The organism is Nocardia sp. TBRC8007 (assembly GCF_056629435.1).
Map to the genome: position 1 here is coordinate 1 of NZ_JBWSOR010000022.1, position 57,671 is coordinate 57,671.

The window sequence follows — 57,671 nt, forward strand, 5'->3', positions numbered from 1 at the left end:
AGGATCTCGGCGTTCTCCAGACTGCGCAGGTGCTTGTGCAGTTCGTCGTAAGGCTTCCCGACGATCTTGCTCAACGGCTGCAGAGCAGCAAGCGCATCAAGCACTGCGCGACGTACGGGCGGGACTTAGGCGAGCGGGTCGTTCACCAGAGCGTCGCGGAATCCCCACAATGTGGAAGCGGACGTTGTCATCGTGCTGCAGCGCTGAAGGCTCCACCTGGCCATCCTTGATCAAGACGCCACCGACGACGGTGGCCACAGGGGGGCGGTAGTCAGCGTGGCAAGCTGCCATACGATCGCCTCTCGCGCTTCGTTTCCATAGGCCCGCAACTAACCCAGTAACCTCAGTGAGTTCGTAAGCGACATCGATGACGACGGTCAGTCACCTTCCTGAGGAAGTAGCTCGAAGTCGGCTGCGGACACTTGGGTGTCACCCGACAAGATCCGGACCTGGGCAGCGACAGGCGCGGCGTCCGCGATTGCCTTCAGAAGCCTCGCCTTGCCGATACCACCGGCGCCGATCACAAATGCCGAGGTCGCCTCCGTCTGGTGCGCGGCGCCCACGATTCGGTGCGGTGATCGCCACCTCTGCGCTCGCCTTGCCGACCACCGCCGGTCCGAACTCCCGATGTCGCTTGCGCTGGCCAGTTGCGAGGTCCGTCCCGCCGGACGCGACAAGGATGTCTATGCCGTGCTGCTTGAACCGCCACGAATTCTATGCGTACCGATCTATTTGATTCCAGCCTGCTGACCAGCACATTGCACATAGCAGTCGACCTCGTACTCGATCCGCGGTGTGTGGCCGAGCCGGTGCATGAGGGGATGGTTGTCGAACCAGCCGCCCCAGTCCAGAGTCAGCAACTCCACATCGGCGACGGTGGCCGACGAGCCGCGCCGGAACGGCGAGTCAGCTCGCACCGCTTCGGTCTCGCAGAGCCCAATCGTTATCTTGACCAAGGCATCATCGTAGGCGTCGATCACGTTCCCGACCGAAGGACCCGTACCGGCCAGCCAGCAGCGACTTGCCGGATCATACACTCGTGTGCTGCTCAGCCGCCATTACAGCCGAGGCATGCGCACTGCACGGCTTGTACCTATCGGCAGGTGCTGCCGGAATACGCTGGGGCAACGCCGGTGCCGAATCGCTGTGGTCGACGTTCGAACACGAATGTTATTACCGACACATCTATGCCACGAATGCAGAACTCGTTACCTCTGATGACAATTGGATGGATTCTCACAATCACCAGCGCCTGTACTCGGCGATCAGGATGCTTTCACCTATCGACTACGGGCAGTCCCACAAAACCACCCGAGAAGCACGCTAACATCGACTACGAGCAGTCCTTCGAAACGCCCCTGAAGCATGCTGACCTTGTCTACTTTTCGGGGAAATCCCAGGGTGAACGGGCAGTATCGCAGTGCTGGGCGATTGTCGGCTGCGATGCATGAGCAGGTCTGCGTGTCAGGAGAGGTAGTGGAGTTCCAGTTCCTAGGCCCGTTGGTCGTTCGTTCGGGGGAACATGAAGTGGCCATCTCGGCACCACGACAACGCATCATTCTGACAACGCTGCTGCTCAATCCCAATCAGGTCGTTTCTGTCGACCGCATCGCACAATTTGTTTGGGACGATCCGTTGCCGCCGAGCGCGGCGGCAACAGTCCGCACCTATGTCATGCGTTTACGCCGGGCGCTGGGTTCGTTCGGAGAGGAGTGCATCCAGACGCGCGCCCCCGGCTATCTGGTCCGGATCCAGGAGAACGACACCGATTTAGGCCGGTTCCTGGCGCGGCGGCGGGCAGCGAAGGGACTCGCCGAGTCGGGTGATCTGGCCGCAGCGGTGGAAGAGCTCGATCTGGGGCTAGGTTTGTGGCGCAGCGATCCGTTCGTGGATGTGCCGTGTGCGCGGCTGCATGAGTGCGAGGGCGGCCATCTACGAGAACTGAGGCTACAGACCTTGGGTTGGCGGATGGACATGCAACTGGAGCTGCGTCGGCATACCGAGGTTCTGCCCGAGCTATGGAGAATCGTTCGCGAACAGCCGTTGAACGAGGCCTTCGTCGGTCGGCTCATGCTTGCGTTGTTCCGCTCCGGTCAGCAACCGGAAGCGCTCGCGCTCTTCCAGCGTATCCGCACCGACCTGATCGGTCAGTTCGCGATGGAGCCCGGTGCGCAGCTGCGCGAAATCCAGCGTCGCATCCTGTGCGGTGAGGACAATCCGGTGGCCATCGGCGCCTCGTGGGCAGCGGACCCGGCGGAGGTACCGATGCCCGCACAACTTCCGCCACAAGTGCGAGACTTCGCCGGCAGAAGCGTCGAAACCCGCGAGCTGCGCGAACTACTCACCGCCGAGGGCGAGACACAGCCGGGGGCGCCCGCCGTCGTCACCGGGCCTTCCGGGGTCGGCAAGACCAGTCTGCTGCTGCGGGTCGCCCACGCCGTGAGCGACGACTTTCCCGACGGACAGCTTTATGCGAGCCTGGAGGGCTCGCGAGGGGCTCCCGTGGACCCTGCGAGCGTGGCCATGCGATTTCTGATCGGGCTGGGATTATCCCCGGCCACTGTACCGGACGCAGAGACCGATCGCCTGGATCTCTACCGCTCGGTTGTCGCGCGACGCCGGATTCTCATCGTGCTCGACGATGTCTGCGACGCATCTCACGTGCGTCCGCTGATGCCGGGTAGCGGCGCCAGCCGAATGCTGATCGGTAGTCGCAGACGCCTCGTCGATCTCGAAGCGTCCAGCACCATCGTCCTGGAACCGTTGGATGAACAGACTTCGATGAAACTGTTGGCCGGAATAATCGGCAAGGAACGAATCGACGCGGAGATCGCTGTCGTCCGCGCGGTCGTAGCGGTATGTTCCGGCTTGCCTCTTGCCTTGCGCATCGTCGGATTACGCCTACTCGACCGCCCCGATCGCAGTATCTGCGAGATCGCCCGCAAACTCGTAGATCCCGACCGGTTTCTGGACGAATTACAGATCGGAGACGTCGCGGTGCGATCGGCTCTCAGCCGGGCATATGACGCACTGCGCCAGCGTTCCCGGGGCGAGAAGGATCTTCGAAAAGCCTTCCGTTGGCTCGGTGTCATCGCCAGCCACGGTATCCGGCCTCGAGCGGTGGCCGTGCTGTTGGAGTGCTCGGAGAGCCGGGCGACGGAGCTGCTGGAAGAGCTGGCCGACGTGCACCTGGTGCGCGAGCAGGGCGGAGGCCACTATGTCATGGACCACTCGAGCTGGGCTTTCGCCTGCGAACGCCTGTATCAAGAGGAACTGTCGGGGCGCTACGTGGCAGCGCTGCAGCGCCTGAATCGACACGGTTACCCAACCAAGTTACCCTTCGCGTCTTGCGGGAAGCGATCCTCTGACACACAGATCAACGTGCCGGGGGCACCCGATCCATCCGGCGCGGAGTTGCTCGGCAGTTCGGACCGGTCGCAGTGAAATGTTCCGACAGGACGCCCAACACCGCGGTGTCGTTGTCGCTCAGAAAGAAGTGACCGCCACGGAATACCCTGAGATCAAAAGGGTCTTGTGAATGTCGGATCCACTCCCGTGCTTCGTCGATCGTGGTGTGCGGATCTCGATCACCGGTGAGAACCGTGATCGAACAGGGCGGCGGACCGTCCGGCACGAACCGGTAAGTCTCCACCGCGCGGTAGTCGCTGCGCAATGCGGGAAGGATCATCTCCAGCAATTCCGGGTCCTGGAGAAACTGAGACTCGGTACCGCCGAGGGAACGAACCTCGGCGACGATGCCCGCGTCGTCGCGCAGGTGCACCGCCTCGGAACGGTACAGATGGGGCGCCCGACGCCCGGAGGCGAACAAGTGCAACGCCAAGCCGGGCTCATCGCGCCGCAGGCGACGAGCCACCTCGAAAGCTATGATAGCGCCCATGCTGTGCCCGAAGAATGTGAGTGGCCCGCAGGTCCACGTCCGCATGATCGCGTGGATGTGGTCGGCCAGCACACCGATATCGTCGATACCGGGTTCGTTTCGCCGATCCTGACGACCGGGGTACTGGACTGCGATGACTTCGATGTCCGGTGCGAGTGCTCGTGCGACGGGCTGGAAGTAACTCGCCGAACCGCCGGCGTGCGGAAAGCAGACGAGGCGCTGCTGAGCTCCCTCCTTGGGCTGCAAGCGCCTGAACCAGATCTGTTCGTCGTCCATGATTGTCCTCTCTAGTTGTCCGCTCACAATCGCCCCGTCCCGAACCACGTATCCATGCGGGGGCCGGTATCCGGCAAGATCTTCCGAGGGCGGCTGAGCGCAGCGCCATATAAGCGCCGTTCGCGTGGATAACCCAACGACACTTCCTCGAACCGAACACCGTCGTGCCAGGTGGTGCGTGGTATGTGCAGGTGTCCGTACACGACGGCGGCGACCCCGAAGCGGGTGTGCCAGTCGGCCGTGCGCTCGGTGCCGCACCACTGCGCGAAAATCGGGTAGCGCAGGATACGGGTCGGGGTACGCACCAGCGGATAGTGATTGACCAGTATCTTAGGCAGAGCCGGGTCGCATGTTTGCAGACGCTGCTCGGCAGCGGACACTCTGGACTCGCACCACATTTCCCGACACGGATACGGATCGGCGTGCAGCATGAATTCGTCGGTGCACACCACGCCCGTCTCGTGTGCGAGAGTCAACGCCTCCTGCTTGGTCGTGACGCCGACAGGCAAGAACGTATAGTCGTAGAGCAGGAACAGCGGCACGATCAGCATCGGTCCGCCGGGGCCGTGCCAGATCGGGTACGGGTCCTCGGGTGTCACCACGCCGAGGCTGCGACAGAGCTCGACCAACTGGTCGTACCGTGCGACGCCCCGCAGGGTCACCGGATCATCGGGGAGGGTCCACAACTCATGGTTGCCCGGCACCCACACTACCGTGGCGAATCGCTCGGCGAGCACGCGCAAAGCCCATTCCACGTCGCAGAACCGCTCGGCGACATCCCCGGCGACCAGAAGCCAATCCTGAGGTGACTCCGGACGCAACCGTGCCACGATCTCCCGATTCTCCTGATGTCCGATATGCAGGTCACTGATGGCGAGCAGATTGCCGTCTGCCGTCACGGACATATCCTCACGTCAGCGCAACGGCGGGCAGAATTCGATAGCGCAGGCATTACTCGGAGGGTATTGCAGAATCGCGGCTCATGGGTTCCGCCCCGATATCGTCAAGCCTGTTCACAAGTCACCGGCATGTCATAGAGACGATATCCGTCGCTGCCATTCTCGGACTTCGTCCGCCGCGCTCACCCCTGCCGTGGGGCCGCTCGAGATCGCACCGCTTCGACCGATTCCCACCTCTGATCAAATCTCTACGAAGGATCATCATGGCTGACCAGATCACCGTTACCGCGCAGCTCACCGACTATATTCGGCAGGTCTCTCTTCGGGAGGACAACATCTTGCGTGAGTTGCGAGAGGAGACCGCGGATCTGCCCGGCGGAACGGCCATGCAGGTCCTCGCCGAGGAGGGGCAGCTACTTGCGTTACTCGCCGGCCTCATCGGAGCTCGATCAATCCTGGAGATCGGTACATTCACCGGCTACAGCACGCTGTGCCTCGCCCGCGCGCTGCCCGTCGACGGGCGAGTGGTCACCTGCGACATCACCGATCGGTGGCCCGCGATCGGCGCTACCTACTGGAAGCGGGCCGGCGTGAGCGACCACATCGACCTGCGCGTCGGCGATGCCCGCGCGACACTGGAGCAGCTGCTGGCCACAGAGGGTTCAGAGATCTTCGATCTGGCGTTCATCGACGCGGATAAGGCCAATTACCCTCGTTATTTGGAACTTTCACTTGCACTCGTCCGACCCGGTGGCCTGATTGTGGTGGACAACACATTGTTCTTCGGGCGGGTGGCCGATCCGGATATCCAGGACGCGGATACCGAAGGGGTCCGCAAGCTCAATGCGCGCCTACACTCGGATGAGCGGGTGGAGATCAGTATGTTGGGCATGGCCGATGGCATCACCCTGGTCCGGCGCCTGTTCTGAGCGGCGGCACGGCGGTTAGGTCGGCGGCGTCGATCCGCATGGTGGTCGACCCACGCCATGCGGCAGGAAGCAGATGCAGCCGCTGGATATCCACAACCTCGGGGGCAGCTAGGGCAGCGCGGCAGCCACACGGCTCCTCATCGAAACCGGCGAAGCGGTAGGCGACTTCCATCATGCGGTTACGCTCGGTGGGGCGGAAGTCGGCCACGAAATGCACCCCCGCTCGGTATGCCTGGTCTGCCAGCCAGGCCAGCAGCGTCGATCCGGCTCCGAAGGAGACGACCCGGCATGAAGTGGCCAGCAATCGCAAATGCCATACGGCAGGGTGCTTCTCGATCAGGATGACGCCCACCGCGCCGTGTGGGCCGAACCGGTCGGTCATAGCTGCCACCAGAACCTCGTGGTTCGGGTCGCGCAGCAGGCCGCGCAGGGTAGCGTCCGAGTAATGCACACCGGTCGCGTTCATCTGGCTGGTACGCAGCGTCAGCTCCTCGACCCTGGACAACTCCTCCTCCGTCGCACGCCCGATCCGCAGTACAAGTTCCAGCGAGCGCAGGAAATCTTCGTCCGCGCCCTCGAACTCGGCGCGTTCCGTGTCGCGCCGAAACCCGGCCTGGTACATCTGCCTTCGACGACGTGAGTCCACCGTGCTCGTCGCCGGGGTGAACTCGGACAGGCCGGTAAGCGTCGTAGCCGTCTCGGCAGGGTAGCAACGCACCTCGGGCAGGTGATAGGACACCTCAGCCCGCTCGGCAGGCTGGTCGTCGATGAACGCGATTGTGGCAGGCGCAAAGTTCAGCTTCTCCGCGATGCGGCGCACCGCATCGGACTTGCGTCCCCAGCCGATCTCCGGCAGGACGAAATATTCCGCGAGCCCGAAGGCCACCAACCGGTTCCAGGCCATGTCGTGGTCGTTACGGCTGGAGATGGACTGCAAGACGCCGCGGGAGTCCAGTTCGATGATGACGTCTCGGATGGCCTGGTCGAGCACCACCTCACCATCCTCGAGCAGCGTACCTTGCCACAGCGTGTTGTCGAGGTCCCAGACCAGGCACTTCACCGTAATGGGCTGCTCGGATACGGATCTGTCGGTCATGTCCACCTCTCGGTTACCCATTGGCCAGCACATGATCGGCCAGCAGCAACTGGCACATCTCGTTGCTGCCCTCGATGATTTCCATACACTTGGCATCGCGATAGGCGCGAGCCACCATGTGCCCGTCCCTGGTTCCGGCGGAAGCCAACACTTGCACGGCTACCGCGGCGCCGCTGGCCGCCGCGGTAGCACTGACATGCTTGGCCAGCACGGTGGCCAACACCTGATCCGGCAGTCCCTCGTCCCAACAGCGGCTGGCATGCTCGCAGACGCGAAGGGCGGTCTGTTCGGCAATCACCAGGTCGGCGAGATGCCGGGCAACGAGCTGATGGTCACCTAATGTCCGACCGAATTGCCTGCGGGACTTGGCGTGCGCCCCTGCGGCGGCCAGGCACCCGCGCAGGATGCCGACGCACCCCCAGGCGACCGACATCCGGCCGTAGGCGAGCGCGGTGGTCACCACCAGCGGCAGGAATTGGCCCCCGCCGCCGAGTAGCTGCGCCGCAGGCAACCGTACCTGTGTCAATCGCACATCGGCGTGACCGGCGGCACGACAACCGAGCGGATCCGCGATGCGGTCGATGCACACACCGGGGGCAGCTGTCGGCACCACGACGGCGCCGGCGCCCCCATCGTCCATGACGCCGACGACAACGACGAAATCGGCATACATCGCCGCGGTCGACCAGGTCTTGTGACCGTCGACTACGAGCATGTCCCCATCGCGGACTATTCGGGTCTTGATGGCCGAAAGATCGCTCCCGGCATCGGGTTCACTGAAGGCGACCGCAGCCAGTTTTCCTCCGGTGAGCAGAGGCAACAAGTCGGCCTGCTGTTGCTCGTTGCCCAAGCGCGCGATAGTCCACGCCGCCATCCCTTGCGAGGTCATGACGCTGCGCAGGGACGAACAAAGGCTGCCCACGTGCGCGGTGAACTCACCGTCGCGGGCGCTGTTCCAGCCGAGGCCCCCGTAACCGGCCGGAACCTGCGGGCACAAATATCCAGCAGCGCCGAGTTTCGTCAGCAGGTCCGACGGCAGCGTCCCGGTGCGGTCCCAGTGCTCCGCCTGGTCACCGACGAAGCCCGTGATCGTCGCATAAGCCGCGGTGAGCCCGCCGCTCACTGGCCCCCCACCGCTCACTGGCCCCCCACCGCTCACTGGTCGCCCGTCGCTCACTGGTCACCCCGAAGACGCTCCACCAGTGCGACCATGTTCACGACGGTCCGGAAGTTGTCCAAGCGCAGATCCTTTCCTCGAATAGCGATCCCGTAGGTCTGCTCCAGAAACACCACGAGCTGCATGGCGAAAAGTGAGGAGAGCCCGCCCGCGGCGAAAAGATCCGCTCGCGGATCCCAGGACCGTTTGGTCTGGGTTTCGAGGAATCGCAGCACATCCTCCTGGATACCCGCATCGCGTGTCTGATCGACTTGGGTGTTCATCGCGTCCAATTTCGTCTCCTCAATTCGTGTATTCGTAGAAACCACGGCCTGCCTTGCGTCCGTGGTGGCCTAGCCGGACTTTCTCCAGCAGCAGTTCACAGGGGCGGCAACTCTCGTCGCCGGTGCGGTCGTAGAGCACTCGCAGTGAATCGACCAGATTGTCGATGCCGATCAGATCGGCGGTGCGCAGGGGCCCAGTTCGATGTCCGAGACAGTTCTCCATCAACGTATCGACGTCCCCGGCACTTGCGGTGCCCTGTTGCACGATCCGCGCCGCGCTGTTGATCATCGGGTGCAGGATGCGGCTGGTGACGAAGCCCGGGGTGTCGCCGACGACGACCGGTTGCTGCTCGAGCGCGCCCAGCGCACGCTCGAGCGCCGTCATGGTGCGCTCGCCGGTACGCGTCCCACGGATCACCTCGACGGTCCTGATGAGGTAGGGGGGGTTCATGAAGTGCGTGCCGACGACGTCCTCGGGTCGCTGCGCGTAATCGGCGAGTTCGTCGATCGGGATCGACGACGTATTCGAGACCAGCGGGGTGCCCGGTCGTACCACCGTCGAAAGCTCACCGAAGATCTTCGCCTTGATCGCAAGGTCCTCGGTCGTCGCCTCGATGACAACGGTAGCGGCCACGAGGTCTGTGATCGCGGTGGTGGTTGTCAGCGAACCGACTGCCGTGTCGTCGGCGAGCTTGCCCATCAACTGCGCCATCCGCAGCTCCTCGGCGATCCTGGCACGGGCGTTGTCGAGCCGAGTGTTGTCGATATCGACCAGCACAACCGGCAGCCCGCGAACCAGCGCGAGAGTAGCGATGCCGACGCCCATGACACCTGCGCCCACGACAGCGATCAGATGTTCGTCCGATGCTTGACCCTCGGATTCGGTTTTCATCAATAAACGCTCCTTTCAGTGCAATTCGGTCAAGGCAGGATCGATTCGAGCCAGTCGGAAACGGCGCCTGCTGTCGTCGCCGAGTGCTGCTCCAACATCGAGAAGTGGTCGCCGGGAACATCGATGACGGTGTGCGCCGACGGCCAACTCGAGCGCCAGTCACCGACGGCGGGCGCGGCCTCGCCCAACGGGGCCGAGGCCCGCACCAGCAGAGTCGGCGCCTCGACCACAGGCCGACGGTAATCGTCGAGGATTCGGAAATACTTGCCCATGGCGGTGAGTCGGGCGCTGTCCATCGGGACCGCCTGATCTTCGCGATCGAACATGCCTTGCAGTAGCACGTTGTTGAACTGGGTCATCGCCTTATCGGTCGCGAGATAGGTGTCCAGTAGGACAACGGCGGCCGGGCGGATTCCCCGCTGCTCGAGCTGGGCGGCCACGCCATGCGCGACGATGCCTCCCGAGGAAGAACCGAGCAGGATCAGCGGGCGATCGCCGCCGACTCGTTCGAGAATCTCCTCGGCCTGGTAGTCGAACAGCGCGGACATCGTCGACGGAAGACGCTGTCCGGGCAGGAAACCCGGCGCCGAGATCGCACTCGCGCCGTAGGCACCGCGGAAATGCGCGACGAACCGCGCGTACTGGTGGCCACCACCGAGTGCGACCAGCGAACCCAAACACACCAGCTCGGGTGCGTCGTCATCGACCGTGATCCGTACCAATTTCGGAGGATCGTCAGTGTCGCGCAGCTCGGTCGCCGTGTGGAATTCGGGCCGCAGCGCGGAGGCGTTCTTCAGCAGATCGATGGCCTCGTCGGCTTTGCCGCGACGGCACAGCTGCCGGAACAAGACACTGACCGGGTCGACGACGCGGTCGGCCTGCGGTTCGGCCGCAGGACGCTGCTGCGCGATCGGAGCGGCTGCTGCCGACTTCCATTCAACGACAACAAGTTCAGCCAGCTCAGCCGGTGTGCCGCTACTGAAAACTACGGTGGGGAGCAAGCTGACTCCGAGTGCCTGGGCGAGGCGGTTGCGCAATTCGAGCGCGGTCAGCGAATCGAATCCGATCGACAAGAACTGCTCGTCCGCGCCGATCGCGGCGGCATCGGCGTGCCCAAGCACCTGAGCGGAATACAGCAGGATCGTCTCCAGCAGGATGCCCGGTTGTTCGTCGGCGCTCGCTGCGGCGAGGCGCTCACGCAACCGGTCATCGGTGGCGGACCGAACCCGACTCGCGGACCGCGACAGCGGTCGCAGCAGCGGCGGCACCGAGCCGCCGCGTAGTGCGGCGAGGTCGAGGTCTGCGAGGACAAGGACCGGGTCGGGCACGGTCGACGCCGTGTCGAACAGCGCGGTGCCCGCTTCGGCGGAAAGCGCCCTGATACCGCTGCGGGACATGCGATTCAGATCTGCTTCAGAAAGTGCGGCGGTCAGTTCGCTGCGCTGCTCCCATAGTCCCCAGGCAAGCGATTTGGCCGGCAGACCGGACCGATGCCGGGTGACCATCAATGCGTCCATAGCGACATTGGCGGCGGTGTACGCCGACTGGCCTGGTCCGCCGAAGACGCCTGCGATCGATGAATACACCATGAATGCGCGCAACGGCATACCGGACGTGGCCTCGTGCAGATTCCACGCCCCGGCGAACTTGGGTCGCAGTACCTGGCTCAGCTGCTGTGGGGTGATATCGCTCAGCATGGCGTCGTCGATGACGCCTGCCGTGTGCACGACCGCGGTCAGTGGATGTTGTGGTGGGATGCGTGCGAGCACCCTGTCGACAGCGGCACGATCGGTGACATCGCAGGATTCGACCATTACCTGTGCGCCGAGCGCTGTCAGCTCGGCGACCAGTGGCGTCGACGCCGCCGGGTCGCGCCGCCCGACCAACAGAAGGCGGCGCACTCCGTGACACATCACCAGATGCCGGGCGAGAATGCCCGCGAGCGTGCCCGCACCACCGGTGAGCAGGACAGTGCCCTCGCCGTCGAACAGGTCGGCCTGCCCTCCGACGGCACGGACGCGAGCCAGGCGGGGAACGTGAATCTTGCCTGCCCGCAGCGCGACCTGTGATTCATCGCCGGCCAGAACCGCTCCGAGCAGTTCCGTTGTCGCTCGCGGGTCATCGGTGTCGAGCAGCACGAACCGGTCCGGATACTCCTGTTGGGCGGAGCGGACCAGGCCCCAGATGGCAGCACCGACGATATCGAGCGGCTGCTCACCGAGATCAACGGCGCCTCGGGTCAGCACAACCAGCGGAGGGCAGCCCTCGGCGGGCCGGGTGAGCCAAGCCTGGATGCGGGCCAGCACCTGTGCGGTGGCAGCACACACCGCCTCTGGAGTGCCGCGACCGGTAGGGGGGCAAGGCAGCAACACTGCGTCCAGGCCGGTCGAGTCCGCACCGACGCCGGGCAGCGGGCCAGGCAGTAGCCGCTCGTCACCATCGCCGAGTACGGCCCAACGGCCCGCCATGGGTGGGACGCCGATTGCGGTGGAATCGTCGATCAGCGGCCATTCGACACGGAACAGCGAGTCGGTCGGGGCCTGCAGCGAGTCGAAGGTCGCGGTGCGCATGGTCAGCGCGCCGACGGTCACGACCGGCCGCCTGCGCTCGTCGGCGACCTCGAGCGATACCGCGTCCGAGCCGGCCGGCCGGAGCACGACGCGCAGCGACTGCCCCGCCGGGGCATCGGCCCAGATGCGCACATTCTGCCACACATAGGGCAGAGGCACGCCTACGGCGGCGGGTTGCGAGTCCGGATCCGTGTCGGCATCCACGTTGCGCAGTGTGATCGTGTGCAGGAACGCATCCAACAGCGCGGGATGCACACAGAACTCGTCTGCCACGGTTTCCGGCAGTGCGACCTCGGCGAAGATCTCCTCGCCTGCGGTCCAGGCAGCACGCAGGCCGCGAAACGCGGGACCGTATTCCACGCCGCGCGCGTCCAAGATGCTGTAGAGACGTGCGACTTTCATCTGCCGCGCGCCCGCGGGCGGCCAAGGCACCGGCTGCGATACAGGCGAAGACCGTACAAGCGCTGGGGCCAGCACGCCGCTGCCGTGTCCGGTCCATTCCGCACCGGGGTCGGCATCCTCTGGCCGCGAGTGGATTTCCAGAGTCCGCCGGCCCGTCTGGTCCGCGACACCGACCGTAAGTCGTAGCCAGACGCCATCAGCGGCACCGCCATCGACCGCACCAGGCAGTACCAAGGGAGCGGCGAGGGTGAGTTCCTCGATCAGAGCGCAGCCGAGGTGGCGGCCCGCGTGGGCGGCCATCTCGAGGTAGGCGGCCCCTGGCAGCAGGACCGTGCCGCGCACCGCATGATCGGCCAGCCATGGTTGGGTCGACGCCGACAGCCTTCCGGTGAACACGGTATCGCCCGTGCCGGGTAACTCGACCGCTGCACGCAGCAGCGGATGCCGCGGGTCGTCCTGTCCGATAGCGGCGGGGTCGCCACCTGCCGGGGGCGGGTCGAGCCAGTAGCGCTTGCGCTGGAAGGCATAGGTCGGCAGGTCCACCCGCCGTGCGCCTACCCGCGCGAACACCGGATGCCAGTCGACCGGCAAACCGGACACGTGCGCCTGACCGAGTGCGATGAGCAACCGACGCGTGTCCTCCTCGCCACGCCGCAGTGTGTCGAGGACGGTAAGGCCGTCGAGCCCGGCGTCAGCAGCCGCGTCCTGGATATTGAAGGTCAGCGTGGGATGCGGACCGACCTCGACGAAGGTCCGGTACCCGGCGTCGAACAGGGTCCGGAGCGCATCGTGAAAACGCACCGCCTGCCGGAGGTTGCGGAACCAATACTCCGGCCCGAGCCGACCGGGCCGAACCCATTCCACGTCGGTGGTGGACAGCATCGGAACGGTGCCCGCGCCTGGCGTCAGACCGGCGAGCGCGGCGAGTAGCGGCGTGCGCACCGAATCGATGACAGCGGAGTGCGGGGAATAGTCGATCGGGGTCCGGAAGGCCATCACATCGTCGGAATCGGCCAGGAATTCGTCGAGTGCGGCCGCCTCACCAGCGAGCACCACCACGCGCGGGCCGTTGACCGCGGCAATCGACAGCCTGCCACCGTATCCGTCGATCAGTTTCTCCGCTTCGTCGGCGGTGAGCAGCACAGTGGCCATCGCACCGCCGCCGGTCACCGCCGCCAAGGCGCGGCTGCGGCCGACCACGATCGTGGCGGCGTCCTCGAGGGACAGCATTCCAGCGACGTACGCCGCGGCCACCTCGCCCTGGCTGTGCCCGACGACCGCGGCAGGTTCGATCCCGTGCGCCTGCCACACCGCCGCCAGCGATACCAACACCGAGAACAACACCGGTTGCAGCACGTCCACCCGGTCGATCGAGGGTGCTGCGGGCTCCTGCCGCAGCACCGCGATAGGTGACCAGTCGATATGGTTGGCGAGCACACGCGCACAGTCGGCCATGCGGGCGGCGAAAACCGGTTCACTGTCGAGCAACCCACAAGCCATACCCGGCCACTCCCCGCCGAGGCCAGGGAAGACGAACACCACCTTGCCGTGCTTGCGCGCGGTGTCGCCGTCGCCGCGCTCACGCGACAGCACGTCCAGTGCCTCGAGCAACTCGCCCCGATCTGCGCCGACCGACACCGCCCGCTTATCGAATCGAGGCCTGTTGAGCGCGAGCGTCATTCCTACATCCGCCGGGTGCAGATCAGGATCGGCGGCGACGTGTGCGTGCAGCCGTTGCGCCTGTGCGCGCAGGGCGGCGGGCGTCCGAGCGGACAGCAGCCAGACGGTCGGACCGTCCACACGTACCGGCGCCGCGGCGTCCTGGTCGCCGGGGTCGGACTCGAGCAAGAGATGTGCGTTGGTGCCGCTGGCGCCGAAGGAGGACACTGCGGCTCGGCGCGGCTGCCCGGTGACCGGCCACGGTGCAGCAGAACGCAGCAGCTCGACATCGCCTTGACTCCAGTCGATCTGGGTGCTCGGTTCATCGATGTGCAGCGAGCGAGGCAGCAGGCCGTGCCGCATTGCCAACACCATTTTGATGATGCCGCCCACACCGGCTGCCGCCTGGGTGTGGGTCAGATTGGACTTCAACGAACCCATCAGCAGCGGACGCCCGGCCGGACGATCCCGACCATAGACTTCGAGCACAGCCTGCGCCTCGATAGGATCGCCGAGCACCGTACCGGTGCCGTGCGCCTCTAGAGCGTCGATGTGCGCCGGCGACAAACCCGCGTTCTGCAGGGCCTTTCGGATGACTCGAACCTGTGCCGGGCCATTGGGCGCGGTCAGACCATTGCTCGCACCATCCTGGTTGATCGCCGATCCGCGAATGATCGCCAGCACCGGGTGACCATTGCGCCGCGCATCGGCGAGCCGCTCCAACACAACCATGCCAACGCCTTCGCCGAAGGCGGCGCCATCGGCGGCGGCGGCGAACGATTTACAGCGGCCGTCTTTGGCGAGCCCGCCCTGACGCGCCGCGCCGCTGAGCACTCCGGGCCCGGACATGACGGTGACCCCGCCTGCGAGGGCCAGCGCGGTATCACCCGCCCGCAGGGCCTGGCAGGCCAAGTGCACAGCGACCAAAGAGGAGGAGCAGGCAGTGTCCAGACTGACCGCAGGACCCTCCAGCCCGAGCAGATAGCTGACCCGGCCGGAGACGACGCTCGGGATGGTTCCGGTGCCGAGGAATCCGGCCAGGTCCTCGGGGGTGTGGTCGAGGCGGCTGCCGTACTCGCTGTTGATGACTCCTGCGAATACGGCGGTGTCGGTTCCGCGCAAAGTCTGCGGATCGATGCCTGCGCGCTCGATGCTTTCCCAGCAGACCTCGAGCAGCAGACGCTGCTGCGGGTCCATGGCCAGCGCCTCGCGCGGGGAAATGCCGAAGAACCCGGCATCGAATTCCATCGCGTCGAGCAGGAAGCCGCCCCGCAGCGGAGGATCGCCGGAATCCTGCGGCAGATCCCAGCCGCGGTCAGCTGGGACGGCCGTGACACCGTCGCGCTCGGCGACCAGCAGATCCCACAGCTGTTCTGGTGTCCGCACGCCGCCGGGGAATCGGCAACTCATCGCGACGATCGCCACCGGCTCCCGCAGCTGCTCGGCCAAACTACGGTTCTGTTGTCGCAACTGCTGGTTGTCCAGCAGCGAAGCGCGCAGAGCCTCGACCACCTGGTCTGTTGTCATAGCAGTCCTTCCGTGTCGGTCCGTTCAGGCATGACCGTCCCCGAGGGCCATGCGCACCAGACCGTCGACATCCATGGCCTTGATCGATTCCGGCTCGGTCGATTCCAGCTCGGTCGGCAAGGGCGCCTCCGTCTCCGGTCCTGGTTTCTGTAGGCGCAGTAGCGCATCCAGCAGACCGGCCGACCGCAACTGCTGCGGCGAGATGGTCGCCAGCAGGCGGCGCACTGATTCGTCGTCGATGCCTGCACTCGGCTGCGCCGATGGCGCCGTAGGCGCCAGACGCTCAGCGATGTAGGCTGCCACGGCCTCCGGCGTCGGATGATCGAAGACGAGGGTCGCGGGCAGCCGCAAGCCGGTCACCGCGTTGAGCTGGTTACGCAGCTCTACCGAGGTCAGTGAGTCGAACCCCAGGTCCTGGAAGGCGAGTTCCGAATCGACAGCGGCCGCGTCCGGATACCGCAGCACCCGCGCGACCTTCTCGCGAACGAGGTCCGCCAGCACTGACTTTCGCTCCTGCGCATCGACCTCTGCCAGGCGCAGGCGCAGGGTGTTCGCCTCGGCGGCAACGGCGGTGGCGGCTACCGGGCGAACCACTTCGCGCACCAGGCCCCGCAGCAGCGGGGGCACCTCGGCCGCAGTTGCCAGGCGCTGTCGGTCCAGTTCTAAGCGTACCGGCACCAATACCGCCGCATCCTGCCGCAGCACGGCGTCGAACAGCGCCAGACCCTCAGCGTCGGAGAACGCCGCGACGCCGCCACGCGCCATCCGCTGTCTGCTGGTCTCGTCGAGACTACCGGTCATCGCACTGCGCTGCGCCCACAGTCCCCAGGCGATGGATTGGGCGGCGCAGCCCTGCGCGCGGCGGTCGGCGGCCAGCGCATCGAGAAATGCGTTGGCGGCGGCGTAGTTGGCCTGGCCCGCATTGCCGATGATGCCGGCAGCGGAGGAGAACAGCAGAAATGCCGACAGCGGAAGTTCTCGGGTCAGCTCGTGTAGATGCAATGCGCCGTCGACCTTGGGTCTGAGCACCGCGTTCAGCCGTTCGGTGGTCAGCGACGACACGACGCCGTCGTCCAGGACGCCCGCCGTGTGCACGACGGCGGTCAGCGGGTGCTGTGCGGGGATCCGCGCCAGAGCCGCGGCGAGCTGGTCCCGGTCGCTGACGTCGCACGCGACGAACTGCGCTTCGGCGCCCAGTTCGCCCAGATCGGCGGCCAACCCGGCGGCCTCCGGTGTGTCCGGTCCTCGACGACTGATCAGCAGCAGTCGACGTATCTTGTAGTCGCGCACCAGATGCCGGGCCACAAGCCCGGCGAGCACGCCACTCGCACCGGTGATCAGGACGGTGCCCGAGGGATCGAAGACACTCGCGTCCGCGCTGGGCGCAGGGACCCGCGCCAGCCTGGCGCCGAGCAGACCGCCCGCTCTGATGACCAGGTGCGGCTCACCGGTCGCCAACCCCTCGGGTAGCAGCGCGAACAGTTCATCCGGATCGGTGGCATCGACCAGCACGAAGCGGTCGGGGTACTCGGATTGCGCCGAGCGGACGAGACCGCATACTGCCGAGCCCGCCAGATCGGGCACACCCGTACCGGGGAATACCTCGACGGCACCGCTGGTCACGATGACCAGGCGGCTGTCTGCGTATCGGTCATCGGCCAACCACTGCTGGATCAGCGCCAGCGCAGTAGCCGTCACTGTCCGGACAGTCTCGGCGTCCGCGGCGACGGACCGGCACTCCACAACAACCACATCCGGCACCGGCACGCCCTTGTCGATCGCCGCGCCGAGCGCGGCGAGATCGGCATACGCATCCGGAGGCACAGCGAGCGCCCCGAATTCTGTGGCACAACAATCGAGTAGGGCCGCAGGCTCGGCCTGTGCGATCACCGGCCCGAGCACTGCCCACTGCCCGGTGGCGGGCAGCTGCGCGCCGAGACCGGGCAGCGGCGTCCACTCCACACGGAACAGTGCGTCTGGCGCGGCGATGGTGCTCAGCGAGTCCGTCGGGATCGGGCGGATCGCCAAGGCCGCGACCGAGACCACCGGCCTGCCCTGTGGGTCGGTGGCCTCGATGGCCACATCCCCGGTTGTGGCGAACGTCAGCCGAATCCGCAAGTGGGTCGCCCCGACCGCGTGCAAGCGCACGTGGTTCCAGGAGAACGGGACCCGAGCGGTGCCCGGCTCAAGCTCGACGTCACCCGCTGGGCCGAGCCGGATTCCGTGCAAGGCGGCATCCAGCAGGGCGGGGTGCACGCCGTATGCCGTGGCGGCGAGATCGTCGTTGTCGGGCAATCGGACCTCGGTGAAGACCTCGTCGCCACGCCGCCAGGCGGCCCGGACGGCGCGGAAGGCGGGACCATACCGGTACCCGGACTCGCCGAATCTGTCGTACAGGTCGTCGACTGCCACCGGTGTGGCGCCCGGCGGCGGCCAGTGCTGCGGCTCGGCTATGGAGTCGACCGCGAGCTCGGCCATATTCCCGGTCGCGTGCCTGATCCACTGCGTGGCCAGTCCGTTTTCCGGCCGCGAGTAGACGGCCAGCGCACGACTGCCGTCCTCGGCGGGCGGGTCCACGCGTACTTGGATACGCACGGCCCCGGCGGCGGGCAGCACCAGCGGCGTCTCCAATGTGAGTTCGTCAAGGACCTCGCAGCCCGCTTCGGTGGCGGCCCGCAATGCCAGCTCGACGAACGCCGTCCCTGGCAGCAACACCACATCCGCTACCGCGTGATCGGCCAGCCAGGGGTGGCTGACCAGCGACAATCGGCCGCCGAGCAGGATCTCACCGGTACCGGCGATCTCCGTGGCCGCGCTCAGCAGTGGATGCCGGGTGGCGTCGAGGCCGGAGGCGGCGAGATCCGGAGCACCGGTTCCTGCTGCGGGTAGCGCCCAGTAATGCTGGTGCTCGAAGGGGTAAGTCGGCAGGTCGGTGCGACGGGCGTCCGGGAAGAACGCCGACCAGTCCACCGGCCGCCCGCACGACCACGCCTCGCCCAGTGAGAGCAGCAGCCGACGGATACCCCCTTCGTCCCGGCGCAGGGTGGAGAGCACGGCACCGTCCTGCCCCGCCGACTCCAGTGTCTGCTCGATCGGCACCATGAGCAAGGGATGAGGACTGACCTCGATGAAGGTAGTAAACCCCTGCTCCGACAAGGAGCGGACAGCCGGCTCGAATACAACTGTCCGACGAAGATTTTCATACCAGTAGGCGGCATCCATGACGCTGGTGTCGAGCCACTCCCCCGTCACCGTGGATAACAGCGGCACCTCGGCGACAGCAGGCGTGATGGGGTCCAGTGTGCGCAACAGCTCAGACTCGATTCGTTGCACTTGAGCCGAGTGCGATGCGTAGTCGACATCGATACGCCGAGTCCGGACGGCCTCGGCATCACATGCGGACAGCAGCTCTGTGATCGCTTCGGTCTCGCCCGAGACGACCACTGCCGACGGGCCGTTCACCGCGGCCACCGACAGCCGCGCACCCCACGGTGCGAGCAGCTGCTCCACCTGAGGCGGCGGTAGTGCGATCGACACCATCGCGCCCGTCCCGGCGAGTTCTCCGAGCGCGCGCGAGCGCAGCGCGACCACCCGAACGCCATCGGCGAGCGACAGACCGCCCGCGACAACGGCGGCGGCGATCTCCCCCTGGGAGTGGCCGACCACCGCGTCTGGCTCGACGCCGTGCGACCGCCAGACCGCGGCCAGTGACACCATCACCGCGAACAGCACAGGCTGCACCACGTCGACCCGGTCCAGCGGGAGGCCCGAGCGCACCACTTCCAGCAACGACCAGTCGACGTGGGCAGACAACGCGGCAGCGCACTCGACCATCCGATCGGCGAACACCGGCGATTCGACCAGCAGCTCACTGGCCATGCCTGCCCACTGGGAACCCTGGCCAGGAAAGACGAAGACCGTCTTGCCCTCGGTGTCCTGTACACCGGACACCGCCGCGGGGGTATCGATTCCGCAGGCCAAGGCGTGCAGTGCGGCGGTGAGTTCGTCACCGTCACCGACCAGCACTCGACGATGCGCGAACGCGGTACGACCTGCGAGAGTGCGTCCGATGTCGGCGAGGTCCGCCTCGCAGGCCCGGTCCAGGTGCTCACTCAGACGTGCCGACTGCTCTGCCAGCGCCGCCGAAGTACGCGCCGACAGTACCCATGGCAACGGTCCTGGCGTCGAATTCCGCTGGTTTGCTGCCGTATCCGGTTCGGGCGCCTGTTCCAGGATAACGTGCGCATTGGTTCCGCTGAGGCCGAAGGAAGAAACACCGGCCCGGCGCGCCCGGCCGGTCTCCGGCCAGGGCGAAAGCTCGGTCACGAGTGCCACCGCACCTGCGGCCCAGTCGACGTGGCTGGTCGGTTTGTCGATGTGCAGGGTCGAGGGAACCTGCGCGTGGCGCAGCGCCAGAACCGTTTTCATTATCCCGGCGACGCCCGAGGCGGCCTGGGTATGGCCGATGTTCGATTTGAGCGAGCCGATCAGCAGCGGCCGATCGTCGGGGCGGTCCCGACCGTAGGTGGCCAGCAGCGCCTGCGCCTCGATCGGATCACCGAGGGTGGTCCCGGTGCCATGCGTCTCCACCACATCGACATCCGCGGCCGACAGCCCGGCATCGGCCAACGCCGCGCGAATGACTCGCTGCTGAGATGGACCGTTCGGCGCCGATAAGCCGTTGCTGGCGCCGTCGGAGTTCACCGCGCTACCACGCAGCACGGCCAGCACCGGGTGCCCGTTGCAGCGAGCGTCGCTGAGCCGCTCGACGATCAGGACGCCGACGCCCTCGCCCATGCCCATGCCGTCGGCGGCCGCGGCGAAGGCCTTACAGCGGCCGTCGGCCGCGAGACCGCGCTGCCGGGAGAAGGTCAGGATCGCACCGGGCGTCGACATCACCGCGACACCACCGACCAGCGCGAGTGCACAGTCGCCGCCGCGCAGCGCGCGGACCGCGGTGTGCAGCGCCACCAACGATGACGAGCAGGCGGTGTCGACGGTCAGTGCGGGACCCTCCAGGCCGAAGGTGTATGCGAGGCGGCCGGAGACGATACTCGGGGCACTGCCGGTAAGCAGATGCCCCTCGCCGTGCCCGGAGCGGGCCACGGCGGCTCCGTAATCGCTGTAGTTGACGCCGATGTAGACCCCAGTCCGAGATCCGCGCAACGCCTCAGGATCGAGGCCCGCGCGCTCCATGGCCTCCCAAGAGGTCTCCAGCAGCAGCCGCTGCTGCGGATCCATGGCCACGGCCTCACGCGGGGAGATGCCGAAGAAGCCCGCGTCGAATTCGGCGGCGTCGTGCAGGAATCCGCCGTGTCGCGTGGTCGCGGTGCCCGGGTGGTCCGGGTCCGGGTCGAAGAGTTCCTCCGCACTCGGCCAGCCACGGTCGCCAGGGAAGCCGCTGACCGTATCGCCGCCCTCCTGTAGCAGCTGCCATAGCTTCTCCGGGGTGTCGATGCCGCCGGGCAGCCGGCAGCTCATCGCGACGATCGCGATCGGGTCGTCGTCCTCGGCGGTGGTCGGCGCCGGTGCGGCGTCGGTGGATGCCACCACCGCGAACAGTTCGGCCTCTAGGTGTGCGGCGAGCGCGTCCGCGCAGGGGTGATCGAAAACGAGCGAAGAAGGCAACCGCAGCCCGGTGGCGGCGTTGAGCCGGTTGCGCAGCTCGACGGCGGTCAGCGATGCGAAGCCAAGTTCCTGGAACGCCTTGCCCGGCGGCACTTGTCGCGGTGAGTCGTGCCCCAGAACCGCCGCGGCATGGGTCCGGACGAGTTCGAGCAGGGCACGGCGCCGCTGCGCGGCCTGCAGTCGGTCCAGCCGTTGCCGCAGCTGTGCCCCGACCACGTCCGATGGGTCGGCGGCACTGCTCTGCAACGCGCTGCGCGCCTCTGGAATGGTGCGCAGCAGCGGGCTCGGACGACTCGACGCGAAGACGGGAGCGAACCTTTCCCAGTCGACGTCGGCGACCGCGATAACCGTTTCGTCGTCGTCGAGGGTTTGCTGGAGAGCGGTGATGGCCGTATCCGGATCCATTCGGCGCAGACCGTGCTCGTCGAGCTTGAACAACTCGCCGACCGGTGCCGCGCCGGGGTCACCTGTGCGCCAGACGCCCCAGTCCACGGTAGTCGCGGTCAGTCCACGAGCGCGCCGGTGCTGGGCCAATGCGTGCAGATAGGCGTTGCCCGCGGCATAAGCGCCGTGATCGCCGCTGCCCCAGAGGCCTGCGATCGAGGAGACCAGGACGAACGCGTCGAGGTCCCGGTCCAGCAGGGCGTCGAGGTGCGCGGCCCCGGCGGCTTTGGCCGCGACCACATCGGCGAACGCACCGATCGGAGCGGCCACGAGCGGGGCGAGTGCGATGAACGCTGCCGCGTGCACCACCGCGGTGACCGGAGTGCCTTGCGCATCGAGGTCGGCGAGCAACCGCTCGACCTGGTCGCGGTCGGCGAGGTCGCAGACGGGCATGCTCAGCCTGGCGCCGTACGCGGCCAAGTCGGCGCGCAACTGCGCGGCGGCGGGCGCCTGCGCGCCATGGCGACCCGGCAGCACCACATGCTCGGATCCACTGCGGGCCAACCACCGGGCAAGATGTCCGCCCACTGCGCCGGTCCCACCGGTCAGCAGGACCGTCCCACGGGGACGCCAGGGACGGCTGTCCGGGTTCGACGGACGTGCGGCATGCACCAGCCTTCGGGCGAACAACCCGCTCGGTCGGAGCGCAAGCTGGTCTTCACCCGCGATGTCACCCGCCCCGCTGAGGGCGGCGCCGAATCGTAGCCGGGCGGCATCGTCCGGTTCCGGCGGCAGGTCCAGCAGTCCACCCCACCGTTGGGGCTGTTCGAGAGCCGCCACCATGCCCACGCCCCACACCATCGCCTGTTTGGGAGCGGTGAGCGGATCGGTGGAGCCGGTGGTGACCGCACCATTGGTCACACACCACAGCCGGGCCGTGCTCGCGGTGTCGGCCAGTGCCTGGATCAAGGCGACTGTGAGCGCGACGCCCACCGGCAGAGCCGGATGCTGCGGATGTGGCCGCTCCGCGATGGCCGACAGAGAGACGATGCCGTTCGGCGCGGCGCCGCCGAGAGCATTCAGCCGGGCGGCGAGCCGCTCACGGTCGACGTCCTCGTCGACGAGTTCGACGCGATCGACTTCCGCGCCGAGGTCGGTCAGTGTGCGCTCGATCCATTGGGCGTGCCGCGAATGGCTCGCCGCGGCGGGCATGACGAGTAGCCACCGCCCGGTGAGCAGCGCGGCCGACGGGTCGGCGAGCCGCTGCCAAGCGATGCGGTAGCGGAGTGGGTCGGCGGGTCGGCCAAGGGCGCCAAGACTGGGCTGCGTGACGGGTTCCGGCCAGAACCGCCGCTCCTGGAACGGGTAGGTGGGCAAGGCGACCTGTCGAGCACCCGCGAAAGCTGTTGTCCAGTCGATTTTTACGCCGCGCACCCAGAGTTCGGCGGCTGAGGCCAGGACTCGCCGCAGGCCACCGTCGTCTCGCCGCAAAGTGCCTGCTACCGCTGCGGCGGTCAGTCCCTCGGCCTCGACAGTGTCCTGTACCGGGACGGTGAGCACAGGGTGTGGCGATACCTCGACGAACACATCGTGTCCTCGCCGCGCCAAGTCGCGGATCGCGGTCTCGAACCGGACAGTGCCACGCAGGTTGCGATACCAGTAGTCGGCGTTCATCTCGGCGGTGTCGAGCCAGTCGCCGGTGAGCGTGGAGAACAGCGGGATGCGGCCGGTACGCGGGGAGATATCGGCGAGCATCGACAGCAGCTCGTCGGCGATCTGTTCGACCTGTCCCGAGTGCGAAGCGTAGTCGACGGGCACTCTCGTGGCGCGCACGCCGCGGTCTTCGCAGCGGGCGACCAACTCGGCGAGGGCGTCCGGATCACCGGACACGACGGTGGCAGCGGGGCCATTGACGGCTGCCACCGAGATGCGCCCGGCCCACGGCGCGAGCTGTGCCCGCACGTCGTCATGGCCGAGCGCGAGGGCTACCATACCGCCGCGCCCGGCCAGCGCGCCGATGGCGCGACTGCGCAATGCCACCACTTTCGCGCCGTCTGCCTGCGACAACCCGCCCGCGACGACAGCGGCGGCGATCTCTCCTTGGCTGTGACCGACGACCGCGTCTGGTTCGACTCCCCAAGAGCGCCAGAGCGCGGCGAGTGAGACCATCATCGCGAACAGCGCCGGTTGGACGACGTCGACGCGCTCGAGCGACGGCGCGCCGGGGGCACCGCACAGGACCTCGGTCAAGGACCAGTCGACGAGCCCGGACAGTGCCTGCTCACATTCGGCGATCGAGGCGGCGAAGACCGGCGCCTCGGCGAGCAGGTCGCGGGCCATGCGGTCCCACTGCGCGCCTTGGCCGGGGAACATGAACACGGTCCGGCCGACGCTCGAATCACTGTTGCCGACAACGATGTTCGGTGTTGCTGTGTGGTCGCGGGCCAGCGCGCCGAGTCCATCGAGTAGATCGGCGCGGTCGCAGGCGATCACAACGGCGCGCTGCTCGAATGCTGTCCGGGTCGTCGCCAGCGAGAACCCGACATCGGCTGAGTCGAGGGCGGGATCGGCGGTCAGCACACCGACCAACCGCATCGCCTGATCGCGCAGCGCGGCCGGTGTGCGTCCCGCCAGCACATAGGGCGCGACCGCCAGGCGGGGCGGGCGCGGTTCGGCGCTCTCCGGTTCGGGCGCGGGCGCTTGCTCGAGGATGACATGCGCATTGGTGCCGCTCATGCCGAATGCCGAAACGCCTGCCCGCCTTGGTCTTTCGGTCAGTGGCCAGGGTCGGCTCTCGGTGAGCAGCCGGATATCGCCGCTCGACCAGTCGACGTGCGGGGTGGGCTCAGTGATATGCAGTGAGCGGGGCAGGATGCCGTGCCGCAGCGCCAATACGGTCTTGATGACGCCCGCGATCCCGGCCGCCGCCTGGGTGTGCCCGATATTCGATTTCAGGGAGCCGAGCCACAGTGGCCGGTCTGCGGGACGATTGCGGCCGTAGGTAGCCAGCAGGGCGTCTGCCTCGATGGGGTCGCCGAGTGTGGTGCCGGTGCCGTGCGCCTCGACGGCGTCCACGTCCGCGGCGGTGAGCCCGGCATCGGCGAGCGCAGCCAACAGCAGCCGCTGCTGGGAGGGGCCGTTGGGAGCGGTCAGGCCATTGCTGGCGCCGTCGGAGTTCAGCGCGGAGCCGCGGATCACGGCCAGCACCGGATGCCCGTTGCGGCGCGCGTCGCACAGCCGCTCCAGCAGCAGCACTCCGACGCCCTCGCCCCAGCCGGTACCGTCGGCGGTGGCCGAGAACGCCTTGCAACGTCCGTCGGCCGACATCGCACCCTGCCTACCGAATTCGTCGTAGACCAGCGGCAGCGACATCACGGTTGCGCCCGCGGCCAGCGCCAGCGCGCACTCCTTGCGGCGCAGCGCCTGCGTGGCCAGATGTAATCCGACAAGCGAGGAGGAGCACGCGGTGTCCACGGTGAGTGCCGGTCCCTCCAGCCCTAGCGCGTAGCACACCCGGCCCGCCAGCACACTCATCGAGTTGCCGGTGACGAGGAAGTTCCGCACCGCCTCGGCGGCGTGCAAGCCCACCTGGGCATACCCCTGATCCACCGCCGCGGCGAACACACCGGTGGCGGTTCCGCGCAACGTTGCCGGGTCGATGCCTGCCCGCTCGATGGCCTCCCAAGCAGTGGTCAGCAGCAGTCGTTGCTGCGGATCCATGGCGGTTGCCTCATGCGGGGAGACCGCGAAGAATGCGGCGTCGAAGTCGGCGATGCCTTCGATGAAGGCTCCTCGACCGGACACCTTGCCCGCGCTGGGCTGCGCGAGATCCCAGTCGCGGTCCTGCGGGATCTCCGTCGTGGCGTCGCGGCCTTCGGCCAGCAGCTCCCACAACTGCTCTGGGGTGCGCACGCCGCCGGGAAAGCGGCAGCTCATGGACACGATCGCGATCGGCTCGTGTCCGGCGGCCTCAGCGTCGGCGAGTCGGCGGCGGGTGCGCTGCAAGTCGATCGTGACGCGGTTGAGGTACTCGCGCAGTTTCTGCTCGGTCACAGTGCTCCTACGTTCGATCCGGGACCGCGTTGGTCCGCTTCGGTTGCGCGGGTTTCACGAGATGCCCAGTTCCTTGTCGATGAGGTCGAAGAGCTCGTCGTCGCTGGCGGACTCGATGACCTGTTGCTGTCGGACCTGTTGCTGGTGCGTTCCCGCGGATGTCGTGCCGAAGGCCTCAACCTTGGCCAAAGCACGCCGCAACCACGCGGCCAGTTCGTCGGGCACCGCCGCGCCTGCGTCTTTCGGAAGCAGGGCGTCCAGTTGCGCCTCGAGGCGGCTCAGCTCGGTGAGCAGCGGCGGCGTGGCCGGAGTTGGTGTGCCGACCTGGTCGAGGAGGTATCGGGTCAGCGCCTCCGGGGTGGGATGGTCGAAGACGAGGGCGGCCGGAAGCCGCACCCCGATTGTGTTCGCCAGTCGATTGCGCAGTTCCACGCCGGTCAGCGAGTCGAATCCGAGGTCTTTGAATGGGCGTGCGGGGTGGATCTCGTCGGCCGACGCGTGCGCCAGCACGATCGCGGCATTGCTGCGCACGATGTCGAGCAGAATCCGATGCGCTTCGGCCGGGGCCAACCCGGCCAGCCGCTCGGCCAGCACCTGCTCCCCTGCTCCGGCGACGTCACCTGCCCGCCGCAATGTCTGCCGTGGCATGCGGACCAAGTCGGTGAGCAGTGGCGGAACGCTGGTTCCTTCGGCGAGCCGGGATCGGTCGATCCGTGCGGCGAAGACGTACGGGTGGGCCGACCTCGAGGCCGCATCGAACATCGCCAGCCCCTCTGCTGAGGTCAACGCGCCGATGCCGGTGCGGGTCATCCGGCCCTCCGCGGCCCCGGCCACCCCCGCCGTCAGTTCGCTACGCTCCTGCCACAGTCCCCAGCCGATGGCGACACCGGGCAGGCCGAGAGCGCGTCGCTCGACTGCGAGGGCGTCGAGGGCGGCGTTGGCGGCAGCATAGTTCGCCTGGCCTGCTCCGCCGAGCAGGGCAGCCCCGGAGGAGAACAGGACAAAGGCCGCCAGGTCGCTGTCGCGGGTCAGTTCGTGCAAGGCGAACGCGGCATCGGCCTTGGGGCGCAGCACCCGCTCGACCTGCGCGGGCGTGAGCGAGCCGATAACGCCGTCATCGAGCGCGCCCGCGGCATGGACGACCGCGTTGAGCGGACGGTCCGGTGGAATCGCCGCGAGCACGGCCGCCAACGCGGGCCGATCGGCGACATCGCAGGCGACGACGATGGCTTGCGTGCCGAGCTCGGCGAGTTCGGCGACGAGCTCGGCGGCGCCCGGCGCGTCCGCACCACGGCGGCTGATCAAGATCTGATGCCGCACACCGTAGTCGGTCGCCAGGTGCCGGGCCACAAGCCTGCCCAGGGTGCCGGTCCCACCTGTGATGAGCGCGGTGCCCGCTGGATCGACCGGTGCGGGCACCAACAGTACATTCTTGCCGATGTGCCGGGCATTGCGCAGGTGGCCGAACGCCCGAGGAGCGTGACGGAGATCCCAGCAGGTGATCGGCAACGGGGTGAGCACGCCCTGCTCGAACAGCGACAACACCTCGGCGAGCAGCTCGCCTATGCGTTGCGGCCCCGCCTGCACCAGATCGAATGCCTGATATCGCACACCGGGGTAGCGCCGTGCGATGTCCTCGGCGTCGCGGATATCGGTCTTGCCCATCTCTACGAAAGCACCGCCCCGAGGAAGCAAGTTCAACGATGCGTCGACGAATTCCCTTGCCAAGCAATCGAGTACGACATCCATGCCGCGGCCTTCGGTGGTGTCGCCGAACTTTTCGGCGAATTCCGTCGTCCGCGTAGATGCGCGGTGGCTATCGTCGAAACCCATGTCGCGCAATACATCCCATTTCGCAGGGCTAGCTGTGCCGAAGACTTCCGCTCCGGCGTGCTTGGCAAGTTGCACCGCGGCCATGCCGACGCCGCCGGTGGCGGCGTGCACCAACACCGACTGGCCGCGACGCAAGCCACCCAGATCGAAAAGTCCGTAATACGCGGTGAGGAAGGCAATCGGCGCCGACGCGGCCTGCGCGAACGACCAGCCCGAGGGAATCCGGGCGATGGTGGCGCGGTCGGCAACGACGACCGGGCCGAATGCCCCGCCGAAGACACCGAGCACCCGGTCGCCGGGCGCCAGATCGGTCACTCCTGGCCCGGTCTCCAGGACCGTGCCCGCGCCCTCGCTGCCGAGGGTGGGCTGGTCGGGATCGAGGCCGAGGGAGACCACGACGTCGTGGAAGTTGAGACCGGCGGCGCGGACAGCGATGCGGACCTCGCCCGGCCCGAGCGGTGCGAGCGCGTCGGGCGCGGGCAGCAGCGCCAACCCCCCGACTGCGGTGTCGTCCGCGAGCCCCAACCGCCAGGCCGGTTGGTCCGGCGGCGGGATGAGCGCGTCGCGGCCGTCTGGGGTCAGGCGGGGGACGAAAAGTTCCCCGGCGCGGACCGCGTATTGACTCTCCGCGGCTACCCCAGCGGACAATGCGGCGGCCAGCGCGCTCAGCGACGCCGGATGATCGTCGATGTCCGCAAGCACGAATCTGCCGGGATGTTCGCTCTGGGCGGTACGGACCAACCCCCACACGCCGGATTCGGCCCAGTTCCCACCCCGGTCCCCCGGTCCGGTCCGGACTGCGCCGCGAGTAGCCACCACGAGAACCGACTCCGCGCAACGCTCGTCGGCCAGCCAGTCCCCGATCAGAGCGAGGGCACGAACAGTCTTGTCACGCAAAATATTCGGTGGGGCGCCATCAATGTCCGCAGGGAGGTCGGCGAATACGTAGGCGGGGATCGTCGCCGCAGCCGCGCGTAGCGCGTCGAGATTCGGCCAAGCCGACGCCGCAGGCAGGGCAGCGGACAAACCATCGCCGAGCACCGCGCATGAGCCGACCTCGGACGGATCGCCGGACCCGCGTGCGGCTACCCATGCCACGTGCGGCATCCGCTCCGCGGCAGAGGTGCCCGCTCGCAGTCCGCCCGGAGGCAGCGGGCGTAGCGCCAGCGAGTCGACGGTCAACACCAACCGACCGGTGAGGTCGCGGACCTCCAGTGACACGTCCTCCTTGCCTCGGGCGGTGATACGGACGCGGAGGGCGGCCGTACCTGCGGCACGAGCGGTCACACCGGTCCACGAGAACGGCAGTCGTGCGACGCCATCACGGTCGGGCAGCAGAGCGGATGCCTGCAGCGCCGCGTCCAGCAAGGCTGGGTGCAGCACATAGTCGTCGCCGTCACGCTGCTGTGGCAAGGCGATCTCGGCGAAGACCTCGCCGCCATGCCCCCAAGCCGCCCGCACACCACGGAAGGTGGGCCCGTACCGGTATCCGGCGGCCACGAACTGGTCGTAGAGCTCGGATACGTCGAGTGGTTGCGCATCGGCCGGTGGCCAGGCCACGACACTCTCCGAGGACACATCGGCGCCACCGGCGAGCGGAGCGAGCCTGCCGGTCGCACAGGCGGTCCATTCGGTGTCGTCCTGATCGCCGCGGCTGTACACGCCCAGGCTGCGACGCCCGTCGGACTCCACTGCGCCGACTCGCACCTGCAGCCGCAGCGAGTCGCGCTCGGGCAGCGTGAGCGGGGCATGCAGGGTGAGTTCATCGACCAGTCCACAGCCCACCACGTCGGCCGCGTACAGCGCGAGCTCGAGAAAGGCCGTACCTGGCAACACGGTGATGCCCGAGACATCGTGTTCGGCCAGCCATGGGATTGCCGTCCGGGACAGCCGACCGGTGAACAGTTGCTCACCGGAGTCGGCGAGGTCGACAGCGGCGCCGAGGAGGGGATGACCGGTGGCCCCGAGGCCCACTGCGGCGACATCCGCCGGGCCGGGGGCGGCGTCGAGCCAGTAACGGGTGTGCTCGAATGGATAGGTGGGCAGATCCACCCGCTCGGCGCCGGGATATACCGCGTTCCAGTCGAGGTCGACGCCGCGGGCGTGGGCCTCGCCCACCGACAGCAGCATCCGCTGGAGTCCGCCCTCGCCACGGCGCAACGACCCGGTGACGACGACGGACTGCGCGGAATCCGCCAGTGTCTCGCCGATGCCGAGCGTGAGCACCGGATGCGGGCTGACCTCGATGAAAGTGGTGTGGCCCGCCTGCGCGAGTGCCCGCACGGCCGGTTCGAAGCAGACGGTTCCGCGCAGATTGCGAAACCAGTACTCGGCCGTGAGTTCGGGACCTGCCAGCCAGGCCACATCGAGAGTGGAGTACATGGGGACTCGGCAGACTCCGGGCTGGATGCCGTCGAGCGCCGCGATCAGCTCGGCGCGGAGAGCGTCCACGTGCGCGGAGTGTGAGGCGTAATCGACCTCGATGCGGCGGGCGTGGATCTCCTCGCGCGCGCAAACAGCCAGCAGCTCGGCCACGGCGCTCGGGTCACCGGCCACTACGGTGGCGGCGGGGCCGTTGATCGCGGCGATGGCGATATCTCGGTCGGCATGCGCTGAGCCGATACGCTCCAACAGTATTCGGACGTCGTCCGCGGGCAGCGCCAGCGAGGCCATCGCGCCCTTGCCCGCGATCGCGCGCAGCAGCCTGCTGCGCAATGCCACGATCGCAGCGCCGTCCGCGAGCGACAGCGCTCCGGCCACTACGGCCGCGGCGATCTCTCCCTGGGAATGGCCGAGGACGGCGTCCGGTTCGACGCCGAAATCGCGCCATGTCGCGGCCAGCGAGACCATGACGGCGAACAGGGCAGGCTGTAGGTGGTCCACCGAATCCAGGGCGGCCGGATCTCGCAGGATCTCCGCGAGCGACCGGTCGAGGTACTGTCCGAGGGCGAGTTCGCAGGCCGTCATCGACTCCGCGAAGACAGGGCTGGTGTCGAGCAATTCCAGTGCCATGCCCACCCATTGCGCGCCTTGACCTGGGAAGACGAATACCGTGCCGCCCACGGTCCCTGCGACGCCCTGTGCCACGGTAGCGGCAGGTGCGTCTTCGGCGAGGGCCCGCAAACCCGCCAGCAGGTGCTCGCGGTCACCGACCAGGACCGCACGGTGGGGGTGCCGGGTCCGGGTGACTGCGAGGGAAAAGCCGATATCGGTGCAATCGAGTTCCGGCCATGCGTCGACGTGCCGCGCGAGCCGCTCGGCCTGGGCTCGTAGCGCCGCGGCGGATCGAGCGGAGAGCACCCACGCGACGGGACGCTCGTCCGTACTCCTCGCCAGGTCCGTGGGTGCGGGAGCCTGCTCGAGTACGACGTGCGCATTCGTTCCGCTCACGCCGAAAGCCGACACGGCGCCGCGCCGCGGCCTGCTCACTTCCGGCCACTGCTGCGACTGCGCCAGCAACCGCACCTCGCCGACGGACCAATCCACTTGCGAGGAAGGTCGATCCACGTGCAGGGTCGCAGGCATCACGCCGTGCTGCAGCGCCTGCACCATTTTGATGACGCCACCTACACCGGCAGCCGCGGACGTGTGTCCGATGTTGGACTTCAACGACCCCAGCCACAACGGAGCCCCGCCGGGGCGGTCTTGACCATAGGTCGCGAGCAAGGCTTGCGCCTCGATCGGATCGCCGAGCCTGGTGCCGGTGCCGTGGCCTTCGACCACATCCACATCCGTCGTGGCCAACTGGGCGTCGGCCAACGCCGCCCGGATCACCCGCTGTTGCGCGGGGCCGTTCGGGGCGGTGAGCCCATTGCTCGCGCCATCCTGGTTGACCGCCGAGCCGCGAACCACCGCCAACACTTTTCGGCCTGCGGCGACCGCGTCCGACAGCCGTTCCAGCAGCAGCACACCGACGCCCTCACCGAAGCCGGTGCCGTCCGCCGCTTCGGCGAACGCCTTGCATCGGCCGTCTGGGGCCAGGCCGCGCTGGCGGCTGAACACGACGAACAGTTCGGGGCTGTTCATCACCGTCACGCCACCCGCGAGCGCCATATCGCACTCGCCGGAGCGCAGTGACCGCACCGCGAGGTGTAGCGATACCAACGATGACGAGCACGCGGTGTCCACAGTCACCGCCGGGCCCTCTAGCCCGAGAACATAGGAGACGCGACCGGAGGCGACACTGGCTGAGTTGCCGGAGCCGAGGAAACCCTCCACCTCCTCCGGCACGTTCCCGATCAAGCGAACGGAATAGTCGTGGTGCATGACGCCGGTGAACACGCCGGTGCGGCTGCCCTGCAAGGTGGTCGGGTCGATGCCTGCCCGTTCCAACGCTTCCCACGATGTCTCCAGCAGCAGACGCTGCTGAGGATCCATGGCCAGCGCCTCGCGCGGCGAGATCCCGAAGAATCCGGCATCGAATTCTGCCGCGTCGTACAGGAATCCGCCTTCGTCGACGTACGACGTGCCGTGCCGATCGGTCTCGATGTCCGGGTCGTAGATGGTGTCGACATCCCAGCCGCGGTCGGCAGGAAAGGCAGAGATGGCGTCGACGCCTGCGGCCACCAGGTCCCACAGCTCCTCCGGCGAGTTCGCACCACCCGGGAACCGGCAGGCCATCGCGACGATCGCGATCGGGTCGTCGACCGGGCCGGTCCGCGCCGCCGGTATGATCGGCGTGCTTTCGGTATCGCCTGCCAGCCGAGTATCGAGGAAGTCTGCGAGCGCGTCCGGGGTGGGGTGGTCGAAGACCAGGGTGGCCTGCAGTCGCAACCCGGTGACGAGATTGAGGCGATTACGCAGGTCTACCGCCGCGAGGGAGTCGAATCCGAGGTCCCGGAACGCTCGGTCGGGCTGCACCGCCTCCGCGGCTGCGTGTCCTAATACCGCGGCGACCTGGGTACGGACCAGCTCGCGCAGTTCCCGGCGGCGCTCGGCGGCGGGCAGTGCGGCCAGCCGGACGGATGGTGCGGAGACACTGTCGCCGCCGGGCGCGGCCGCTGCGGCCCGGCGAGCGGCCGGGCGAACGATGCCGTGCAACAACCTCTGGATCGGGTCGGTGTCGGCGCGGGCTCGTAGGGCCGCGAGATCGAGCGGCATGGCGACCAGGAGCGGGTCTCCCGCGGCAGTGGCCGAGTCGAAGAGTTCGACTCCCTGTCGATCGGTCAGCGCGGGCATGCCGGAGCGCGCGATACGGCGGGCGTCATCGGCAGCGAGGTGCTCGGTCATCGCGCTGCGCTGTTCCCACAGCGTCCAGGCGATCGACTGTCCGGCCAAGCCGTTTGCCCTGCGATGCTGGGCGAGCGCGTCGAGGAAAGCGTTGGCCGCGGCGTAGTTGCCCTGACCAGGACCGCCGAAAATTCCTGCGGCAGAAGAGAAGAGCACGAATGCGCGCAGGCCGTAGCCTGCCGTCAGCTCATGCAGGTGGATGGCGGCGTCCACCTTGGGGCGCAGTACCGCATCGATGCGCTCCGGAGTGAGCGCGGTGACGACACCGTCATCGAGGGCGCCCGCGGCGTGCACCACCGCGGTCAGCGGGTGTTCAGCGGGAATGTCGTCGAGTAACCGCCGCAGCGCCTCGCGATCGGCGACGTCACAGGCGACGACGATGCATCGGGCGCCGAGGGCGGCGAGTTCATCGACCAGTTCGCCCACGCCTGCCGCGGCGGGACCGCTACGGCCTGCGAGTACCAGCCGACGCGCTCCGGATGCGGCCAGGTGGCGCGCGATCCGGGAACCGATCAGACCGGTGCCGCCGGTGATCAGGATGGTGCTGTCCGGATCGGCGAAGGGTTCGCGATGCTGCGCGACCGTGGCCCTGGCCAGCCGGGGGACGCGGAACTCACCGCGGCGCACCGCTACTTGTTCTTCCTCGGTGGCGGTGAGAACTTCTGCGAGAGTAGAGATTTCACTCGGGTTGTCTACATCGGCCAGGACAAAGCGTCCCGGATGCTCGGTCTGCGCCGTGCGCACCAGCCCCCAGACCGCGGCCTGCGACAGATCAGTGATGTCCTCGGTGGATGTCACCGCGACCGCCCCGCGAGTGAGTACGATCAGGCGCGCCTCGGCGAGGCGTTCCTCGGCGAGCCAGTCCTGCACGAGAGCGACGGCATCGTGCACGACCCGGTGGGTGGCGGCCGGCTCGGCCGAGTCGTTGCCTGCCGCTAGGTCATTTCCTGCCACCGGCGCGACGACCAGGCCTGGTGTGACAGCACCAGCCGCGAGAGCGGCGCGCAGTGCGGCCAGGTCCGGGTAGGTTCCGCCGCCGAGCACAATCGGCTCCGCGGTGTCACCGGAACGGCCGGTGAGTTGTAGCGGTTGCCAGTCCAGGAAGAACAGCGAATCGTGCCGGTCCGCACGTCGCGGGGCATCGACCACTGGTCGCAGCAGCAGAGCGTCGACCGAGACGACCGCCTGTCCCGAGGTGTCCCACGCCTGTATTGCGACGGCGTTGTCCCCAGCGGGACTCACTTTGGCTCGGAGTGCGGTAGCACCGTGCGCATGGACGACAGCACCGGTCCAGGCGAACGGCATCCGGCCCGTTTCCTCGCCCGACAGTCCGGTGACGTGCAGTGCGGCGTCGAGCAGTGCCGGGTGCAGGCCGAACAGCGCGGCATCAGTGTGCTGTTGCGGCGGCAACACGGCCTCGGCGTAGATATCCGCACCCACCTGCCAGGCGCCACGCAATCCCTGGAACGCGGGCCCGTAGACGAACCCGCCCGAGGCGAAGCGTTCGTACAGTCCGGTCAGGTCGATCGGTATCGCGCCAGGCGGCGGCCACGCGGCGGCCGCCTCCGCCCCTATTGCCGTGGCGCTGGAAAGCGTGCCCCGAGCGTGCCTGGTCCACGAGTCCTGTGGTGCCGCGTCGGCGGTCCGGGCGTACACGGCGATCGCCCGCGATCCGCTATTGTCGGGCGCGCCGACTGTGACCTGCACGTCGACGGCGGCCGTAGACACCACCAACGGCGTCTCCAGCGTGAGCTCCTCCACCCGGCGCAAGCCCACCTGGTCGGCGGCGCAGGCCGCGAGCTCGAGGAGGGCGGTGCCAGGCACCAGCTCGGTGCCGAGCACCGAATGCTCTGCCAGCCACGGGTGAGTTCGCGTGGACAGCCGCCCGGTCAGCACGAATTCGTCGCCATCTGCCAGCGTGACGACCGCACCGAGCAGCGGATGCGCGGCAGCGGTGAGGCCTGCGGCGGTCACGTCACCGGTCGCGGGGCCGGAGTTCTCCAGCCAGTACCGCTGCCGCTGGAACGGGTAGGTGGGTAGCTCGACAGCACGAACGGGTAGATGAGCGTAGGCGGGCTGCCAGTCCACAGTGACACCTGCGGTCCACAGTTCACCGAGCGCGACGTGGAATCGGGCGAGACCGCCGTCATCCCGACGCATGCTTGCTGCCACCAAGGCGTCGGTCTCGGCGGCCGCGGCGGTCTCTTCCACCGCGACGTTGAGCACCGGGTGCGGGCTGACCTCGACGAAGGCACGCAATCCTGCGTCGAGCGCGGCGGTGACGGCCTGTTGGAGCTCGACGGTCTGCCGCAGGTTGCGATACCAGTAGCCTGCGTCGAGGGTCGTGGTATCCAGTGCCGTCCCAGTCACTGTGGAGTAGAAAGGCACCTCGGCAGGGCGCGGGGCGATCCCGGCCAGCCGGGTCAGCAGTTCGTCACGGATCTGCTCGACATGGCTGCTGTGCGAGGCATAGTCGACATCGATGCGCCGCACGCGCAGCTGCTGTTGCTCTGCGTGGGCGAGGAATTCGTCCAGGGCCGCTGGGTCACCGGAAATCACCACCGAAGCGGGGCCATTGACCGCGGCTATCGAGAGCCGCGCACCCCATGGGGTGAGTTCAGCTCGGACCCGGTCTGCCGGAAGTTGCACAGAGGCCATCGCGCCTGCGCCTGCGAGGGAGCGCAGGGCGCGACTGCGCAATGCGACAACCTGCGCGCCTTCCGCGAGCGATATCCCGCCTGCGACCACCGCCGCGGCGATCTCGCCTTGCGAATGACCCACCACCGCCGCAGGCTCCACTCCGAACGAACGCCACACCGCCGCCAGTGACACCATCACCGAAAACAACACCGGCTGAACGACGTCCACCTGGTCCCACGTCGTACCCGATTCCACCAGCTCGAGCAGCGACCAGTCCACGAACGGCGACAGCGCCGCTGCGCACTCGGCCATCCGTTCGGCGAATACCGTCGACTGCGCCAGCAATTCTCGGCCCATCCCCACCCACTGCGAACCTTGACCGGGAAAGACGAACACCACACGACTGGCGTTGATTTCACCGCCTCGGACGACTGTAGGAGACGGAATGCCGTCGGCGAGCGCCGTCAGGTCGGCGACCAAGCCCGGCTGGTCCGAGGCAAGTAGCACGGCCCGGTGATCGAAAACGGTCCGGCCTGCCAAGGCCAGGCCGATCGCATCGAGATCGAGATCTGGATGCTCAGCCAGGTGTGCGCGCAGCCGCCTCGCCTGGGCGCGCAGCCCCTCGTGGTCGCGGGCGGAGAGCAACCAGGGCACGTCCGTGGAATCGGCCGTAGGCCGCGAAGCCTCCTCCGGCGCGGGCGGTTCGAGGAGCTCGGGCTGTTCCAAAATGACATGACCATTGGTGCCGCTGATCCCGAAGGAGGACACCGCGGCCCGGCGCGGATGGTCCGTCTCCGGCCACGGCATCGGCTCGGTAGCCAGCTGGATAGCGCCTGCGGACCAGTCCACCTGAGTGGTGGGATGCTCGGCATGCAGGGTGGGCGGCACGGTACCGTGCCGCATGGCCATGACCATCTTGATGACGCCGCCGACCCCGGCAGCCGCCTGGGTGTGACCGATATTGGATTTCAGCGAGCCGAGCAGCAGGGGCCGGTCGCCCGGCCGGTCGCGCCCATAGGTGGCCAGCAGCGCCTGCGCCTCGATCGGATCACCGAGGGGGGTGCCGGTGCCGTGCGCCTCGACGACATCGACCGTGTCCGGTCGCAGCCGCGCTTCGGCCAACGCTCGGCGGATGACGCGTTGCTGAGCGGGCCCGTTGGGAGCGGTCAACCTGCTGCTCGCGCCATCCTGGTTGACGGCGCTGCCGCGCACCACCGCGAGTACCGGATGACCGTTACGACGGGCATCCGATAGTCGTTCCAGCAGGAGCATTCCCACGCCTTCGCCCCAGCCGGTGCCGTCGGCCTCGTCGGCGAAGGATTTGCACCGCCCGTCGCCCGCCAAGCCGCCCTGTCTACTCATCTCGGTGAAGGGCACTGGCGTCGACATCACCATGGCGCCACCGGCCAGTGCCAGCGAACATTCACGACGGCGCAACGCGTGCGCTGCCAGATGAATAGCGATCAGCGAGGAAGAACAGGCGGTGTCCACCGTGATCGCCGGTCCCTCTAGGCCGAAGGTATAGGAGATGCGGCCCGATGCCACACTGTCGGATTGGCCGTTGCCCAGGTAGCCCTGCACCTCCTCGGGTACCCTGTCCAGGCGCAGCGCGTAGTCCTGGTACATCACGCCTGCGAAGACTCCGGTGTCGCTGCCGCGCAAGGAGTGCGGGTCGATACCAGCCCGCTCGAACGCCTCCCACGTCGTCTCCAACAGCAGCCGCTGCTGCGGATCCATGGCCAGCGCCTCACGCGGTGAGATGTTGAAGAACTCCGGCTCGAAGTCGGCGACCTCATCCAAGAAGCCGCCCTCTGCGGCATAGGTGCTGCCCGGACGACGCCGGGTCGGGTCATACAAGGACGCCAGATCCCACCCGCGGTCCGTCGGGAACTCGGTGATCGCGTCCGTGCCGGAAACGACCATCTGCCATAGCTTCTCGGGTGTGTCGACGCCGCCAGGGTAACGGCAGCCCATACCGATGATGGCAATGGGTTCGCGGCCCCTGGTCTCGACTTCGTTGAGGCGGGTGCGGGTGTGATGCAGATCTGCCGCCACCCGCTTGAGATAGTCCCGGAGCTTGTCGTCAGTCACGGAATTCATCCCCTTCGTAGATCGCGGAGTTCAGCGGCGTGTCCTCGCCCATCCCGAGCTCGTTGTCGATGAAGTCGAACAGGTCGTCGTCGCTCGCCTGGCCCATGCGTTCGGCCAGTCGGGCGGCATCCGGATCGGCTTTGGCGCGCAAGGTATTCACCAGGCTCTCCAATCGGTCCAACACCTGGGGATCGGCCGTGCCACCATCGAATACCTTCTCCAATTGCTCGAGTTCGGCCATGCCGCCTGCAGCTGGTTCGGCGTCGTCCGGCGCCAACTCGGCGGCGAGGTACTTGGCGAGCGCCACCGAACTGGGGTAGTCGAACAGCAGCGTGGCAGGCAGCCGCAGATTGGTCGCGACGTTGAGCCGGTTGCGCAGTTCCACCGCGGTGAGCGAATCGAAACCGAGTTCCATCAGCCCGCGATCTGCATCCACTGCCTCCGGATCGGCGAAGCCGAGGACCGTGGCCACCTGTAGCCGGACCAGCTCCAGCATGATGCGTTCGCGCTCAGCCGGGTTCCGCCCGCGCAGCCGCTGAGTAATGGACTCGGCAGGGGCCGCGCCTGCGACTCGCCGGGACTGCGGACGTACCAGACCGCGCAGCATAGGCGGGTATCCGGCGGCCGCCGTCGCCGCTAGATCGAGACGCAGTGGCAGCGCGGCAGGCTCGTCGGCAGCGACTGCCAGGTCGAACAGGCCGACACCGTCTGAGGGGGTGAAAGCGAGGATGCCGCCGCGAGCGATGCGGCGCAGATCCGATTCGTCGAGCGAACCGCTCATGCCGTCCTCGGTGATCCACAGCCCCCAACCGAGGGATGCCGCGGGCAGGCCGTTCGCCCGCCTGCGGTGTGCCAGCGCATCGAGGAAGGCGTTGGCCGCGGCGTAGTTGGCCTGGCCCATACCGCCGAAGACGCCTGCGATGGACGAGAACACCACGAACGCCGACAGCTCCATCCCTGCGGTGAGCTCGTGTAGGTGCAGCGCGGCATCCACCTTGGGGCGCATCACTTCCCGCAACCGCTGCGGTGTCAGTGCTTCGATCACGCCGTCGGCGAGCACGCCTGCGGCGTGCACCACGGCGGTGAGCGGATAGCTCGCGGGCAACCCGGCGAGCAGCGACACGAGTTGTTCTCGGTCAGCGACATCGCACGCGGCTATCTCGACATCCGCGCCGAGCGCGGTCAGCTCGTCCCGCAGTTCGGCCGCGCCCGCGGCGGCCGAACCGCGCCTGCCGGTCAGCACCAGCCTGCGCACGCCGTGCCCGGATACGAGGTGGCGGGCGATGTGTCGGCCGATCGCGCCGGTACCACCCGTGATCAGGACGGTGCCCCCGCGCTCCCACACCGGCGACGCAGGCGCTTCGGTGCGCGGAACACGGGCCAGCCGGGCCTGATGCGCTACCCCGGAGCGCATGGCGACCTGCGGTTCGCCGGAGCCGAGAGCGACGGGCAGCGCCGCCACCGAGGCTGCGTCATCGTCCAGATCCGCGATCACGAATCGGCCGGGATGCTCGGTTTGCGCGGTGCGCACCAGACCCCACACCGCGGCATGGGCCAGGTCCGGCACATCGGCGTCCGGCCGAATGGCCACACCGCCGCGCGTCACCAGCAACAGAGTGGCGTCCTGTAGCCGCTCCTGCGCGAGCCAGCTCTGGACGAGCGTGAGCGCGTACTCGGTGGAAGACCGTACCGCCGCTACCTCATCCCGCGGCGCCGGACAGACCGGGATCGGGGCCACCACCACCGCAGGCAGGTCGCCACGCATCAGCTCGGCAAGGTCGGCTACCGCGCGAATGACACCCGCCGTACCCCATTCCGACACCTCGCCACCGAGAACAACCCAGTCGCCCACCGCGCCAGGCGTTGTCGTCGGCAGTGCGGGCCACTCGACCCGGAACAGCTCCTCGTGCCCGGCGGCAGGCCGAGCAGCGCCGACCTGATCGGCAGACACCGGCCGCAACAGCAGCGAGCGCATGGAAATGACGGGATCGCCTGCCGCGTCCACAGCCAGCACTTCCACGGCGTCCCGGCCCGCAGGACGCAATCGGATGCGCAGCGACGACGCGCCCGAGGCATGCAACCGAACGCCATTCCAGGAGAATGGCAACCAGCTCTGGTCGGAACCGGCCAGGATGCCGAAGGCCAGCGCGTGCAGGGAGCTGTCGAGCAGAGCTGGGTGCAGCCCGAACCCGGCCGCATCGCCACGATGCCCTGGCGGCAGGCTCGCCTCGGCGTACACCTCGTCGCCGAGGCGCCATGCTTCCCGCAGTCCCCGGAAAGCCGGTCCATACGCGAAACCACCCTGCGCGAACTGCTCATAGAGTCCCTCGACCTCGATCGGCTCGGCTCCCTGCGGCGGCCACTCGCCCACTGCCGCAGGCTCGCTCGGCTCGGCCTCGCTCGACGTGGTGACGATGAGCAGGCCTGCGGCATGCCTGGTCCACGGCCGACCGGGGGACGCGGCATCGGGCCGGGAATGCACAGCAATCGTACGGCTACCGTCACCGTCCGGCGCGCCGACCGAAACCTGCAGCAGTACAGCACTGTTCGGCTCGATCACCAATGGTGCTTCCAGCAGCAGCTCGTCGACCTCATGGCAACCCACTTCGTCTCCGGCCCGGATGGCCAGTTCGAGGAAGGCCGTGGCCGGGAACAGCGCCGAGCCCAGGATGCCGTGATCGGCCAACCAGGGATGGCTGCGAGTAGATATCCTTGTGGTGCACAGGAACCCGCCGGAGTCCGGAAGCTCGATCATCCCGCCGAGCAGCGGATGTTCGGCGGGACGCAGGCCAACGGCCGCCACATCACCGGCGGCGTCGTCGGCCTCCAGCCAGTAGCGCTCGCGCTGGAAGGCGTATGTCGGCAGATCCACATACCCGCCGACCGGACCGTCGAAGAACCGCTCCCAGTCGATCGGCATGCCGTGGGTATGCAGTTGAGCCAATGCCGTGGTCACCGAAGCCATCTCGGCTCGGTCACGGCGCAGCGACGAGACCAGGGCATCCGGGTCGACCGCGTTGTCTGCCAGACTGTCGCGACCCATGGCAGTCAGGGACTGGTCGGGGCCCAGTTCGAGGAAGCGGGTGACGCCCTCGGCGGCCAGGCACGCCATACCGTCGTGGAAGCGGACCGCATGGCGCACATGCGCGACCCAGTAATCGGCCGTGCGGATCTCCTCGGCGCTCGCTACTCGGCCGGTCAGGTTCGACACCATCGGAATCAGCGGCGGCCGGAAGTCGATGGTTTCGGCGACCTTGCGGAAATCATCGAGCATCGCGTCCATATGCGGTGAATGGAAAGCATGGCTGACCTTCAGCCGCCGTGCCTTACCGCCTGTCGATTGCCAGCGGGCCGCGATATCGAGCGCGATATCCGCGTCACCCGAGATGACGGTGGCCGCCTGCCCGTTCACCGCGGCGATGGACACCCGGTCCTCCTGCCCCGCGAGCAGCGACCGGGCCTGCTCCTCCGAGGCGGTCAACGAGATCATCGCGCCGCCCTCGGGCAGGGCTTGCATGAGCAGGCCGCGCGCGGCGACCAACCGCGCGGCGTCGGGCAGCGACAGCACGCCCGAGACATGCGCCGCGACGAGTTCGCCCACCGAATGCCCCAACAGCAGTGCTGGTGCCGTACCCCAGTGCTCCAGCAGCCGGAACAGGGCGGTCTCCAGCGCGAACAATGCGGGCTGGGTGAAGGCCGTGGTGTCGAGCAGGGCGGCCTCGGGCGAATCGGCCGGGGCGAACATCACCTCGTGCAGCGACCTGTCCAGTAGGACGTCGAATTCCGCGCACACCGCGTCGAAAGCGGCGGCGAAGACCGGCTGTGCGCGGTAGAGCTCGGCACCCATGCCGGGACGCTGACTGCCCTGGCCCGCGCACAGGAAGGCCGTCTTGCCTTCGCCGGACCTGCCGCGGAGTACGCCGGGCGCGGTGCTGTCGGTCGCCAACGCGCGCATACCCGCCATCAGCATGTCCCTGGTATCCGCCACGACGGCGCCGCGGTGTTCGAAGGCACTGCGCGTGTTCGCCAGGGCCCTGCCGATGGCGGCGGGATCGAGCGCTGGACGGTCCTCGACATAGCTGAGCAGCCGCTCCGCCTGGGCTCGCAGCCCCGCCACGCTGCGAGCGGACACGAGCCAGAGACCGCCGCCGTCCGCATCGGACTGCGGGGCTGGAACACCCTCTTCGGGAACGTATTCCAGGATCGTGTGTGCGTTGGTGCCGCTGACGCCGAACGAGGAAACGGCGACCCGGCGGGGATGGTCAGTCTCGGGCCACGCAGTGTTCTCGGTCAGCAGCGCCACTGCTCCCGACGACCAATCGACGAGCGGAGTCGGCCGATCCACATGCAGCGTGCTCGGCAATACGCCGTGGCGCATGGCTTGCACCATCTTGATGATTCCCGCGATGCCTGCGGCGGCCTGCGCGTGCCCGATGTTCGACTTCATCGAACCGAGCAGCAACGGCCGGTCCGCGGGCCGGTCCTGCCCATAGGTTGCCAGCAGCGCCTGGGCTTCGATGGGGTCGCCGAGCCGCGTGCCGGTGCCGTGCGCCTCGACGGCGTCGATATCGGCGGCGGCGACCCCGGCGTTGGCCAGCGCCTGGGTGATGACACGCTGCTGGGCGGGCCCATTGGGCGCGGTGAGGCCGTTGCTGGCGCCGTCCTGGTTCACTGCCGAGCCACGGACCAGCGCCAGCACCGGATGGCCGTTGCGCCGGGCGTCGGAGAGACGTTCCAGCACAACGACACCCGCGCCTTCGGCCCAGGAAGTGCCATCGGCGGCGGCAGCGAACGGCTTACAGCGGCCGTCCTCGGCGAGCGCGCGTTGTCGGCTGAATTCGACGAACGAACCGGGGGTGGCCATCACCGCGACACCACCAGCCAGCGCGAGCGTGCACTCGCCCCCGCGCAGTGCCTGCGCGGCGAGATGGATCGCCACCAGCGACGAGGAACAAGCCGTATCCACGGTCACCGCAGGACCTTCCAGCCCGAAGGTATAGGCGATACGACCAGAGGCGACGCTGCCCGCGCTGCCGAGTCCCAGGTAGCCCTCGAGTTCCTCGGAGGGTTGCCGCACCCGGCTCCCGTAGTCGTGATAGCTGGAGCCGACGAAGACTCCGGCCCTGCTACCCGCCAGGGATCGTGGATCGATGCCCGCGCGTTCGAATGCTTCCCAGGCGATCTCGAGCAGCAATCGCTGCTGGGGATCGATGGCCAGCGCCTCACGCGGCGAGATACCGAAGAAGGCCGGGTCGAATTCGGCCGCGTGGTGCAGAAACCCGCCGTACCGGGTGTAGGAGGTGCCCAGCTGGTCCGGATCGCCGGAGTAGAGCTCGTCGAGGTCCCAACCACGGCCCGCCGGGAACGGCGAGATGGCGTCGACGCCGTCGAAGACCAGGCGCCACAGGTCATCAGGGGATTCGACATCACCGGGGAAACGGCAGCTCATCGCCACGATAGCGATCGGATCGTCGACCGGTGCTGCCGCGGGCGCGGCCGCGATCGCGGTAGCGGCCTCGGGAGCATCCGCGACGCCGAGCAATCCTGCGATATGGCGAACCAGCGCAGCGATCGTGGGGTGGTCGAAGACCAATGTGACCGACAGCCGCAGCCCGGTCACGGCCGCCAGTCGACTGCGCAGGTCGACAGCGGTCAGCGAATCGAATCCGAGGTCACGGAAGACACGACCGGGTTCGATGCCTGCCGCATCGGCATAGCCGAGTGTCTCGGCGACTTCCGCACGAACCAAGGCTGTCAATTCCTCCTCGCGCTCGACCGCCGACAGGCCGGCCAACCGTCCCGCGAGGGAGTCGCCGCCGCCTGCGCCTCGGCCTGCGTCGAGGAACGGGATGGCCTCTGGCAGGTCGCGCAGTACGGTATTGGGACGCAATGTCACCGAGGTGCGGGTGAATCGCTCCCAGTCGAAGCCGGAGACGATAAGCCGCGTCTCACCGTGTGCCAGTGCCTCACTGAGCGCTGTAAGGGCCATTTCCGGTTCCATCGGCCGCAAGCCCGCGCCCACGAGCCGGTCGCCCGTCGCGGCGGCCGCACTGTCGCCCGCCCACAAACCCCAGGCCAGGGAGGTAGCGGGCAACCCGAGGGACCGCCGCCGCTCCGCCAGAGCGTCCAGGTAGGCATTGGCGGCCGCATAGCTGCCCTGACCGGTTCCCGGCAGAGTGGCCGCGAGGGAGGAGAACAGGATGAACCCGTCCAGATCCAGGTCGCGGGTGAGTTCGTCGAGATGCCTGGCGGCCTCGGCTTTGGGGCGCAGCACGGCGGCAGCGCGCTGCGGGGTGAGACCGTCGAGAACGCCGTCGTCCAGCACGCCCGCGGCGTGCACCACGGTGCGTAGCGGGCGATCAGCCGGTATCGAGGCGAGCAGGCCCGCAAGGGCATCGCGGTCGGTGACATCGCAGGCCACCGCAACCGCGTCCGCACCGAGCTCCGCCAGCTCGGCCACTAGTAGTGCGACGCCGGGTGCGGCAGACCCCCTACGGCCTGCGAGCACGATATGTCGCGCTCCGGCGCGTGCCAGCCACCGCGCGACATGCGCACCAAGAGCGCCAGTGCCACCGGTGATCAACGCAGCGCCGGAGGTCGTCCAGACAGATCCTGACTCGGTCGGCTCGGCCCGCACCAAACGACGGGCGAAGACGCCGGAGAAGCGCACGGCGAGTTGGTCTTCACCGTCGAGACCGGCCAGGACGTGCGCCAGCCGGTCGAGGACCCGCTCGTTCCACCGTGCGGGCAGATCGATCAGACCCGCCCAGCGCTGCGGGTACTCCATGCCCGCGACCGTGCCGAGTCCCCAGATCATGGCCTGGTCAGCACTGGGCACGGTATCGGCGCGGCCGACCCGGACCGCACCGACGGTCGCGGCCCAGACCGGCGCGGCGACATCGGCATCGCCTAACGCCTGCACCAGGGTCATGGTCATGGCCAGACCCGTAGGCAGCACCGGCGAGCCGTGTTCCTCGGCGGCGAGGCCGAGCAGCGCCAGCACACCGGCAGGCGCGTCCGCGCGGAGACGCTCACGCAAACCGTCCGCGACCTGCGCCCGCTCGTCGTCGCCGATCGGCACCATGGCGACGGTGGCGCCGTGCCGCTCTAGTGCGCTCGCGCAGGCGGCGACGGCCGGATCGTCCACCATGGCCTCCGGTACGATCAACCACCATCGACCTCGCAGAACAGGTTTTTCCTGGCCGATCGCGATGGGCTTCCAGATCACGCGGTAACGCCAAGTGTCCAGCACGCGACGATCCCGGCTGTCACGGTGCCAGGACGACAGGGCGGGCAGCACCGCGCGCAGCGAAGCCCGCGCATCCTCATCCGCCACCCGCAGCGTGCTCGCCAGGGTCGCGAGGTCACCGCGTTCCACGGCCGTCCAGAACCCGGCGTCCACCGAGTCGGCGCCGACTGCGCCCGCGGCGGCGGCGGCAGGCGCTTCCAGCCAATAGCGTGCCCGCTGGAAGGCGTAGGTCGGCAATTCGATATGCCGCGCACCGGTTCCGGGCAGTACGGCGTCCCAATCGATCTCCACGCCGTAGGTGTGCAGTGCGCCGAGCGAAAGGAGGAAACGCCGCAGGCCGCCGTCGGAATCGGCGAGGGTGCCGGTAACGCATCCTGGTGCTTCGGCCGATTCCACAGCCTGTCGCAACCATACCGACAGCACCGGGTTCGGGCTGACCTCGACAAAGATCGTGTGTTCGTCCCGCAGCAACGCGTCGACGGCTGCCGAGAAAGCGACCGGCTCCCGCAAGTTGCGGTGCCAGTACCCGGCATCCAATCCGACGGTGTCGTACCGCGCGCCGGTGACAGTGGAGTAGAACGCGATCCCCGACGACCGTGGCGTCACTCCGGTGAAGGCCGCATCCAGTTCGGCGCGCAGTCGGTCCACCTGCGGCGAGTGCCCGGCGAAATCGACACCGGGAAGCTCCCAGGACATGATTCCGGCGTCGGCCAGCCGCGCGCTCAGCTCGGACAGCGCGGCAGTGTCCCCGGACACCGTCACCGAGCCGGGACCGTTGATCGCCGCCACCGAGATCCGATCCGCCCACGGCCGCAGATACTCGGTGATCGCATCGACCGGCGTCGCCGCGAACAACATTCCGCCCTGACCGACCAGCGGCAGCAATGCCTTGCTGCGCAGGGCCACCATGCGCGCGCCGTCGGCCAGTGAAAGCCCACCCGCCACCACCGCCGCAGCGATCTCACCCTGCGAATGCCCCACCACCGCAGCAGGCTCCACCCCGAACGAACGCCACACCGCCGCCAACGACACCATCACCGCGAACAACACCGGCTGAACAACATCCACCCGATCCAACGAATCCGCCGAACACAACACATCCACCAACGACCACTCCACAAACGGCCCCAACGCCGCCTCACACTCCGCCATCCGCGCCGCGAACACCGCCGACTCGTCCAACAACTCCCGAGCCATCCCCACCCACTGCGAACCCTGACCAGGAAAAACGAAAACCGTTCTGCCGACGGCGCCTGCGACGCCCTGCGCGAGGAGGTCGTCGGCGCGCCCTGCGGCTAGTGCGGTCAAGCTCTCCACCATGGCGTCACGGTCACGGTCGCGGCCGCCGACGACCGCCCGATATTCGAATTGCGTCCGGTCGTGGACCAGGGAATAGCCGACGTCGAAAGGAGACGAGGTGGGCCGAGCCGCGAGGTGCTCGGCCAGCCGGGCTGCCTGCGACCGCAGCGCCTGTTCACTGCGACCTGAGAGCGGCCAGAGCACCGCCCGCCGCGCCTGCGGCTCGTCGGCCGGCTGCGCCTGCGGCTCGGGCGCCTGCTCGAGGATGATGTGCGCATTGGTGCCGCTGAGGCCGAAGGACGAGATGCCTGCGCGGCGCGGCCGGTCGTCCGGCGTCCACGGCGCGGGCTCGGCCAGCAGTTTCACCGCGCCTGCGGACCAGTCGACCTCGGCAGTGGGCTCGGCGGCATACAGTGACCGGGGCAGCAGGTCGTGCCGCATGGCCTGCACCATCTTGATGATGCCCGCGACGCCAGAGGCGGCCTGGGTGTGGCCGATATTCGACTTCACCGAGCCGAGGTACAGCGGCCGGTCCGCAGGCCGGTCGCGCCCGTAGGTGGCCAGCAGCGCGTCGGCCTCGATCGGGTCACCCAGCCTCGTTCCGGTGCCGTGCCCCTCGACCACGTCCACATCGGCAGGGGCGAGCCCGGCGTCGGCGAGTGCCGCGCGGATGACCCGCTGCTGCGCAGGCCCATTCGGGGCGGTGAGGCCGTTGCTCGCGCCGTCCTGGTTGATCGCGGAGCCGCGGAGCATGGCGAGCACCGGATGACCGTTGCGCTCAGCGTCTGAAAGGCGTTCCAGCAGCAGCACACCGACGCCCTCGGCGATGCCGAACCCGTCGGCGGCGGCAGCGTAGGACTTGCACCGCCCATCCGCTGCCAGGCCGCGCTGGCGGCTGAAACCAGTCAGCGACAGCGGCGAGCCGAGTACAGTGACACCGCAGGCCAGGGCGAGTGTGCACTCGCCACTGCGCAGTGCCCGTGCGGCCAGGTGCACCGCGACCAGCGATGAAGAGCAGGCGGTGTCGACGGTGACGGCGGGGCCCTCCAGCCCCAGGCTGTAGGCGACCCGCCCGGATAGGATGCTGGTGGACACACCCGCGATGAGATGGCCTTCTACCTCCGCGGGCACGTCGTGGCTGCCGTACCCTTGGTAGGCACCGCCTGCGTAAATGCCGGTCCGGCTGCCGCGCAGAGTCGCCGGATCGATGCAGGCACGCTCCAGCGCCTCCCAGGAGGTCTCCAGCAGCAGCCGCTGCTGTGGATCCATAGCCAGCGCCTCTCGCGGTGAGATACCGAAGAACCCCGCGTCGAATTCCGCTGCCTCGTCGAGGAATCCGCCTTCGAACGCATAGGTCGTTCCTGGCCGGTCCGGATCGGAGTCGTAGAGCGCCGCCATATTCCAGCCGCGGTCCGTTGGAAGTTCAGCGACAGCGTCACGGCCCTCGACCAGCAGATCCCATAGCTCGTCCGGATTGTGCACCCCACCCGGATAGCGGCAGGCCATGCCGACGATGACGATGGGGTCCTCGTTGTCCGCAGCGGTAACCTGGAGCTGCTCCCGCTGGTCGGTTTCGGCGCCGAGCAGCAACGTACCGAGATGCCGGGCGAGCGCAGTCGCCGACGGGTAGTCGAAGATCACCGCCACGGGCAGTCGTAGCCCAATGGCGGCGTTGAGCCGATTGCGCATCTCGACAGCGGTCAGCGAGTCCAAACCCAGTTCGCGGAAGGCTCGGTCGGGCTCGATCGCACCGCCGGAATCATGGCCGAGGACACGTGCCGCGTGGGTTCGCACCAGGTCGATGAGGATGCGATCGCGGTCAGCGAGGTCGGCCTCGGATAATCTGCGACGCAACGCCGAGCCCGCACCTTCGTCGGCGGCAGGCGCATCCCCGTCTGTCAGGGCGCGCCGCACCTCCGGCAAACTCGCGATGAGCGGGCTGGGCCGCACCGAGGTGAACACCGGTGCGAAACGTTCCCAGTCGACGTCGACCACCAGAACGGCGGTGTCTTCGTTGTCCAGCACTCGGCCGAACGCGCCGAGCGCCACCGCGGGCGCCATGAAAGGGACTCCACGTCCCCGTAGCTGGTCTTCGACGAGGTTTGCCGCCATGCCGCCGCCATCGGCCGGATCCCAGATGCCCCAGGCGATCGAGGTGGCGGTCAAGCCGCGAGAGCGGCGATTCTCGGCCAAACCGTCGAGGTAGGCATTGGCGGCGGCGTACGCGCCATGCTCATCGCTGCCCCAGATCGCGGAAATGGAGGAGAACAGGACGAAGGCATCCAGCGGGTCGGTGCCGAAGACAGCGTCGAGGCTGTCGGCACCGCCGACCTTGGCATGCAGTGTCTGCGCGAAGTCGTCGGGATCGGTGTCTGCGAGCGGAACCAGCGCACCCCCGCCCGCGGCGTGGATCACCGTGCGGATGTCGGCCCCATCCGCACGCAATTCGGCGACGAGCTCGGCCAGTGCCGTCCGGTCGGTGACATCGCAGGCTGCGATGGTCACCCTGGCGCCAAGCGCGGCAAGTTGTCCGGTCAGATCATCCGCGCCTGCTGCGGCCCGGCCGCTGCGGCTGACCAGCACTAAGTGCTCCGCGCCTCGGTCGGCGAACCAACGGGACAGCTGCGCGCCGATGCCACCGGTGCCGCCGACGATCAGAATCGTGCCACGCGGCTTCCAGGACGGCGGCGCGGCAGTATCGCCGAGCGCGGCACGGACCAACCTCCTGCCGTAGATCCCGGTGGCCCGGATCGCGACTTGGTCCTCGTCGTCTCGGCCTGCGAGCACCCCGCGCAGCCGGTCGGCGGCCCGCTGATCCAAGACGACTGGCAGGTCCACGAGGCCGCCCCAGCGCGGCGAGTGTTCCAGGGCGGCGACCCGGCCCAGGCCCCAGAGCACACTCTGGGCAGGACTGGAAAGCGCATCAGCGGTGCCGGTGGCCACGGCGCCCCGAGTAGCCCACCACATGGGCGCCGCGCACCCACTGTCCCCGAGAGCCTGCAGCAACACCAAGCTCAGTGCGGTGCCGTCGGTCATGTGCGGATTGCGCTGGTGCGGTGACTCGTCGAGCCCGAGCAGTGTGAAGACGCCGGACACCGGGCCGGGAAGTTCGGCGAGAATCGTGCCGAGCCGTGCGGCGAGCGCGTCCCGGTCGTCGGCAGATGAGTCGAGCACAATCGGTACGACAGTGGCGCCGCCTTCGGTCAGCACCCGTGCACAGGCTTCGGGCAATATGTCGCCTGCGGTAACCGCGGAGGAGACGAACAGCCATATGCCTGCGAGCGCTGCGTCCGGACGGGCGGCGAGTGGTTCCCATTCGATGCGGTAACGCCAGGAGTCGGCGGTGGCCCGGTCGGCGACCCCGCGGCGCCACGCGGCGAGGGCAGGCAATACGGCGCTGACCGTGTCGGCGGGCGCCAGACCGAGGGTGGCGGTGAACGCCGGAAGGTTCTCGTCGTCGACCGTCTCCCAGAAAGCGGTCTGCGCGGGGTCGGCGGCCGGTGCCGCGACGGCATCCTCCTGACGCTGCAACCAGAACCAACGATGCTGGAACGCATAGGTGGGCAGTGTCACCTGGCCGGCGGGGATACCACCGAAGAATTCGGTCCAATCCGGGGACAAGCCGTGGACCTGCGCCTCGGCAAACGACCGCAGCGCGGTATCCAAGCCGCCCTGATCTCGGCGCAACGTGCCGACGGATGTGGCGTCCACGCCGGCCGCATCTGCCGTCTGTGTCACGCCGACGGTGAGCACGGGATGGGCGCTCGGCTCGACGAAGAAGGTGTAGCCGTCCTGGAGCAGAGCCAGGGTAGCGCCTGCGAAGCGCACCGGCTGACGCAGGTTGCGATACCAGTAGTCGGCGTCCAGGGTGCGGGTATCGCGCCAGGCGGCATCCACCGTGGAGAAGAACGGCACGTCGGCGGCGGTCGGCTCGATATCGGCGAGGTCTGCCAGCAGCCGGTCGCGGATCTGCTCGACCTGCGGTGAATGCGAGGCGTAATCGACTGGGATGACCCTGGCTCCGATGCCGTCCGCGACCAAGCTCGCGACCAATTGCCCGACGGCAGCGGCGTCACCGGTCACCACAGTCGACGACGGCCCGTTGACGGCGGCGACGCAGATCCGCTCCGCCCACGCATGCAAACGATCGTTCAGCTCCTCGGCTGCCAATGGCACCGAGGCCATACCGCCGCGGCCTGCCAGCACCGCGATCGCCTGGCTACGCAACGCGACAACCTTCGCCCCATCGGCCAACGAAAGCCCACCCGCCACCACCGCCGCAGCGATCTCACCCTGCGAATGCCCCACCACCGCAGCAGGCTCCACCCCGAACGAACGCCACACCGCCGCCAACGACACCATCACCGCGAACAACACCGGCTGAACAACATCCACCCGATCCAACGAATCCGCCGAACACAACACATCCACCAACGACCACTCCACAAACGGCCCCAACGCCGCCTCACACTCCGCCATCCGCGCCGCGAACACCGCCGACTCGTCCAACAACTCCCGAGCCATCCCCACCCACTGCGAACCCTGACCAGGAAAAACGAAAACTGTCCGACCGGAATGGATCGCGCTGCCGCGAACCAGACAGGGGGCTTCGGCACCGTTCTCTAGCGCACGCAGTCCCGCGAGCAGCTCATCTCGGCCCTCGGCGAGCACGACCGCGCGATGCTCGAATGCGGTCCGCGTGGTGGCCAATGCCCTTGCCACATTGGCCATTTCAGCGTCTTGGTCCCGATCCAGAGCAGTACGCAGAGTCAAGGCCTGGGCGCCGAGCGCCTCCTCGGTGCGCGCGGATACGACGAACGGCAGCAACCGTGCGGGTTCCTCCGACAACGGCACCGGATCGGCTTCCTGCGGCTCGGGCGCCTGCTCCAGCACTACATGCGCATTCGTCCCGCTCACACCGAACGATGACACCGCGCAACGCCGCGGCCGCCCCAGCTCCGGCCACGCCCCAGCTTGCGATAGCAACCGCACCGCATTCGATGACCAGTCCACTTGCGAAGAAGGAACATCCGCATGCAGTGTCCGCGGCAACACACCGTGCCGTAATGCCTGCACCATCTTGATGATCCCGCCCACACCCGCGGCCGCGGACGTGTGCCCGATATTCGATTTCAGCGACCCCAACCACAGTGGTCGTTCAGCAGGCCTGGCTTGGCCATAGGTCGCCAGCAAAGCCTGCGCCTCGATCGGGTCACCCAGCCTGGTGCCGGTCCCGTGCGCCTCGACGAGGTCCACATCCGCCGTCGACAACCGGGCATCGGCCAAAGCCGCCCGGATGACCCGCTGCTGCGCCGGGCCGTTCGGCGCGGTCAGACCATTCGACGCGCCATCCTGATTCACCGCAGAACCGGCCACCACTGCCAGTACCCGATGCCCCTTGGCGACCGCGTCCGACAGGCGCTCCAGCAGCAGCACGCCGACGCCTTCGGACCACGCGGTGCCATCGGCCGTATCAGCGAACGCCTTGCAGCGGCCGTCGGGGGCGAGCGCCTTCTGCCTGCTGAAGGAAACGAACGCATCGAGGTCGGCGCCGATGGCCACGCCGCCGGTCAACGCCATCGAGCATTCCTTCGACCGCAGCGATCGCACGGCCAGATGCAGCGCGACCAGTGAGGAAGAACAGGCCGTATCCACGGTGAACGACGGTCCGCTCAGACCGAACACATATGAAAGCCGTCCGGAGATGACGCTGCTCGTCGTTCCGGTGTGCAGCAGGCCCTCGACCTCAGCGACCCGAGCGCAACCCGCGCCATAGCCGTTCACCATTGCCCCGATGAAGACACCAGTCGGCGTGTTGCGCAGAGTGGCCGGGACAATGCCCGCGCCTTCCAAGGTTTCCCAGGCGACCTCGAGGAGCAGCCGCTGTTGCGGGTCCATGGCCAGCGCCTCACGCGGCGAGAGGCCGAAGAATCCCGGATCGAATTCGCCTGCTTCGTCCAGGAACCCGCCATTGCGAGTGTAGGAGGTACCGGGATTGTCCTGGTCCGGATCGTAGAGGCCCTCGACATCCCAGCCGCGATTGGTCGGCCACTCTGTGATGGCGTCCGTGCCCGCGGAGACCAAATCCCACAACTGTTCCGGCGAATTCGCACCACCCGGATATCTGCAGCCCATTCCGACAATGGCGATCGGTTCGTGCCTGGCGTCCTGATACTTCCGCAGCCGCCGCCGCGCATCGCCGAGGTCGGCGGTGGCCCGGCGCAGGTACTCGAGCAGTTTCTCGTCGTTGGGCATACGTTGTCCGTCCTCAGGCCTGGCCATAGTCGCTGTCGCCGTGATTGTCGTCGCCGTAGTTGTTGTCGAGCAGGTCGAAGAGCTCGTCCGCGGTCGCGGATACGAGGTCGTCGGTGGCCGCGGAAGGCGCGTCGGCTTCGTTCCACCGGCGCAGCAGGTTCTGCAGGCGGATACCGATCTCGCGGCCTCCCGGCATGTCCGGGGCGAGCCCAATGAGCGCCGACTCCAGGCGCTCCAGTTCAGTCAGCGCTCTGACGCCCGCGGCGGCATCGGAGCACAGTTCGGTGTAGAGCACATCGACCACGGCGTTGGGCGTCGGGTGATCGAAGACCACGGTGGCAGGCAGCTGAACCCCGGTGGCAGTGCGCAATTGATTGCGGAATTGGACAGCGAGCATGGAGTCGAAACCGCTGTCGGCGAACGCTTGCTCGGCCCGGACTGCCGAGCGGTCACTATGGCCGAGCACGGTCGCCGCGTATCCGGTGACGATATCGAGCAGCATCGTGCGCCGAGCCGGTTCGTCCAGAGGTTCCAGCCGCTGGGCCAGCGCGGCGGGCGCGGTGTCGGTCTCGCGTTGCCCGCGCAGCTCCTGCGCGACCTCCGGCAGGTCCCGGATCAGGCCGAGGGCGCGCGGGCTCGGCACCGACGCGATGATCCTGTCCACGTCGATATCCGCGACGAAGCCGGTCGCCTCGTTGTTGTCGAGCAGTCGTTGCAGGATTGTGGTGACCGTTCCCGCCGACATCGGCCGGTCGGTCGCCACCGACCGGGAGTCCTGTCCACCGAGTGCGACCACCAGACCATGCGCGCCACAGTCACAACGCTGCCGCAGCCGCGCCTGGACCGCCGCGCAGGCCGCGGTGGCCGCGCCATGTCTGACCGCGCCCCAGGTGCCGCTCAGCGCGGTCAACACGAGGAGGGTTGTCTCGCCGGAAGCGCTCAGCGCCTCCAGGTTTCGTATTGCCGCCACCGCCGCGTACATAGTGTCGTCGAGTTCCTCCGCGGTGAGTGCGGCGATACTCGCGCCGGGCCCCTCTGGCACGGCCGAGTGCACAATCATGCGGACGGGCTGCTCACCGTCCAGCTCGCTCAGCAGGTCTGGGTCGGCAGGCGCACGGTCGGTGACAGTCAGAGTGACGTCCAGCTCGGCCAGTTCCTTACGAAGCGCGGTGACATCACCCGCGCTGCCCCCGCTGCCGCCGATCTCGCCATCCCCGTTACCGCCGGTGACCAGGATATGCGTCGCGCCCCGCGCGGCGAGCCACCGGGACAGCTCTGCCGTCAGATCGCTCATACCCGCGGTGATCACCACCGCGCCGCCAGCGGGCGACCAGTCATGGCGCACCGGTCTGTCATGAATATCGTTGTGCTGCAAGCGCCTTACATATGCGCCTGTGGAGCGCAACGCGATCTGGTCCGCACCAGACCCGCCTGCGAACACATCGGCTATCCGCTCGGTCGACACGTCCGCGACTGTCGCGGGCAGGTCGAGCAGTCCTCCGAAACGCGGCTCCTGTTCCAGAAGAAGAACTTGCCCGAGCCCCCAGAACGGAGCCTGCTCCGCACGCTCGAGCGGTTCGTCGTCCACAGCGACCGCACCGGTCGTCACACACCACAGCGGCATGGTCATACCGCGCGCGTCGAGCAAGCGCAGCAGCTCCACGGTCGCGATCAGCCCGGTAGACGCTGCCTTGTGGCCTGGCGCCGGGTCCTCGTCGAGAGCGAGCAGCGAGACGATACCCGCAGGCTTTCCCGGCGCGACGATTTCGGCCAATGCGGCATCCACCGATGCCGCGTTCACCGATGAATCGTCTGTCACGGTGATGATGACCGGTCGCGCACCACCATCCCGCAGCGCCCGCCTGCAGACCTCGACCGTCGAATGCCGCTGCCGAGCGACCGGCACGAGCAACAGCCAGTCACCACCGAGCCGACCCACGGGTAGATCAGCGACCGGCTGCCAGCCGATCCGGTAAGTCAGCCCCTGACCCGCTCCGGCAGCAACTGCATCGCTGCTCGCGGGCGTGTGCCATCCCGGTGACGGCAGCCAATACCGTTCCCGCTGAAACGCATAGGTAGGCAGCACGACATTGCCGCCGCCGCTCAGCATGGGCAACCGGCTCCACGATACGGCCGCACCGTCGCACCAGGCCTCGCCCAGCGAGGTCAGCAGGCGCTGCCAACCGCCATCGTCGCGGCGTAGCGAGCCGATGGCCGCGATCGCGCGGCCGCTTTCCTCCGCAGCGCCCTCGACGGCGGCGGTCAGCACGGGGTGCGGGCTCATCTCAACGAACCTGGTCACGCCAGAATCGAGCAAATTATTTGTGCCACTGTGGAATTCGACAGTCTCGCGCAGGTTTCGGTACCAGTAGCTCGCATCGAGCGAAGCCCCGTCGATGCGCTCACCGGTCACTGTCGAGTAGAACGGGATGTCGCTGCCGCGCGGCCGGATGTCACCGAGCGCGTGCGACAGTTCGTCTCGCAGTTGTGTCACTTGCGCGGAATGCGCGGCATAGTCCACGGGGATTTCGCGGGCACGGACACCCTGTCGTTCGCACTCAGCGCGCAGAGCGGCCAATGCCTCAGGTGCTCCGGCGACGACCACGGCGGCCGGACCGTTGACCGCGGCGACGCAAACGCTGTCGCCGTAACCTTCGATCAGCCCGACGGCGCGCTGCCTGCCGACCGCAAGGGACACCATGCCTCCGCTGCCCGAGAGGCTGCGCAGTACTCGACTGCGCAATGCCACGATCTTCGCCGCATCGGTGAGCGACAGCGCACCGGCGACGCAGGCGGCCGCGATCTCCCCTTGGCTGTGGCCGATCACAGCATCGGGATACACGCCGACAGCGCGCCATTGCGCAGACAATGCCACCATGACGGCGAACAGCACGGGCTGCACGACGTCGACTCGGTCGAGCGAGGCCGCGCCGGGCCGGGCTCGCAGCACTTCAGTCAGCGACCAGTCGACCCACGGTGCCAGCGCCGCTTCGCATTCGGCGATGCTGTCGGCGAATTCTGGCGCGGTGTCGAGCAATTCGGCGCCCATTCCCAGCCATTGCGCGCCCTGCCCAGGGAATACGAACGCGGTTCGTCCCCGACTCGCCTCGCCTCGGATGATTCCAGGCGCGGCCGGGTCCTCGGCGAGATCAGTCAATGACCGCAGCAGCGATTCCTGATCGACGCCGACGACAACGGCGCGCACCGGGAATGCGGACCGGATGGCCAAAGACTTTGCCACATCGGAGATTTCGATATCTTTGGCGACGGCCAAGTGATCACGGAGCCGGACAGCCTGTGCCCGCAGCGCAGCCTCGGTGCGCGCGGAAAGCATCCAGGGCAGCGGGCCGGTGGTAACGCCAGGCCCTGCGACAAGCCGCTCGTCGACTGTAGCTTCCTCCAGCAGGACATGTGCGTTGGTGCCACTGATGCCGAATGCCGACACCCCGGCCCGGCGGGGGCGGCCATCGGTCTGCCAGGGCAGCGCCGCTGTCAGTAGTTCGATCTCACCCGCGGACCAGTCGACACGCGCTGTGGGCTCGTCGATGTGCAGCGTCCGAGGCAACAGGCCGTGCCGCAGAGCCTGCACTGTCTTGATGATGCCTGCCACACCAGCGGCAGCCTGCGTATGGCCGATATTGGACTTCAACGAACCCAGCCGCAGCGGCCCCCGCCCACGCCGATCGGCACCATAGGTGGCCAGCAGTGCCTGCGCCTCGACGACATCGCCGAGGACGGTGCCCGTGCCGTGCGCCTCTACGAGATCGACATCGGCGGCTTCGAGCCCGGAATTGACGAGCGCCTGCCGGATCACCCGTTGCTGGGCAAGACCGTTCGGGGCGGTGAGACCGTTGGAAGAGCCGTCTTGATTGATCGCGCTACCGCGTACCACCGCGAGCACCGGATGCCCGTGCCGACGTGCGTCGGACAGGCGCTCGACCAATAGCATGCCGACGCCTTCGCCCCAGCCGGTGCCATCGGCCGTCTCAGCGAACGAGCGGCAGCGGCCGTCTGCGGAAAGTCCACGTTGCCTGCTGAATTCGATGAGAGCGTCCGGCACGGACATCACGGCCACGCCACCGACGAGAGCGAAAGAGCACTCCCCCGACCGCAGCGCCTGTCCAGCGAGGTGCAGGGCGACGAGCCCGGAAGAACAGGCGGTGTCCAGGGTTACAGCCGGTCCCTCCAGCCCGAGTTGGTAGGCGATGCGTCCCGACGCGACGCTGGTCACGGTGCCTGCGAGTAGATGTCCCTCGACGTCGGCCGAGCTCGGTCCGGAACCGTAGCCCTGCCCGGCGACGCCGACGAACACACCACCGGCGGTGTCCGCTAATCGCAGCGGGTCCATCCCGGCGCGCTCTAGCACCTCCCACGCGGTCTCCAACAACAGGCGCTGCTGGGGGTCCATGGCCAGCGCCTCCCTGGGGGAGATCCCGAAGAATTCGGCGTCGAAATCGCCTGCTTCGCCGAGGAATCCGCCGCCGGAGGCGTAACAGGTCCCAGGACTGTCCGGATCCGGATGGTAGAGCGTGCCGAGGTCCCAGCCACGGTCGGCAGGCAGCGGTGAGATGGCGTCGACTTCGCCGGTGACCAGCTCCCACAGGTCCTCCGGCGTCCACACCCCACCAGGGAAACGGCAAGCCATAGCGACCACAGCGAGCGGTTCCGCCGGATCGGCGGCGGAGGTTCCGGCAACCGGCTCTGGTGCGGCCGCCGCACCATCGATCAGCAGCCCGCGCAGATGGACGCTGAGCGCGGCGATGGTCGGGTGATCGAACAGCAACGAGGCAGGCAGCGTCAGCCCGGTGACGGTGGCAAGCTGGTTGCGCACTTCGACGGTGGTCAGAGAGTCGAGGCCGAGTTCACGTAGCGGACGCTCGGGATCGAACACATAACCGGTGTCAAAGCCGAGACCCTTGGCGACCTCCGTGCTCACCAGATCCCTGAGCACATCACTCTGTTCGGATTCGACCAGGTCGGCGAGCCGATGCCGCCAACCGTCGGCGGTATCGCTCACGACCGAGTCCGCAGCGGCGGCGTGCACGGCCTCCCTGACCCCGCGCAGCAGCGGGCTGGGCCGGGCCGTGGTGAATGTGGGCACGAACCGCTCCCAGTCCACATCGGCCACAACGACCTGGACGTCGCCGAGGTCGATCGCCTGCCGCAGCGCCGCGACGGCCACGGCTGGGTCCAGGCCGATCAGACCGTGGCGAAGCAGCATAGCGCCCGCGTCACCCTGTGCCATCCCGGTGCCGGACCACGGCCCCCAGGCCACCGAGGTAGCGGGCAAACCGCGGGCATGGCGGCGAGCAGCCAGCGCGTCCAAGTGTGCATTGGCGGCCGCGTAGCCGCTCTGTCCGCCGCTGCCCCACGTTCCGGCGATGGAGGAGAAAAGAACGAACGCCTCCAGCGAGTCCCCGTC

16 protein-coding genes and 2 pseudogenes (1 of these 18 running past the window's edge) are annotated in these 57,671 nt (G+C 67.9%); 3 read left to right on the forward strand and 15 right to left on the reverse strand.

Going from position 1 to position 57,671, the window contains the following annotated elements; all coding sequences use genetic code 11:
* Positions 1–377: 377 nt before the first annotated feature.
* Both ACX4ZE_RS16215 and ACX4ZE_RS16220 read right to left on the reverse strand, forming a co-directional pair.
* Entirely contained in the window at positions 378–563 is a 186-nt protein-coding gene (locus ACX4ZE_RS16215; protein WP_480274278.1) for a hypothetical protein, read from the reverse strand.
* Positions 564–728: 165 nt separating this feature from the next.
* Positions 729–980: a hypothetical protein gene (locus tag ACX4ZE_RS16220; protein ID WP_480274279.1), complete on the reverse strand. Its 252-nt coding sequence runs from the start codon at positions 978–980 to the stop codon at positions 729–731.
* Between the two features lie 59 nt (positions 981–1,039).
* Here ACX4ZE_RS16220 and ACX4ZE_RS16225 point away from each other — a divergent pair, with 59 nt between their 5' ends.
* Both ACX4ZE_RS16225 and ACX4ZE_RS16230 read left to right on the forward strand, forming a co-directional pair.
* A complete protein-coding gene (locus ACX4ZE_RS16225; protein WP_480274291.1) occupies positions 1,040–1,327 on the forward strand; it encodes an integrase core domain-containing protein in 288 nt (95 codons plus the stop codon).
* A gap of 134 nt (positions 1,328–1,461) precedes the next feature.
* Positions 1,462–3,444 (forward strand): AfsR/SARP family transcriptional regulator, encoded by a 1,983-nt coding sequence (locus ACX4ZE_RS16230; RefSeq protein WP_480274280.1) that lies wholly within the window; start codon positions 1,462–1,464, stop codon positions 3,442–3,444.
* On the opposite strand, the gene ACX4ZE_RS16235 is transcribed toward ACX4ZE_RS16230, so the two are convergent.
* Both ACX4ZE_RS16235 and ACX4ZE_RS16240 read right to left on the reverse strand, forming a co-directional pair.
* Complete coding sequence (locus tag ACX4ZE_RS16235) at positions 3,377–4,174, reverse strand: thioesterase II family protein (RefSeq protein WP_480274281.1); 798 nt, start codon at positions 4,172–4,174, stop codon at positions 3,377–3,379. The genes ACX4ZE_RS16230 and ACX4ZE_RS16235 overlap by 68 nt on opposite strands.
* 23 nt (positions 4,175–4,197) lie before the next feature.
* Complete coding sequence (locus ACX4ZE_RS16240) at positions 4,198–5,079, reverse strand: metallophosphoesterase family protein (RefSeq protein WP_480274282.1); 882 nt, start codon at positions 5,077–5,079, stop codon at positions 4,198–4,200.
* Positions 5,080–5,336: 257 nt separating this feature from the next.
* Between ACX4ZE_RS16240 and ACX4ZE_RS16245 the strand changes: the two genes are divergently transcribed.
* Positions 5,337–6,002, forward strand: coding sequence for an O-methyltransferase (locus tag ACX4ZE_RS16245; RefSeq protein WP_480274283.1), 666 nt, complete (start codon positions 5,337–5,339; stop codon positions 6,000–6,002).
* On the opposite strand, the gene ACX4ZE_RS16250 is transcribed toward ACX4ZE_RS16245, so the two are convergent.
* The 11 genes and pseudogenes from ACX4ZE_RS16250 to ACX4ZE_RS16300 all read right to left on the reverse strand — a co-directional run.
* Positions 5,977–7,098 carry an HAD-IIIC family phosphatase gene (locus tag ACX4ZE_RS16250; RefSeq protein ID WP_480274284.1) on the reverse strand — a complete coding sequence of 374 codons (1,122 nt, stop codon included), beginning with the start codon at positions 7,096–7,098 and terminating at the stop codon, positions 5,977–5,979. The two genes, ACX4ZE_RS16245 and ACX4ZE_RS16250, sit on opposite strands and share 26 nt — an antisense overlap.
* 13 nt (positions 7,099–7,111) lie before the next feature.
* Complete coding sequence (locus ACX4ZE_RS16255; protein ID WP_480274285.1) at positions 7,112–8,239, reverse strand: acyl-CoA dehydrogenase family protein; 1,128 nt, start codon at positions 8,237–8,239, stop codon at positions 7,112–7,114.
* A gap of 32 nt (positions 8,240–8,271) precedes the next feature.
* Entirely contained in the window at positions 8,272–8,538 is a 267-nt protein-coding gene (locus ACX4ZE_RS16260; protein ID WP_480274292.1) for an acyl carrier protein, read from the reverse strand.
* Between the two features lie 19 nt (positions 8,539–8,557).
* A complete protein-coding gene (locus tag ACX4ZE_RS16265; RefSeq protein ID WP_480274286.1) occupies positions 8,558–9,430 on the reverse strand; it encodes a 3-hydroxyacyl-CoA dehydrogenase family protein in 873 nt (290 codons plus the stop codon).
* A gap of 29 nt (positions 9,431–9,459) precedes the next feature.
* On the reverse strand, positions 9,460–15,588 hold the full coding sequence (locus tag ACX4ZE_RS16270; protein WP_480274287.1) for a type I polyketide synthase: 6,129 nt from the start codon (positions 15,586–15,588) through the stop codon (positions 9,460–9,462).
* Positions 15,589–15,612: 24 nt separating this feature from the next.
* Complete coding sequence (locus tag ACX4ZE_RS16275; protein WP_480274288.1) at positions 15,613–25,653, reverse strand: SDR family NAD(P)-dependent oxidoreductase; 10,041 nt, start codon at positions 25,651–25,653, stop codon at positions 15,613–15,615.
* 54 nt (positions 25,654–25,707) lie between these two features.
* Positions 25,708–37,446: an SDR family NAD(P)-dependent oxidoreductase gene (locus ACX4ZE_RS16280; RefSeq protein ID WP_480274289.1), complete on the reverse strand. Its 11,739-nt coding sequence runs from the start codon at positions 37,444–37,446 to the stop codon at positions 25,708–25,710.
* Positions 37,439–52,249 carry a type I polyketide synthase gene (locus ACX4ZE_RS16285; protein WP_480274290.1) on the reverse strand — a complete coding sequence of 4,937 codons (14,811 nt, stop codon included), beginning with the start codon at positions 52,247–52,249 and terminating at the stop codon, positions 37,439–37,441. Before ACX4ZE_RS16285 ends, ACX4ZE_RS16280 begins: the two co-directional genes overlap by 8 nt.
* Positions 52,250–52,262: 13 nt before the next feature.
* On the reverse strand, positions 52,263–54,359 hold the full coding sequence (locus tag ACX4ZE_RS16290) for a beta-ketoacyl reductase (protein WP_480274293.1): 2,097 nt from the start codon (positions 54,357–54,359) through the stop codon (positions 52,263–52,265).
* A 39-nt stretch (positions 54,360–54,398) separates the two neighbouring features.
* Positions 54,399–56,918: pseudogene (locus ACX4ZE_RS16295) on the reverse strand (type I polyketide synthase); the annotation flags it as partial.
* Positions 56,919–56,987: 69 nt separating this feature from the next.
* Positions 56,988–57,671, reverse strand: a pseudogene (locus tag ACX4ZE_RS16300) (type I polyketide synthase); its annotated part runs 5,697 nt beyond the window's last position; the annotation flags it as partial.

What these genes read in the sequence shown, in the direction of transcription:
- ACX4ZE_RS16265 (WP_480274286.1), bottom strand. Translation starts at nt 9,430, where the DNA reads ATGAAAACCGAATCCGAGGGTCAAGCATCGGACGAACATCTGATCGCT.
- ACX4ZE_RS16240 (WP_480274282.1), bottom strand. Translation starts at nt 5,079, where the DNA reads ATGTCCGTGACGGCAGACGGCAATCTGCTCGCCATCAGTGACCTGCAT.
- ACX4ZE_RS16270 (WP_480274287.1), bottom strand. Translation starts at nt 15,588, where the DNA reads ATGACAACAGACCAGGTGGTCGAGGCTCTGCGCGCTTCGCTGCTGGAC.
- ACX4ZE_RS16290 (WP_480274293.1), bottom strand. Translation starts at nt 54,359, where the DNA reads ATGCTGAGCGGCGGCGGCAATGTCGTGCTGCCTACCTATGCGTTTCAG.
- ACX4ZE_RS16285 (WP_480274290.1), bottom strand. Translation starts at nt 52,249, where the DNA reads ATGCCCAACGACGAGAAACTGCTCGAGTACCTGCGCCGGGCCACCGCC.
- ACX4ZE_RS16235 (WP_480274281.1), bottom strand. Translation starts at nt 4,174, where the DNA reads ATGGACGACGAACAGATCTGGTTCAGGCGCTTGCAGCCCAAGGAGGGA.
- ACX4ZE_RS16245 (WP_480274283.1), top strand. Translation starts at nt 5,337, where the DNA reads ATGGCTGACCAGATCACCGTTACCGCGCAGCTCACCGACTATATTCGG.
- ACX4ZE_RS16250 (WP_480274284.1), bottom strand. Translation starts at nt 7,098, where the DNA reads ATGACCGACAGATCCGTATCCGAGCAGCCCATTACGGTGAAGTGCCTG.
- ACX4ZE_RS16260 (WP_480274292.1), bottom strand. Translation starts at nt 8,538, where the DNA reads ATGAACACCCAAGTCGATCAGACACGCGATGCGGGTATCCAGGAGGAT.